Annotated in this window: 52 protein-coding genes and 1 pseudogene (2 of these 53 only partly in view); 32 read left to right on the top strand and 21 right to left on the bottom strand. The window is 63.6% G+C overall.

Annotated elements, in window-relative coordinates:
• Positions 1-36, top strand: the 3' end of a protein-coding gene (locus J7I86_RS14735; protein ID WP_214820985.1) for an alpha/beta fold hydrolase. Its footprint begins 789 nt before the window's first position; only the last 36 of its 825 coding nucleotides appear in the window; the start codon falls outside the window, past its left edge; the stop codon is at positions 34-36.
• A 120-nt stretch (positions 37-156) separates the two neighbouring features.
• On the opposite strand, the gene J7I86_RS14740 is transcribed toward J7I86_RS14735, so the two are convergent.
• Both J7I86_RS14740 and opgC read right to left on the bottom strand, forming a co-directional pair.
• Entirely contained in the window at positions 157-1,512 is a 1,356-nt protein-coding gene (locus J7I86_RS14740) for a uracil-xanthine permease family protein (protein ID WP_214820987.1), read from the bottom strand.
• 73 nt (positions 1,513-1,585) lie between these two features.
• Positions 1,586-4,093 carry an OpgC domain-containing protein gene (opgC, locus tag J7I86_RS14745; RefSeq protein WP_214820989.1) on the bottom strand — a complete coding sequence of 836 codons (2,508 nt, stop codon included), beginning with the start codon at positions 4,091-4,093 and terminating at the stop codon, positions 1,586-1,588.
• 200 nt (positions 4,094-4,293) lie between these two features.
• Between opgC and J7I86_RS14750 the strand changes: the two genes are divergently transcribed.
• Complete coding sequence (locus tag J7I86_RS14750; protein ID WP_214820991.1) at positions 4,294-4,899, top strand: malonic semialdehyde reductase; 606 nt, start codon at positions 4,294-4,296, stop codon at positions 4,897-4,899.
• Positions 4,900-5,183: 284 nt separating this feature from the next.
• A complete protein-coding gene (locus tag J7I86_RS14755; RefSeq protein WP_214820992.1) occupies positions 5,184-5,699 on the top strand; it encodes a 2'-5' RNA ligase family protein in 516 nt (171 codons plus the stop codon).
• 22 nt (positions 5,700-5,721) lie between these two features.
• On the opposite strand, the gene pgm is transcribed toward J7I86_RS14755, so the two are convergent.
• Positions 5,722-7,383, bottom strand: coding sequence for a phosphoglucomutase (alpha-D-glucose-1,6-bisphosphate-dependent) (gene pgm / locus J7I86_RS14760; RefSeq protein ID WP_286179800.1), 1,662 nt, complete (start codon positions 7,381-7,383; stop codon positions 5,722-5,724).
• Positions 7,384-7,609: 226 nt separating this feature from the next.
• Positions 7,610-8,365, bottom strand: a complete 756-nt coding sequence (locus J7I86_RS14765; RefSeq protein WP_214820996.1) for an SDR family NAD(P)-dependent oxidoreductase — start codon at positions 8,363-8,365, stop codon at positions 7,610-7,612.
• 217 nt (positions 8,366-8,582) lie between these two features.
• Between J7I86_RS14765 and J7I86_RS14770 the strand changes: the two genes are divergently transcribed.
• Positions 8,583-9,221: a DUF4190 domain-containing protein gene (locus J7I86_RS14770; RefSeq protein WP_214820997.1), complete on the top strand. Its 639-nt coding sequence runs from the start codon at positions 8,583-8,585 to the stop codon at positions 9,219-9,221.
• 107 nt (positions 9,222-9,328) lie between these two features.
• On the opposite strand, the gene J7I86_RS14775 is transcribed toward J7I86_RS14770, so the two are convergent.
• Genes J7I86_RS14775 through J7I86_RS14785 form a run of 3 tightly spaced genes read right to left on the bottom strand, consistent with a single transcriptional unit; the run spans position 9,329 to position 13,055 of the window.
• The gene (locus J7I86_RS14775; RefSeq protein ID WP_214820998.1) at positions 9,329-10,828 is read right to left on the bottom strand and encodes a peptide MFS transporter; all 1,500 of its coding nucleotides are present in this window, start codon (positions 10,826-10,828) and stop codon (positions 9,329-9,331) included.
• Positions 10,829-10,882: 54 nt separating this feature from the next.
• On the bottom strand, positions 10,883-12,319 hold the full coding sequence (locus J7I86_RS14780; RefSeq protein WP_214820999.1) for an amidase: 1,437 nt from the start codon (positions 12,317-12,319) through the stop codon (positions 10,883-10,885).
• The gene (locus tag J7I86_RS14785; RefSeq protein ID WP_214821000.1) at positions 12,312-13,055 is read right to left on the bottom strand and encodes a peptidase E; all 744 of its coding nucleotides are present in this window, start codon (positions 13,053-13,055) and stop codon (positions 12,312-12,314) included. The genes J7I86_RS14780 and J7I86_RS14785 overlap by 8 nt, the downstream gene beginning before the upstream one ends.
• A 172-nt stretch (positions 13,056-13,227) precedes the next feature.
• Here J7I86_RS14785 and J7I86_RS14790 point away from each other — a divergent pair, with 172 nt between their 5' ends.
• The 3 genes from J7I86_RS14790 to J7I86_RS14800 all read left to right on the top strand — a co-directional run bounded on the left by J7I86_RS14790 (position 13,228) and on the right by J7I86_RS14800 (position 14,855).
• Complete coding sequence (locus tag J7I86_RS14790; protein ID WP_214821001.1) at positions 13,228-13,554, top strand: rhodanese-like domain-containing protein; 327 nt, start codon at positions 13,228-13,230, stop codon at positions 13,552-13,554.
• Between the two features lie 31 nt (positions 13,555-13,585).
• Entirely contained in the window at positions 13,586-14,518 is a 933-nt protein-coding gene (gene pheA, locus J7I86_RS14795; RefSeq protein WP_214821002.1) for a prephenate dehydratase, read from the top strand.
• Positions 14,519-14,624: 106 nt separating this feature from the next.
• Positions 14,625-14,855 carry a hypothetical protein gene (locus J7I86_RS14800; RefSeq protein WP_214821003.1) on the top strand — a complete coding sequence of 77 codons (231 nt, stop codon included), beginning with the start codon at positions 14,625-14,627 and terminating at the stop codon, positions 14,853-14,855.
• Here the strand turns inward: J7I86_RS14800 and J7I86_RS14805 are convergent.
• Positions 14,852-15,913 carry a diacylglycerol kinase family protein gene (locus J7I86_RS14805; RefSeq protein WP_214821005.1) on the bottom strand — a complete coding sequence of 354 codons (1,062 nt, stop codon included), beginning with the start codon at positions 15,911-15,913 and terminating at the stop codon, positions 14,852-14,854. The genes J7I86_RS14800 and J7I86_RS14805 overlap by 4 nt on opposite strands.
• 113 nt (positions 15,914-16,026) lie before the next feature.
• On the opposite strand from J7I86_RS14805, the gene serS reads away from it, so the two are divergent.
• Together serS and J7I86_RS22905 are read left to right on the top strand one after the other, a co-directional pair.
• Positions 16,027-17,307 (top strand): serine--tRNA ligase, encoded by a 1,281-nt coding sequence (gene serS / locus J7I86_RS14810; RefSeq protein ID WP_214821006.1) that lies wholly within the window; start codon positions 16,027-16,029, stop codon positions 17,305-17,307.
• 593 nt (positions 17,308-17,900) lie between these two features.
• Positions 17,901-18,443, top strand: a complete 543-nt coding sequence (locus J7I86_RS22905) for a hypothetical protein (protein WP_286179801.1) — start codon at positions 17,901-17,903, stop codon at positions 18,441-18,443.
• 3 nt (positions 18,444-18,446) lie between these two features.
• Here the strand turns inward: J7I86_RS22905 and J7I86_RS14820 are convergent, their stop codons facing one another.
• Complete coding sequence (locus J7I86_RS14820) at positions 18,447-19,250, bottom strand: class I SAM-dependent methyltransferase (protein WP_214821007.1); 804 nt, start codon at positions 19,248-19,250, stop codon at positions 18,447-18,449.
• A gap of 233 nt (positions 19,251-19,483) precedes the next feature.
• On the opposite strand from J7I86_RS14820, the gene helR reads away from it, so the two are divergent.
• Together helR and J7I86_RS14830 are read left to right on the top strand one after the other, a co-directional pair.
• Positions 19,484-21,679: an RNA polymerase recycling motor ATPase HelR gene (gene helR / locus J7I86_RS14825; RefSeq protein WP_214821008.1), complete on the top strand. Its 2,196-nt coding sequence runs from the start codon at positions 19,484-19,486 to the stop codon at positions 21,677-21,679.
• A gap of 79 nt (positions 21,680-21,758) precedes the next feature.
• Entirely contained in the window at positions 21,759-22,604 is an 846-nt protein-coding gene (locus tag J7I86_RS14830) for an HAD family hydrolase (RefSeq protein WP_214821009.1), read from the top strand.
• Between the two features lie 109 nt (positions 22,605-22,713).
• Here J7I86_RS14830 and J7I86_RS14835 read toward each other — a convergent pair whose 3' ends face one another.
• Positions 22,714-23,454 carry a GAF and ANTAR domain-containing protein gene (locus J7I86_RS14835; protein WP_214821010.1) on the bottom strand — a complete coding sequence of 247 codons (741 nt, stop codon included), beginning with the start codon at positions 23,452-23,454 and terminating at the stop codon, positions 22,714-22,716.
• 141 nt (positions 23,455-23,595) lie between these two features.
• Here J7I86_RS14835 and J7I86_RS14840 point away from each other — a divergent pair, with 141 nt between their 5' ends.
• Complete coding sequence (locus tag J7I86_RS14840) at positions 23,596-24,372, top strand: sigma-70 family RNA polymerase sigma factor (RefSeq protein ID WP_214821012.1); 777 nt, start codon at positions 23,596-23,598, stop codon at positions 24,370-24,372.
• Between the two features lie 11 nt (positions 24,373-24,383).
• On the opposite strand, the gene J7I86_RS14845 is transcribed toward J7I86_RS14840, so the two are convergent.
• Positions 24,384-25,346, bottom strand: a complete 963-nt coding sequence (locus J7I86_RS14845) for a glycosyltransferase family 9 protein (RefSeq protein WP_214821014.1) — start codon at positions 25,344-25,346, stop codon at positions 24,384-24,386.
• Between the two features lie 86 nt (positions 25,347-25,432).
• Here J7I86_RS14845 and J7I86_RS14850 point away from each other — a divergent pair, with 86 nt between their 5' ends.
• The 7 genes from J7I86_RS14850 (at position 25,433) to J7I86_RS14880 (ending at position 32,296) form a co-directional block, all read left to right on the top strand.
• The gene (locus J7I86_RS14850; protein ID WP_214821016.1) at positions 25,433-25,987 is read left to right on the top strand and encodes an HAD-IIIA family hydrolase; all 555 of its coding nucleotides are present in this window, start codon (positions 25,433-25,435) and stop codon (positions 25,985-25,987) included.
• Positions 25,984-27,072 (top strand): glycosyltransferase family 9 protein, encoded by a 1,089-nt coding sequence (locus tag J7I86_RS14855; RefSeq protein ID WP_214821018.1) that lies wholly within the window; start codon positions 25,984-25,986, stop codon positions 27,070-27,072. Before J7I86_RS14850 ends, J7I86_RS14855 begins: the two co-directional genes overlap by 4 nt.
• On the top strand, positions 27,069-28,172 hold the full coding sequence (locus tag J7I86_RS14860; protein WP_214821020.1) for a glycosyltransferase: 1,104 nt from the start codon (positions 27,069-27,071) through the stop codon (positions 28,170-28,172). Before J7I86_RS14855 ends, J7I86_RS14860 begins: the two co-directional genes overlap by 4 nt.
• Entirely contained in the window at positions 28,169-29,437 is a 1,269-nt protein-coding gene (locus J7I86_RS14865) for a glycosyltransferase (protein ID WP_214821022.1), read from the top strand. Before J7I86_RS14860 ends, J7I86_RS14865 begins: the two co-directional genes overlap by 4 nt.
• Before the next feature lie 86 nt (positions 29,438-29,523).
• On the top strand, positions 29,524-30,168 hold the full coding sequence (locus tag J7I86_RS14870; RefSeq protein WP_214821081.1) for an SIS domain-containing protein: 645 nt from the start codon (positions 29,524-29,526) through the stop codon (positions 30,166-30,168).
• A complete protein-coding gene (locus tag J7I86_RS14875) occupies positions 30,165-31,568 on the top strand; it encodes a PfkB family carbohydrate kinase (protein WP_214821024.1) in 1,404 nt (467 codons plus the stop codon). The genes J7I86_RS14870 and J7I86_RS14875 overlap by 4 nt, the downstream gene beginning before the upstream one ends.
• Before the next feature lie 32 nt (positions 31,569-31,600).
• A complete protein-coding gene (locus J7I86_RS14880; protein ID WP_214821026.1) occupies positions 31,601-32,296 on the top strand; it encodes an SDR family oxidoreductase in 696 nt (231 codons plus the stop codon).
• Here the strand turns inward: J7I86_RS14880 and J7I86_RS14885 are convergent.
• Complete coding sequence (locus J7I86_RS14885; RefSeq protein WP_214821028.1) at positions 32,262-33,437, bottom strand: glycosyltransferase family 9 protein; 1,176 nt, start codon at positions 33,435-33,437, stop codon at positions 32,262-32,264. The genes J7I86_RS14880 and J7I86_RS14885 overlap by 35 nt on opposite strands.
• A gap of 147 nt (positions 33,438-33,584) precedes the next feature.
• On the opposite strand from J7I86_RS14885, the gene rfaE2 reads away from it, so the two are divergent.
• Positions 33,585-35,219: a D-glycero-beta-D-manno-heptose 1-phosphate adenylyltransferase gene (rfaE2, locus tag J7I86_RS14890; RefSeq protein WP_286179803.1), complete on the top strand. Its 1,635-nt coding sequence runs from the start codon at positions 33,585-33,587 to the stop codon at positions 35,217-35,219.
• 10 nt (positions 35,220-35,229) lie between these two features.
• Positions 35,230-36,265 (top strand): annotated as a pseudogene (locus J7I86_RS14895) (NAD-dependent epimerase/dehydratase family protein).
• A 4-nt stretch (positions 36,266-36,269) separates the two neighbouring features.
• On the opposite strand, the gene J7I86_RS14900 reads toward J7I86_RS14895, so the two are convergent.
• On the bottom strand, positions 36,270-37,352 hold the full coding sequence (locus tag J7I86_RS14900) for an aromatic acid exporter family protein (protein WP_286179804.1): 1,083 nt from the start codon (positions 37,350-37,352) through the stop codon (positions 36,270-36,272).
• A gap of 183 nt (positions 37,353-37,535) precedes the next feature.
• Between J7I86_RS14900 and J7I86_RS14905 the strand changes: the two genes are divergently transcribed.
• Genes J7I86_RS14905 through J7I86_RS14915 form a run of 3 tightly spaced genes read left to right on the top strand, consistent with a single transcriptional unit; the run spans position 37,536 to position 39,489 of the window.
• The gene (locus J7I86_RS14905) at positions 37,536-38,468 is read left to right on the top strand and encodes a hypothetical protein (RefSeq protein WP_214821030.1); all 933 of its coding nucleotides are present in this window, start codon (positions 37,536-37,538) and stop codon (positions 38,466-38,468) included.
• Positions 38,465-38,896: a phage holin family protein gene (locus J7I86_RS14910; protein WP_214821032.1), complete on the top strand. Its 432-nt coding sequence runs from the start codon at positions 38,465-38,467 to the stop codon at positions 38,894-38,896. The genes J7I86_RS14905 and J7I86_RS14910 overlap by 4 nt, the downstream gene beginning before the upstream one ends.
• Entirely contained in the window at positions 38,893-39,489 is a 597-nt protein-coding gene (locus J7I86_RS14915; protein WP_214821034.1) for a DUF3618 domain-containing protein, read from the top strand. The genes J7I86_RS14910 and J7I86_RS14915 overlap by 4 nt, the downstream gene beginning before the upstream one ends.
• A gap of 79 nt (positions 39,490-39,568) precedes the next feature.
• Here J7I86_RS14915 and J7I86_RS14920 read toward each other — a convergent pair whose 3' ends face one another.
• From J7I86_RS14920 to J7I86_RS14950, 7 genes are all read right to left on the bottom strand, one after another.
• Positions 39,569-40,057 (bottom strand): phage tail protein, encoded by a 489-nt coding sequence (locus J7I86_RS14920; protein ID WP_214821035.1) that lies wholly within the window; start codon positions 40,055-40,057, stop codon positions 39,569-39,571.
• A 15-nt stretch (positions 40,058-40,072) separates the two neighbouring features.
• Positions 40,073-40,672 carry a hypothetical protein gene (locus J7I86_RS14925; protein ID WP_214821037.1) on the bottom strand — a complete coding sequence of 200 codons (600 nt, stop codon included), beginning with the start codon at positions 40,670-40,672 and terminating at the stop codon, positions 40,073-40,075.
• A 70-nt stretch (positions 40,673-40,742) separates the two neighbouring features.
• Positions 40,743-41,378 carry a hypothetical protein gene (locus tag J7I86_RS14930; RefSeq protein ID WP_214821039.1) on the bottom strand — a complete coding sequence of 212 codons (636 nt, stop codon included), beginning with the start codon at positions 41,376-41,378 and terminating at the stop codon, positions 40,743-40,745.
• A complete protein-coding gene (locus tag J7I86_RS14935; RefSeq protein ID WP_214821041.1) occupies positions 41,365-42,000 on the bottom strand; it encodes an RDD family protein in 636 nt (211 codons plus the stop codon). Before J7I86_RS14935 ends, J7I86_RS14930 begins: the two co-directional genes overlap by 14 nt.
• 63 nt (positions 42,001-42,063) lie before the next feature.
• Positions 42,064-42,870, bottom strand: a complete 807-nt coding sequence (locus J7I86_RS14940) for a hypothetical protein (protein WP_214821043.1) — start codon at positions 42,868-42,870, stop codon at positions 42,064-42,066.
• On the bottom strand, positions 42,867-43,847 hold the full coding sequence (locus tag J7I86_RS14945; RefSeq protein WP_214821045.1) for a hypothetical protein: 981 nt from the start codon (positions 43,845-43,847) through the stop codon (positions 42,867-42,869). Before J7I86_RS14945 ends, J7I86_RS14940 begins: the two co-directional genes overlap by 4 nt.
• A gap of 229 nt (positions 43,848-44,076) precedes the next feature.
• Positions 44,077-44,565: an inorganic diphosphatase gene (locus tag J7I86_RS14950; RefSeq protein ID WP_024818962.1), complete on the bottom strand. Its 489-nt coding sequence runs from the start codon at positions 44,563-44,565 to the stop codon at positions 44,077-44,079.
• 147 nt (positions 44,566-44,712) lie between these two features.
• Here J7I86_RS14950 and dacB point away from each other — a divergent pair, with 147 nt between their 5' ends.
• The 5 genes from dacB (at position 44,713) to J7I86_RS14975 (ending at position 50,266) form a co-directional block, all read left to right on the top strand.
• The gene (gene dacB / locus J7I86_RS14955) at positions 44,713-46,158 is read left to right on the top strand and encodes a D-alanyl-D-alanine carboxypeptidase/D-alanyl-D-alanine-endopeptidase (protein WP_214821086.1); all 1,446 of its coding nucleotides are present in this window, start codon (positions 44,713-44,715) and stop codon (positions 46,156-46,158) included.
• Positions 46,159-46,218: 60 nt separating this feature from the next.
• Complete coding sequence (locus J7I86_RS14960) at positions 46,219-47,340, top strand: zinc-dependent metalloprotease (RefSeq protein WP_214821047.1); 1,122 nt, start codon at positions 46,219-46,221, stop codon at positions 47,338-47,340.
• A gap of 110 nt (positions 47,341-47,450) precedes the next feature.
• Positions 47,451-48,521 (top strand): tRNA lysidine(34) synthetase TilS, encoded by a 1,071-nt coding sequence (gene tilS, locus J7I86_RS14965; RefSeq protein WP_214821088.1) that lies wholly within the window; start codon positions 47,451-47,453, stop codon positions 48,519-48,521.
• 31 nt (positions 48,522-48,552) lie between these two features.
• Entirely contained in the window at positions 48,553-49,104 is a 552-nt protein-coding gene (gene hpt, locus J7I86_RS14970) for a hypoxanthine phosphoribosyltransferase (RefSeq protein ID WP_011772910.1), read from the top strand.
• 301 nt (positions 49,105-49,405) lie between these two features.
• A complete protein-coding gene (locus tag J7I86_RS14975) occupies positions 49,406-50,266 on the top strand; it encodes a hypothetical protein (protein WP_214821049.1) in 861 nt (286 codons plus the stop codon).
• A gap of 14 nt (positions 50,267-50,280) precedes the next feature.
• On the opposite strand, the gene J7I86_RS14980 is transcribed toward J7I86_RS14975, so the two are convergent.
• The gene (locus J7I86_RS14980) at positions 50,281-51,258 is read right to left on the bottom strand and encodes a type IV toxin-antitoxin system AbiEi family antitoxin domain-containing protein (protein ID WP_214821051.1); all 978 of its coding nucleotides are present in this window, start codon (positions 51,256-51,258) and stop codon (positions 50,281-50,283) included.
• Positions 51,259-52,530: 1,272 nt separating this feature from the next.
• On the opposite strand from J7I86_RS14980, the gene ftsH reads away from it, so the two are divergent.
• The 3 genes in view from ftsH to folP are tightly spaced (at most 10 nt apart) and all read left to right on the top strand, a layout consistent with a single transcriptional unit that may run on beyond the window.
• Entirely contained in the window at positions 52,531-54,600 is a 2,070-nt protein-coding gene (gene ftsH, locus J7I86_RS14985; protein ID WP_214821053.1) for an ATP-dependent zinc metalloprotease FtsH, read from the top strand.
• 10 nt (positions 54,601-54,610) lie between these two features.
• Positions 54,611-55,249 carry a GTP cyclohydrolase I FolE gene (folE, locus tag J7I86_RS14990; protein ID WP_214821055.1) on the top strand — a complete coding sequence of 213 codons (639 nt, stop codon included), beginning with the start codon at positions 54,611-54,613 and terminating at the stop codon, positions 55,247-55,249.
• Positions 55,250-55,255: 6 nt separating this feature from the next.
• Positions 55,256-55,869: the 5' portion of a dihydropteroate synthase gene (gene folP / locus J7I86_RS14995; protein WP_214821056.1), read on the top strand. Its footprint extends 292 nt past the window's final position; the window shows 614 of its 906 coding nt (coding positions 1-614); the start codon lies at positions 55,256-55,258; its stop codon lies off the right edge, out of view.

A 55,869-nucleotide genomic window follows, 5' to 3' on the forward strand; every position in this document is an offset into this window, starting at 1 on the left:
GAAGATCAGCGGGCGCAAACGAATCGCGTACATTAAGACCCGGTTTGGGGGCGCCGTGGAGGTGGCCGGCGACGCCTGGTGAGGATCCGATGGGCTGGTTCGGTTAACGCAAATACCCTCAAATCTGGGCTAGCTGTGATCGTGTACTGAAGCCCCCTACTTCCCCTTCTTCCCGCCCCTCTTAGCCGCAGCGTTCATCGCCGACTTCACCGCAGGCGGCAGCCCCGCCGTCTCGGTTTCCGGCTCGGCGACGGTTCCGCGCCAGCGAGCCAGCCCCTTCATACCGTGGTAAATCACCAGGGCAGCGGCGGAACCAAGGGCAATGCCCGTGAACTTCAGCTCGCCAATCGTCCAGGTGTAGTCCGCGATGCCGATGATCAGAGCAACAGCGGCCGTCGTCAGGTTGATCGGGTTGGAGAAGTTGACCTTGTTCTGCACCCAGATTTTCACGCCGAGCACGCCGATCATGCCGTACAGCATGGTCGCGGCGCCACCCAGGACACCGGCCGGAACGGTGGCGATCAGTTCGCCGAATTTCGGGGAGAAGCTCAGCAGGATGGCGAAGATACCGGCCACCCAGTAGGCCGCCGTCGAGTAGACCTTGGTAGCAGCCATGACGCCGATGTTCTCCGCGTACGTCGTGGTACCGGAGCCGCCGCCGAAACCGGCAAGTACGGTCGCGGCGCCGTCGGCCATCAGCGCGCGGCCGGAGACGCCGTCGAGGTTCTGGCCTGTCATCGCGGCCACTGACTTCACGTGCCCCACGTTCTCAGCAACGAGCACCAGGACGACCGGCACGAACAGGCCCACTACGCCGATGTGGAATTCAGGCGTCTGGAACAGCGGCAGGCCAACCCAAGCGGCGGCATCCATCTTTTCGTAGGACACTTCGCCGCGCATCATCGCCACGACGTACCCCACCACAACACCCACCAGGATGCTCAGTCGGCCCAGAATTCCGCGGAAAAGAACAGAAACCAGGATGATCGTGACCAAGGTGATCAGGGCGGTAACGGGAGCGAGATCGAAGTTGGCCTTCGCGGCCGGCGCCAGGTTCAGGCCGATCAGCGCCACAATGGCGCCGGTGACGATCGGCGGCATGAGCCGGTTGATCCATTCAGCGCCAAACTTTTGGACTACAGCGCCAATAAGCGCCAGTACGACGCCGGCAAGAACCACGCCGCCCAAGGCGCCACTGACGCCGTACTGCTGCTGGGACGCCATGATAGGGGCGATGAACGCGAAGCTCGAACCAAGGTAGCTGGGCACCCGGCCCTTGGTGATGACCAGGAAGAGCAGGGTGCCAATGCCCGAGAAGAGCAGGGTGGTTGCCGGGGGCATGCCCGTGATGATGGGGACCAGGAACGTGGCGCCGAACATGGCAACCACATGCTGCATGCCGATGCCGATGGTCAGGGGCCAGGCGAGCCGCTCGTCGGGAGCCACCACATGGCCGGGGCGGATGGACTTGCCGTTGCCGTGGAGCTTCCATTTGATGCCGAGCATGCTCATGGCGGGGCCTTCCTCAGAAGAGTATTGAGATTCGGTGCAACATTACCGCCAAACGCGCCCACGCAACGCTCCCTTAGCGGGGTACCAACCTGAACAGGAACTTGGACTTCACCATCACCCAAAGAATGGTGAGCAGCGCGATGTACACGGCAGTGTTCAGCCAGAGGTTGCCGTCCCGCAAAACGGGGATGTTTGCGATGGCCACAATGAAGAACACGTGCATGATGAACACGTAGAGCGTGGCTTGGCCCAGAGGTATGAAGAACCATCCAACGGCACGTGACAGCGGCTTCCAGAAAGCGCTCAACAACGCGTACAAGGCGATGGTGATGAGGAAGACGTTGAGCACCCGCCCCGGGCCGAGGTAGGTCCGGCTGAAGAAGGTGTCGTAGACATACCGGAACGTCGCCTCCGGGATCAGCGCGAGCCGGATGTCCAGCTGGTTGGTCAAATAAGGGCCGCTCCAGGAGAAAACGGCGCAGGCTGCAGCCAGGAAAATACACACTGCCAGCAACAGTCGCTGGCGCGGGTTGGCAAACCACTCAATGATCTGACGCCGATAGAACCCGGCGGTCATCCCTACAACGAACAGGAGCTGCCATACGAGAAGCGGGAAGGAATCCTCGAACTGCGAGGGCAGCAAACGGAAGCGGAAGATCGAACCTGCAATGTAGAGGCCGACACTGAGCGTAAGGACCAACCATGTGAATCCGCGGGACAGGGCCACGAGGATCAGCGGGCTGATGAGCAGAAGGACCACGTAAAGTCCCATGATGTTGAACTGCCAAGGCCCAACCTGCAACAAGAGCAGAGCCGGGATGAGACCTTGCGGCACGGGGAACTGCAGCAGTCCCTCCATCCCGGCGTAGAGGTTGTACGTAGTGCCCGCAGCTGCGCGACCTGCCCCGCCGGTTCCTTGATCGGTGAAGGTTGTGACCGCTGCGGCATTGATGAAAGGAAGCAGGCTCAGCCCGTACACGATCAGGACCACGGCCAGGGCTGTGAAGTACAACTTCCAGGCGCGCTTGGTGGTCCCGTCCACAACATCACCAAGGTCGGTTGCTATTCGGGGACCGTAAACCATTCCCAGGACAACCCCGGAAAGCATGACGAACAGTTCCGCGCCGGAGACCACCCCCAAGGTCTCCTGGCTGAGCAGTTGGAACACGGAGTTGATGCCCACGTGGTTGACCACCACAAATACGATTGCCAGGCCCCGGAGCATGTCGATCCGCGCATCGCGCTTGCCCGTACCGGTGTAGGACCACTTTCTGGCGAAGGCCCTCGAGGACAGTAGCCACAACGCCGAAACAGCAATCAGCACAGACCCGGCCGAAGCCCACGCGGCCCAGCCCTGGATGACGGTTCCTGTTTTCGGCTGGGGAGCCTCAACGCCAGGCACGTTCTCCAAGCCCTTCTCAGTGACCGGTCCAATGGTGAGGCCGGAGGTGTCCAAAGAGGTTCGGAACGGGTCCGCCAGGAAAGGCTCCGCAGTGGCCCTCCAGTCAATGGGCACCCGGCCTGGTTCGCGCACATCGGTGGTTTCGTTCCAGACCACTGCCCGGACGGCCCCATTGTCGGGCTCCGCGACAGAGGCGAAAACCTGGTGCCACCACGTTTCCTTGACGTCGAGCTCGGCGGCGCCGCCAGCTCCGGGCGAGTAGAAAGCCCCGGTTTCAACCAAGAGGGGCTTACTGCGGGCCTGTACGTAGGTGCTGTAAAAATTGTCGGTTCCGGCCCCGCCACTGAGGGTCCCGCCGCCGGATGCATGCAGGGCGTCATTGAATTCGCCCGCCGCGGGCAGGGTGTTGCTGGCCGCGCCGGCGCCCGTGGTGTCGTGATAGACAGACAATCCAACCCAGTCCACCACGTCATCGCCCGGGTAATACGGCTCAAATGCCGAGTCATCCTGATCCCACACGCCATTACCGCTCGTGTCCACCGACGCCAAGGGCACACCCTTGGAAGGAGCGGACGTGGCTGCCTGGAAGGGGTAGTCCTTTTCCGCAGTCGGAGACCAAACCATCACTGGATCGGGGAGCGTGGCCCTGAGCGCTGCAGCAACTTTGTCGAAAGCAGCCCGATAAGCTTCCGGTTCCTGCCCCCAGCTGACCCACGGGGCGTTCATTTCCGGTGCGAAGCGGACGAACACTTTCCCTCGGAAGCCAGCTGCCGCCGTCGTGATTTGACGCGCAAAAGCGGACGCGACGTCGTCGTTGATGTCCTTCAGGCCAATCGCGGGGCGGACCGTGAGCAGTGCATGCGAGCCTTGGTCCGCGATCTGGGAGAAGTAGCCCTTCAGGTATTCGCGGCCACCGTCTTCCAAGGGCAGGGCAACATTCTGGCCGTAGAGTGCCGCTGGCGCACCGAGTCGCTGGGCGTAGTCCGCTGCTGAATCCTGGTCCCAGTCCAGCAAGGCCCCAAAGAACCGTGCTCCAGGATCTTCGAGGCTGGGCTGCTGCTGAAGGGAATCCGCCTGAACCGAGGCCCAAGCCTGCCCGGTAGGCATCAGGAACATCACCAAAACCATGGCAAGAACAGCCAGCGCCCGCCGACGGGCCGCTAGGGGAAAGGTAGGCATCAGGCCCCTTCTGGTGTCGTCATTCCCACGGCTGAACGCCCCAACGGGTGGCAGCTCGTATGCATGATGCTACCCACTTTCGCGCTGTGCCCAACGTCACGGGCCGTCACGGGAAGAGGACAAGGGAAGTTGAAGTTGCAACCATGGAAAGCAGAAGTGCCCGGCCAGCTCAGGGCCAGGCCCAGCGAAAGGTTCACTAAATGACGATCGCCCACGAAGAAGCAGTCATTGACGCCGCAGCAGTCGACGCCATTTTTGCCGAAGCCCGCACCGCAAACAGCTTCGCCGGTGAGGTCACCGACGAGCAAGCCCGCGCCATCTACGAGCTCACCAAGTTCGGCCCCACCGCCTTCAACTCCCAGCCGCTCCGCGTGACCTACGTCCGCTCGGACGAGGCCCGCGCCAAGCTGGTGGACTTCCTCTCCAACGGCAACAAGGCCAAAACCGCTTCCGCACCGCTGGTGGCCATCCTGTCCTACGACACTGACTGGCAGGGGCAGTGGGATAAGTTCCTCCCCGCGTACGGCGCGCCCAAGGCCATGTACGACGCCGATCCCGCTTTCGCCGCTGCTACGGGCAATAACAACGCTCATTTGCAGGCCGGCTACTTCATCCTGGCCGTGCGCTCGCTCGGTTTCGCCGCCGGCCCGATGACCGGTGCCGACTTCTCCGCAATCGACGCCGAATTCTTCCCGGCCGGCGATCAGAAGAGCTTCCTGGTGGTCAACATCGGCCAGCCCGGCCCGGACGCCTGGGGCGAAGCCAAGCCGAAGTTCGCTTACGACGACGTTGTTCGCACCGTCTAAGTTTTTCTCAGCAGAAACGCCCGCTCACCTTCCTGTGGGCGGGCGTTTTGCGTCGCTGACGCGACCAGCCGAATGCTCTCTCACATCACTCGGGCTTGGGGCCATCGTTCTATCACTTCCGCTCGGGCCCGCCCGAATACTTGAATCGCGCTTTGGCCGAACCTGTAAGCATGTGAGAGAGGGATCGGGATTTAGGGCCGGTATGTGAGAGACGGTTGGCGTTTGCCCCGGGATGTGAGAGACAGTTTGTGCCGGGCGGGTGGGGCGGGTGACAAACTATGCCTATGCGGAACCTCATCTGGGTGGCGTTCACGGAGCCCGTCTCGCCGGGGCTGGTTTTTCCGCGCAGCGACTGGCCGCTGCACATCACGCTCTTAAGGTTCGACGTCGGCGCTGAGGTAAGTGCCGACGTCGCCGACGTCCTTGCGGACCTGGCCGAAGCGCCAGTCAAAGGTGCACTTGGTACCCGGCTGCGGGTGGGCGAAGAGGCGAGCTTCGGGCATATGGGATCCATCCCGGTGAGCCTGATTGAGCACAACCCTTTGCTCCAGGGGTTGCACGAGGAAATCGTGGAGGCGGCAATCAGCGTTGGAGCCAGGATTGCCACTCCCAACTACATCCTTGACCACTACCGGCCGCACATCTCCCACCACGATGGAAAGCGCCCAAAGTCCGGAGGCGTCGTCGTGCTTAACCAGATTGCGCTGGTGGACATGGCTCCCGAAGGCGACCACACCATCCGGCGCATCCTCAGGCTCTGGACGCAGGACGCCCAAAGCCTGAGGAACCAGAGGCACTGAGAAATCAGAGCCGCTGAGGAAGCTACGCGATAACCCCGTCTACCAGTGCCTTGGCCTCTTGCTGCACCTGCGCCAGGTGGTCCGCGCCCTTGAAGGACTCGGCGTAGATCTTGTAGACGTCCTCGGTGCCGGACGGGCGTGCCGCAAACCAGGCGTTCTGGGTGACAACCTTCAAGCCGCCGATTGACGCGCCGTTGCCGGGAGCCTCCGTTAGCTTGGCTGTGATCTCTTCACCGGCAAGGGAAGTCGCGGTGACATCGGCGGCGGAGAGCTTGCCCAGCTTGGACTTCTGCTCGCGGGTGGCCGCAGCGTCAATGCGGGCGTAGACGGGTGCACCGAACTGGTCGGTCAGGCCCTTGTACAGCTGCGAAGGAGAAGACCCCGTGACGGCGGTGATCTCCGAGGCAAGCAGGGCGAGCAGGATGCCGTCCTTGTCCGTGGTCCACACGCTGCCGTCGAGCTTGTTGAAGGATGCGCCGGCCGATTCCTCGCCACCGAACGCACCCTCGCCGGACAACAGTCCGGGCACGAACCACTTAAAGCCCACGGGAACCTCAACCAGCTTCCGGCCGAGCCCGCCCGCAACGCGGTCGATGATCGACGAAGACACCAAGGTCTTGCCCACCACGGACTCCGGATTCCAGCCGCTACGGTTCCTGTACAGGTAATCGATGGCGACAGCGAGGTAGTGGTTCGGGTTCATGAGCCCGCCATCTGGTGTGACGATGCCGTGGCGGTCGGCGTCGGCGTCGTTACCGGTAGCAACGTCGTAGGCAGCGGTGCCATCGGCACCAGCGGCCATCCGCTTGATCAGGGACGCCATAGCCGACGGCGACGAGCAATCCATGCGGATCTTCTCGTCCCAGTCGAGCGTCATGAAAGCCCACTGCGGGTCAACGGTGGGGTTCACCACCGTGAGATTGAGCTGGTGGCGCTCGCCGATTTCACCCCAGTAGTCCACGGATGCGCCGCCCATGGGATCCGCTCCGATGCGGACATCGGCGTTGCGGATCGCCTCAAGGTTCAGCACCGAAGGGAGGTCATCCACATAGCTGCTGAGGAAGTCGAACTTGCCGGTGGTGTCGGCAGCAAGGGCATCGTTCAGCGGCATGCGCTTGACGCCTCGGAGGCCGTTCTCCAGCAGTTGGTTGGCACGGTCAGCGATCCATCCCGTGGCGTCGGTGTCGGCCGGGCCGCCGTGGGGAGGGTTGTATTTGAAGCCACCGTCGCCCGGAGGGTTGTGACTGGGGGTGACGACAATGCCGTCGGCCTGGGGAGTGCCCGGCGCGGCTTCGCGGTTGTACTTGAGGATTGCGTGGCTCAGTGCCGGCGTGGGGGTGTAGCCGTGGCGGGCGTCCACCAGAACGGTCACGCCATTCGCGGCTAGTACTTCCAGTGCGGAGTTCTGTGCCGGCTCGCTGAGGGCGTGGGTGTCGCGTCCAATGAACAGCGGCCCGGTGATGCCCTGACGGCCACGGTATTCGACGATTGCCTGCGTGATCGCGAGGATGTGCGGCTCGTTGAAGGACGCTTTCAAGCTGGATCCGCGGTGCCCGGACGTACCGAAGGCCACGCGCTGCGCAGGGTCGCCCACATCCGGAGTTACGTCGAAATACGCGTCCAGCAGGGCTGTGATGTCAACAAGGTCCTGGGGAAGGGCAACTGTGCCCGCTCGGCTAGCCATGGGGTCCAGCATGCCAGACCCTGGCGCCAGCTGACAGAAATGTCCGGGATCCGGCCCCTGTGACGCCGAATGGCACCGCTTTTGCAAAGGAAATCACGCGAAAAAACCGCCGGGTCGGCAAAGATTCACTCCTTGTTCAAGCCGGGCTGCTAGCCAAGAAAATTGCCCCGCCCTGCCAGAAGTCCCAAAGGACCAGCAGGGCCGGGCGGAGCGAAACGCTAAAGAGCTAGACGGCGGTGTAGCCGCCATCGACGAGCACGTAGGAGCCGGTCATGAAGCTGGCCTTGTCCGAGAGGAGGAACGTAGTGACGTTGGCGACTTCCTCCGCCGTGCCCAGACGGCCGAGCGGGTGCTTCGCTTCGAGCCCGCTGACAACTTCCTTCGGAGCAGCCGAAAGCAAGGGGGTGTCGATGTAGCCGGGTCCCACTGCATTGACGCGAAGCCCCTGGGCACCGTATTCAGCAGCAGCATTCTTGGTCATTCCCACCACACCGTGCTTGGCCGCGGTGTAGGCGGCGTTGCCGGGTGCGGCCACAGCACCGTGAATCGATGCCATGTTCACGATGGCACCCTCGGATGCGCCTGCGGCAAGGATGGCCGGGACCTGGTAGCGCATCCCGTAGAGGACGCCGCTCAAGTTAATGGCGATGACGCGGTCCCAGTCTTCGATGTCGATTTCGCCAACGGGAGCGCTGGCACCGCCGATGCCGGCGTTGTTGACGGCGTAGTTGAGCGCACCGTAGCTCTCCACGGCGAAGTCGACCGCTTTCTTGCTGTCCTCGGCCACAGCTGTGTTGCCTTGGAACGGTACTGCGTTGCCGCCGTCGGCCGTGATTTGCCCGGCTACGCGGGTGGCGGCGTCGAGGTTGAGGTCTACAACTACAACGTTGACGCCGTTCTTCGCGAGGTCCTTGCTGATTGCCTCCCCGAGGCCGGAACCTCCGCCGGTGACGAGCGCGGTTTTGCCTTCGAAGTTACCCATGATTCCTCCTTTGCGGGACAGGTCCCGCAGATTTCGTTGTGAGCGCTGTTGGGAGCGCTACTACTGAAAACCAAGTCCGGCTCGAAAATATTCCATGCGTATGCATGAATGTGGCCCTCCTCGCGTTGCTGTCACACGCGCGGAACGCCCGCCACCTTCTATGGCACCCCCGGCGGCGGTAGTGTTGGGACCAAAGACCACATCCAGGGGGATACCTATGTCAGACCAGCCATCCAAGGACAACGAGGACAAGCCTGCGGGTTACGAACCGCCTCAGTACGTCCCGCCCGCTCAATTCAGCGCGCCCGAGTCGAGCACTCCCCATCAGGGTACGCCTGAGAGCGCACCTGAGCAGGGCGCACCTGAGCAGGGCACGCCCGAATACGGCGCCAACTCCACCCAGCCGCTTCCGCCTTACGAGCAGAGCGCGCACGGTCAGAACCCGTACACGCCGGGCGATTACAGCCAGCAGCCCCCTTCGCCCTACGGTCAGCCGCCCAGCCCGTACCAGCAGCAGGCGTTCAACCAGCAGCCGTACGGCCAGCAGCCATATGGTCAGCCGCAGTCACCCTACGGCCAGCCCGCCTACTACGCCATGCAGGCCGAGCCCAAGGGTCTGAGCATTGCCAGCATGTGCTGTGGCATCGCCGTCTACGTTGGTTTTGGGTTCTTCATCCTCCCGCAGATCGCCGCCGTGATCCTGGGCCACCTCGCCTTGAAGCGCGAGCCCGCCGGTAAGGGCATGGCGATCGCCGGGCTGGTGATGGGTTACCTTGGCGTGGCTCTGGCGCTGGTCTTCATCATCTTTATTGTTATCGGCATCAACGCGTCCAACAGCAGCCGCTACGGCTACTAGACCGCGTTCGGCTACTAGAACGCGTACGACGGCGACCCTTGCGTCAGGTGGGATTCCCACCGGACGCAAGGGTCGCCGTCGTTATTTGCGTGTGTCAGCCGAGCAAGCTAGCGAACGCCGCCCATCAGCTTCTTGATCGCAGGCGTTGCCGCAGCCAGACCAAGGGCCAGAACAATTGCCACGCCGCCGATCCCCAGGAAGTAGGGGAGCTCATCCTCGGGGTTGTAGAGGCCCGCGAGGATGCCGGCCAGCGTGGTGCCGAGCGAGACGGACAGGAAGAACAGCGCCACCATCTGCGTGTGGAATGCGGCAGGGGCGAGCTTGGTGCTCACGGACAGGCCGATGGGGGAGAGGAACAGTTCCGCCAAGGTGAACATGAACAAGATGCCCACCAGCGCCATCAAAGGAGTCTTGCCCTCGCCGGCCAGCGGAATGAACGCAAGGAATGCCAGGCCCATGATGAACAGGCCCGCGGAGAACTTCAAGGGGGAGCTCGGCTGCTTGGAACCCAGCTTGGTCCAGAGGGCAGCCATGACGCCGGCGAAGATGATGATGAACACCGGGTTGATGGACTGGACCCAGGCCGCCGGCATTTCCCAGCCGAACAGGTTGCGGTCCAGCTTCTCCTGCGAGTACACGGCAATGAACGTGAACTGCTGCTGGAACAGTGCCCAGAACCCGGCCGATGCTATGAACAAGGGGATGAAGGCCACTACGCGCTTGCGCTCCACGGCGGTTACCAAGGGGCTGCGGAAGATCAGGAACAGGTAGATCACTGCGGCGCCGATTGCGGCGTAGGCCATGCTCCGGGCCAGGTTGTTGGCGTTGACGGTCCCTGTTCCGAGCAGGACGCCGATGACGATCAGGATGGCCAGGAAGATCAGGCCATACTTGGTGCGGTCCTTCGCCGGGAGCGGGTTGGGAACGCGGTGTGCTTCCTCGGGTAGCCTCTTGCGGCCCAGTGAGTAGATGACCAGGCCGATTGCCATGCCGACGGCTGCGGCACCAAAGCCTACGTGGAAGCCGTAGCTCGTCTGCAGCCAACCGGTGACCAGCGGTCCAATGAGGCCGCCGATGTTGATGCCCATGTAGAAGATGGAGAAGCCGGCGTCACGCCGCTCGTCCTTCTCGCCGTAGAGGCTGCCGACCAATGCCGTGGCGTTGGCTTTCAGGCCGCCGGAGCCGATGCCAACCAATACCAATCCTGCGATCAAGCCGGGAACGCCCGGCAGGAGCGCCAAGGCGATGTGTCCTGCCATGATCATGATGGCGGAGCCGAACAGAACCTTTTCGGAGCCGAAGAGACGGTCGGCGAGCCATGCGCCGAGGATCGTCGACAGGTAAACGCCACCACCGTACGCGCCCACCAAACCAGCAGCGAGCCCCTGGTCAATGGAAAGACCGCCCTGCTCGGCGGTGAAGTACATGTAGTAGAGCAGGATTCCCTGCATGCCGTAGAAGGAGAAACGCTCCCACATTTCCACGGAGAAGAGGCTGGCCAACATCTTTGGGTGGCCGAAGAATGACGTATCGCCCGCTGGCTTTTCGGACTCAGCCGTGGTTTGAGGTGTGCTCATTTTCTCAATGCTGGCACTGACTGCGGGCATTGTCACATCGATGAATGCCCGGGGCAACCACTTCCCATATGTTAGACGCGGGTCTCAGTGGGTCTCGAGGACGGCTGCAAGCTGGAGAAGCAACAGTTCAGATCCGGGCCTGCCAATCAGCTGAACGCCCATCGGCAAGCCACCCGGCGTCGTATGTACCGGAATGCTGATCGCCGGGAGCCCGCACACGTTCACCATGGAGGACCACGGCGCATACTGGCACTGCCTTTTGTAGTCCTCATCAGCGTCGCCGGCCCACTCACTCGGCCAGAGCTCGCCGCTGTGCCCGCCACCGGTAAACCAGCCGATGGGCCTGGGGGTCTGCGCCAGGGCGGGCATGAGGATCAGGTCCCACTCCGCGTACTGCGCCACGGTGTCGTGCTCGAACTGCCGCAGGAAACTCAGGGCTTCGTTGACTTTCGAGGCACTCCGCTGTTGCGCACGACGCCGGAAAGTCCGGGTCAACGGTGTCAGCAAGGCTTCCCGCTGGGGTGCTATCCGGGCACTTCCGACGCCGGCAGTCCAGGCGGTGGTGAAGGCTTCGGGATAGCGGTTGTCGTAGCGGATTCCTGCTTCGAAGACGCTGTGGCCGGCCTTCTCAAGCAGCTTCGTCCCGAGCTCCAGGGCGTCAATCGCTTCTTCGTCGACTTGGAACGGGTAAGTGCCGGCCCACGGACTGTCCAAGCTCACGCCGATTCGCAGGGGTTCCGGCGTCCGCCCAACAGTGGCGAGGTATCCGCCGTCGGGCGCGTGATCCCCGGGGACCAGCGCGTCCATCAGCAGCGCCGCGTCCGCCGCGGTCCGGGCGAGCGGCCCGGCAACCACCAGCTTGGCGGCGTCCCCAGCGCTTGCGCCCGACGGCACCACGCCGCGGCCCGGCTTCAATCCCACCAGTCCGCACGCACCTGCTGGAATCCTGATGGAGCCGCCGCCGTCGGTCCCTGGCGCAAACGGAACAAGTCCCGCAGCCACCGCCGCGGCGCTACCACCCGACGAGCCGCCGGAGCTGCGCCCCAGGGCGTGCGGATTGCGCGACGGCGGTGCCACCCGGTTCTCGCTGTAGGCGGTAAGTCCAAATTCCGGAACCTGGGTCTTGCCCAGCGAGATGACGCCCTGGCCCTTCAACGTTGCCGCGAGGGCACCGTCCTCCGGCGCGGGCTTGTGCTCCAGCGCCGCGCTGCCGTGCGTAGTGGGCACACCGGCCACATCGGTGAGGTCCTTGAAGGCGATGGGCATGCCGTGGAGGAAACCGAGCTCGTCTTGTCTGTGCTCACGGACCAGCCTCGCGTGCAGCCCATCTGCGGCCTCTGCGTCCTTGAGCGCCTGTTCAGCTGTGACAGTGACAAAGGCGCCCAGCTGCTTGTTCCGGGAATCGATTGCCTGCAGGAAATGGTCGGTGGCTTCGCGGGCTGAAAGTTCGCCCGAAGCCAGCGCATTGCGGAGTTCAACAGCCGTCAGTCGTGAAACCTCACGCAGGGAAGGATCAACCAAGGAAACGTGGCTCCAACCGTTCCTCCACAGCAACAGCGTCCACGCTCTCGCCAGCACCGGCCGTCACCCGGAAGGCAGCTTTGTTCTTCAGCTCGGACACCACCTCCACAAGTTCCGTGCCGCGGTAAACCAACCCGACGCCGTCGTCCGTGCAGTGAGTCTCACCGAGCGTGCCGTTGGCCACCAACTTGTGGATGGCCGGTGCGCGCCGCAGCTCGGAGTCGTAGTGGACTCCGTTGGCATAGGGGAGGAAGCCGAGCGCATTGGTGACGGGCTTGAGATCCGGGCCAAAGGAATCGGTCACACCTCCCTGATACCAGCAGATGGAACCCGCGGAGACGCCGGCCAGAACCACCCCGCTTTCCCATGCCTTCCGCAGGATTCCGTCCAGCCCGTGGGCCCGCCACACGGCCAGCAGGTTCACCACCGAACCGCCGTTCACCCACACAACGTCCTGCTCAAGGAGATGCGCCTCCGGGTCCTCGACGTTGGGCATGGTGAAGAGGTTGAGGTGGCTGAAATCGAACCCTGCAATGCGTGCTGCCTGGTCCATTTCCGCAGCCCACCAGCGCTGGTCACCGGACGCCGTGCCAAGGTGTGTCACTCGGGGTGCCCGGCCCGTGACGCCGGACAGCTCCACGGCATAATGCATCAGGTGGTTGAACTCGATCCTGGTCCGATCCCCCGACTTATAGCCGCCGGACGTCGCCAGAATGGTTGCTTGCCCAGAGGTCATTCGGGTACTCCTAACAGGACGAGGGCGGGGCCGCTTCCGTCCCAGTCTTAACGTCCTGACGCCGGGAAGCAAGGGCGGGCGTGCCGTTAAGTTGCGGCATCCCGTGAAGTTACGGTGTCACGCCTCGGGGACTAGGCTGGATGCTGGACTTAATCGATGGGAAGGGAACGCCATGAGCGACTTCGATACCGTGCCTGTGGGCGACATTCCGGCAGGCGCCAGCATTCTGGACGTCCGCGAGGATTACGAGTGGGTGGCCGGGCACGCTGAAGGTGCACTGCACATCCCCATGGACCAGCTGCCGGCGCGTCTGGCCGAACTCGATCCGGATGACGACCTCTTTGTCATCTGCCGCACCGGAGGCCGGTCCTTCCGCGCTGTCCAGTGGCTCGTCGGGCAGGGCTACTCTGCCGTAAATGTGGCCGGTGGCATGGACATGTGGTTCGAGGCAGGGAAACCGATGGTTTCGGATAACGGGCTCAAGCCGGTGGTTCTGTAACCTGCGTATATAACCAGCAAGGAATATTAGAATGCCGGCAGTTACCTACACCTTCCTTGGCCCTGAGGGAACCTTCACCGAGTCAGCCCTCATGCAGGTTCCAGGGGCTGCCGAGGCTACCCGGATTCCGTGCACCAACGTCAACACAGCGCTGGATCGGGTCCGGGCCGGGGAGGCTGATGCGGCCATGGTGCCCATCGAGAACTCGGTGGAGGGCGGGGTGACTGCCACCTTGGACGCCATCGCCACAGGACAGGAACTCCGGATCATCCGCGAGGCCCTTGTTCCCATCACCTTCGTGCTGGTGGCAAGGCCCGGCGTCGAGCTTTCCAGCATCAAGCGGATCTCCACCCACGGCCATGCTTGGGCCCAATGCCGTCTGTGGGTGGATGAGCACCTCCCGCACGCCGATTACGTCCCCGGATCCTCGACGGCGGCGTCCGCCATGGGCCTGCTGGAGGATGGCGCCCCTTATGACGCGGCTATTTGTGCCCCGTTGGTTGCTGCCGGTCAACCCGGCCTGAATGTTCTGGCCGAGGACATCGGCGACAACCCTGAGGCTGTCACCCGGTTCATCCTGGTGAGCAAGCCCGGCCTTCTCCCGGACCGCACCGGCGCGGATAAAACCACTGTGGTGGTGCCGCTGCCGGAGGACCACCCGGGCGCGCTCATGGATATCCTGGACCAATTCGCCTCCCGCGGCGTGAACCTTAGCCGCATTGAATCGCGCCCCACCGGTCAGTACCTGGGCCACTACTTCTTCAGCATCGATGCCGATGGGCACGCGACCGATTCGCGGGTGGCTGACGCGCTTGCCGGCCTTCATCGGATCAGTCCGGCAACCCGTTTTCTGGGCTCCTATGCCCGCGCCGACAAGCAGCCGGCCGTGGTTGCACCGCACACTTCGGACGCTGCATTTGCCTCGGCGCACGCGTGGGTGGATTCAATCCTGAAGGGCTCCTAGCCCGCAGTCCACAGGCAGGAGGGCGGCCCTTTCGCAAGAATGCTTCTGTGCGTATGCTTGCTTGATCCATAAACGATGGATGAAAGAACCAACGAAAGGAGCGGTCATGTCTGTTCACCGGGATGACAATGACGGCCAGGGCATGATCGTCAATCCGAAGCCTGCAGCCGATAACCAGGACGACTGGAATGGCGACGAAGCTGATCGCGCGGACCGGCTCCGTTTTGAAGAAGAACAAGCCATGATCAAAGAGCAGGCCGAGGCCCGCGCTGCCGCCAAGGCCGCTACCGAAGAGGCCGAGAGGAACGCTGCCCAACCGGACGTCGGGGCTATCTAGAGGGTTTTGGCTTTCGGAACGCGCACCAGCAGGGATGCTGGTTCCACTTGCACCGTGACCGTTGTCGCCTCACCCGAGGGGTCGCCGTCGAGCTGTGTAGGCATCGGTTCCTGACTGCGGATGGTTACCTTGCCGGAGCGGTAGAAGCTCATCATCGGCAGGTTGGCATTGTGCTTGAAGAGAATCTTGACGTACATGGCCAGCCAGCCGAACGCACTGCGGGGGCTCATCACCACAATGTCCAGCATGCCGTCGTCGATCATGGCCTGCGGGATGAAGTCGATGCCGCCGGGAATCAGGCCACAGTTGGCAAATAGTACGCTGCGGATCTTCCGTGACTGCTCCGGCTGGTCGTCCATGGTGATGGTGACCCGTTTGCGGCGACCAGGAAGGTGGCGGACGCCGGCTTCTGTGTAGGCCAGCCAGCCGACGCTCTTCTTGAGGTCTTCCTTGGTGTCGCCAAGGACCTCGGCGTCCAAGCCCATGCCGGCGATGACCAGGAAGGTGTGTTGGGCGGACTCGCCAGTGATGTCGTTGTTTACGCCCATGGTGGCGGTGTCGATGTAACGCTGGTGGCCGAACAGTGCCACCTGGATGCAGTCCGCGAGGTCGGTAACGTCCAGATCCACGTTGCGGGCCAATAGGTTTCCGGTCCCCAGCGGGATGAGGCCCATGGCAACGTTCTTGTGCGCCAGCGACTCTGCCACAACGCGCACTGTACCGTCGCCGCCGCACGCCAGAACGACGTCGGCTCCGAACGCCAGCGCTTGGCGCGACTGACCGTAGCCGGGGTCCTCCACGGTGGTTTCAAAGAATTTGGGCGCGTCCCAACCGGCCAGATCGCAGGCGTCGATGATGGCTTGGCGGGTCTCTTCGGCGTTATTCTTCACCGGATTGAGAATGACCGCCACGCGCTGGTCCCCGGGGCCGGGCTTGTGTGAGTCCTCCCGGACCGCGCTCCTGATGTGGCGGGCTTTCAGTCGGCGCACACCCCACCAACTGGAGAGGGCAAAAGCCACGCCCCCAGCCAGAATCAGGTACAGGATCCAGTCGCTCATGGTGCTCCAACACTATCGTCCTGGGCAGTCCCCTCTTTGCCGCGCGCCCGGGGCGGACGGACATTGACCGCTGCGGGCCGGAAATCCGCGGCAGATTCGAATACTCTTGTCTGGTGATCGACGTAAAAGACCTCAGCGAAAATCCGGACAAGTTCCGTGCCAGCCAGCGCGCCCGTGGCGCCGACGAGTCCGTTGTGGACGCGATCATCTCCGCTGACTCCGATCGCCGCGCTGCCCTGATCCGGCACGAAACCCTCCGCGCCGAGCAGAATGCCTTCGGTAAGAAGGTGGCGCAGGCCAAAGGCGAAGAAAAGCAGGCCCTGCTGGCGGAGGTCAAGGAACTGGCCAACTCGGTGAAGGCCGCTTCTGCTGAAGCCGCTGCTGCGCAAGCCAAGCAGGAAGAACTGCTCCGCGTCATCCCCAACCTGGTGGTGGATGGCGTGCCGGAGGGCGGCGAAGACGACTACGTTGTGGTCAAGACCGTTGGTACCCCGCGCGAATTCACCGACTTCGAACCGAAGGACCACTTGGAAATCGGTGAACTGATTGGCGCGATCGACATGGAACGCGGGGCCAAGGTTTCCGGCTCACGCTTCTACTTCCTCCGCGGCGTTGGTGCCCGGCTGGAAATGGCGCTGCTGCAGATGGCCATGGAGCAGGCCATCGACGCCGGGTTCGTCCCCATGATCACCCCCACTTTGGTGCGCCCCGAGACCATGCAGGGCACCGGCTTTGATGTAAAGCACGACGCCGAGATCTACCGTCTCGCCGAAGACGACCTTTACCTCGTGGGAACCTCGGAGGTGGCCCTGGCCGGCTACCATGCAGACGAAATTCTGGACCTTTCCGCAGGCCCCATCCGCTACGCGGGCCAGAGCTCCTGCTACCGCCGCGAGGCCGGCTCCCACGGCAAGGACACCCGAGGCATCATCCGCGTGCACCAGTTCAACAAGGTGGAGATGTTCATCTACACCACCGTTGAGGAAGCAGCTGCCGAGCACGAGCGCCTGCTGGCCTGGGAAGAGGAAATGCTGGCCAAGTGCGAGCTTCCCTACCGCGTCATCGACACCGCCGCCGGCGACCTGGGCATGTCCGCGGCCCGCAAGTTCGACTGCGAAGCCTGGGTTCCCACCCAGAATGCCTACCGCGAGCTCACCTCCACCTCCAACTGCACCACGTTCCAGGCACGCCGCCTGAACATCCGCGAACGCGTAGTCAATGACGAAGGTGTCGCCAAGGGAACCCGTGCCGTTGCCACGCTGAACGGTACGCTGGCTACCACCCGGTGGATCGTTGCCATCCTTGAGCACCACCAGAACCCGGACGGCTCAGTCAACGTTCCCAAGGCGCTGCAGAAGCACCTTGGCGGACTTGAGGTACTGCCGGTCCTTTAGCTTTTTTGCGGATCCCGCCCTCGTTCGTTTCTCTGGCCGTTGCAAGGCTCGTGTGGCGGGCTAGGGCGGGATCTCTTGCTGCCACTGGTCTTCCACAGCCGTGGTTGTGCACATGAGGGTGTTCTGCGGCTGAACAATGGCCTGCGCCGGGGCAAGGTGAAGTGATGGATATACCACCTGGCCTCGTTGAAACCCCCCGCGATTCTCCGTTCCGGCAGCCGGACGGATGCAATACACAGCAGCTTCATGGCGGGCAAGCTGGTGAGAATTCGCCGCGGCTTCTGGAGACATCCCGATGGCTGGCGGCCCAGCCGTGGATTCGCTTCGCTTGAACGGTTGCCGCAGCTGCCAGAGCCATTCCAGGCCTCGTGCTTTGCAGGGAAACTGCTGCTTTCGCCATGGGGATACCCATCCTGCGGACCCCGTCATATGTGGAATGCGTTGCGCCGAATGCAAGCTGCTCGGGACGACGTAGGCCCACTTTGTCCGTGGTGAGTGCTACGAGTGACGCCCACCATGTCCTTAGTGATCGAGGCTTTCCACTGAGATACCACGTGAATCCTGAGGCCTCGCCCGAAAGGCTCGGAGAATTCATGGGTACGGGACTCTTGAATACAGCCCTGGACGTGACGACCTCATCGACCCTTAGCCAGTCCCTGGTGGTGGCAGACGGAGTAGCCCGGAAGCTCTGGAAGACGGGAAGGTTGGCTCAGGAGTCCACCCTCCTGGACATGGGCCATATAGCGGCGGCCGTCCAGGCTCACCCGCACGCTGCTGCCAGGCGCCGCGCCGAATTAGTGTTGTCACGGGCATCTCCCTTGGCTGAATCTGCCCGAGAGTCCTTCAGCAGGGCAGCCTTTCAGTTTCTCGGCTTCGAACAGCCCGAGCTACAGCACGACTTCAGCGACGTAGACGGCTTCATTGGCCGAAGCGATTTCTGGTGGCCCGGCACGGAGGGTCGGAAGGGTGTTGTGGGTGAGTTCGACGGAAAGGCCAAATACACCACTCTGGAATTACGGAACGGTGCTACAGCTGAGGAAGCCGTGTATAGCGAGAAGCTGCGGGCAGACGTCGAGAACCCGGAGAGGCTGCGCCGGAAGCTGATCGGTGCCGGACTGCTCCCGGGCCGTGGATAGCGTTCAAAACCGTTCTCTTTCGTCCCGCACCCCGTGGTGCTGCGGGATTTTCGAACTAGCGCGGGAATCCAGGGGCTTGTGGGCCAGCACGATCAGTTCGCCATTCCCACTTCCCACGTCCTCGCCATGCCAGCCGCCGTATAGGTGGTCCAATGTGAAGCCGGCCGAGTTCAGATCCTGCCGTAGTTGATCCTCTGTGCGGAATGCGAGAACCGACGTCTCTGATTCCTCGGTGCTCCCGTTTAACACGCGGTGCTCGGTCAGGGTAACGAACCCATCGGTTTCTACGGCGCTTTCGATCCAGGTTTCCACAATGGAGCCGTCGGGAAGAGTGTGGACGCGGCGCGTCTCGGCCGGTGTCCAGTATTTCCACGCTTGTGCCACGGGGTCGCGGGAATCGAAGACCAATCGACCTCCGGGGACCAACGTGCGGTGGAGGTCGGCAAGCGTTCGGGACCAGTCGCCGTCGTCGTTAATCGCTTGGGCCACGTGCGCCGTCATGATCGCCACGTCAAAACTGGCGTCTTGGGGGATTGCCGCCGACGTACCGTCAATCCAGGTCACGCCTTCAGCGCCGGGCTTCTTTCGTGCAGCCGCAAGGGAGCCAGGGTTTGGGTCGATGCCAACAACGGAGTGGCCATCCGCAGCAACCGCAAGGGTCATTCGGCCGGTACCGCAACCAAGGTCCAACACGCGGCTGTTGGGACGCCCATTCACGAAGGCCAGAAAGAAGTCGTCGTCCGCGGCCCACTGATTTCCGGCGTCGTACAGGGCCGACAACTGAGCTGCTGTCATTGGTGAAGGCATCCGCCTACCCTAGCCCGCACCACCCGAACTTGCTCCTGTTCGGCACGCTTGGCGTTGTGCGGCGGGGATCTCGAACAAGGGCGGGATCGGTGAAGAAACGGGCACAAAAATGGAAGGGAATTATCCCTTCCATATTCAATTTATAACGCACCCCGGGGCTTGCGGCAAGGCCCCCTCCATGCCGAACAATTGAGCCACGAAACCCCAACGTCCAAAGAAAAGGGAGTCGTGTGATGCCCGAAGTCAGTCCGGCGAAAACCAGCGCCTTCGCGTTGCCTGAGCACCTTGACCGCAAAGCCGATCCGAAGCTGATCGGCACCGACGAGCAGCAGTTTGAAGCGATCGCGGCCAGCCTGTCGGAGTCCATAGAGGAGTTGTCCGAACGTCTTGATGCCACGCGAAAGCGGCCCGGCGGCCGGGGGCAGGCGGCCTTGGACAGGGACCAGGAGATTCACCGGATCACTGCGCGACTAAGGGCCTTGAGGCGCTTCGGCCTGGACCTTTGCTTGGGCAGGATGGTCACTGCGGACAGTTCGGAACCGGTGTATGTCGGCAGGCTCGGATTGACCGACAGCGTGGGCCGTCGGCTCCTGATCGACTGGCGCTCGCCGGCTGCTGAGCCCTTCTTCGGGGCGACCCACGCCAACCCAATGGGATTGGTGAGCCGCCGCAGGTATCGCTGGACTCGTGGCCGGATCAGCGACTACTGGGACGAAGTATTCACTGCTGACGGCCTTGAAAGCAACGCTGCCCTTGATGATCAGTCCGCTTTCATCGCCAGTTTGGGCAGCAGCCGCTCGCCTCGGATGCGGGACGTGTTGGGGACCATCCAAGCTGACCAGGACCAGATCATTCGGGCAGGCTCACGGGGGGCTTTAGTGGTGGACGGCGGTCCCGGTACCGGAAAGACTGTGGTCGCTTTGCATCGGACGGCGTACCTCCTCTATTCGGATCCCCGGCTGAATCATCGCGGCAGCCATCGAAAGAGCGATCTCCTGTTCGTGGGCCCGCATCAGCCCTACCTCGCTTACGTCGCGGATGTTCTTCCGAGCTTGGGTGAAGAGGGAGTGCAGACGTGCACGCTAAAGGACCTTGTCCCCGAAGGTGCCACGGCCGTCGTCGAAAGTGATCCCGAAGTGGCTCGGCTGAAGTCGTCCGTGGCGATGGTGAAAGCAATTGAGTCCGCAGTGACGTTCTACGAGGCGCCGCCGACTGACGGCACGGAGGTTGAGACGCCCTACGCCGACGTATGGCTCAGCAGTGAGGACTGGGCGGAGGCATTTGACGCCGCGGAACCCGGTACTCCGCACAACGAAGCCCGCGACGACGTGTGGGAGGCACTGCTCGCCATCCTCGTGGACAAGATGGACGAGCATGACCTTCCGGAGAGCTCGCTTCGCCGCGCGTTCACCCATAACGCGGAGCTGCGGGCAGCATTCGCCAAGGCATGGCCGCTCCTCCATTACTCGGCGTTGGTAGCGGACCTATGGCGGGTTCCGGCTTATCTGCGATTGTGTGCGCCATGGCTGCAGCCTGGTGAAACAGCCACGCTTCATCGGGAAAACCCCGAGGCATGGACGACGGCGGATCTGCCGCTTTTGGACGCAGCCCGCCAACTCCTGGGAGACCCTGAGGCTTCGCGACGCAGAGGGAAACGGGAAGCCGCTCTTGCCGCTGAGCGGGAGCTCATGGACCGGGTGGTGGATGACCTGATCGCCGCTGATGACTCCGAAAACCTTGAGATGTACATGCTCCGCGGTGACGACATGCGGGAAAAGCTCGTGGACGGGGACGCCTTGGAGTCAGCCGATCCCGATGTTCTTGCGGGACCGTTCGCCCACATTGTGGTGGATGAAGCCCAGGAGCTGACGGACGCAGAGTGGCGGATGTTGTTGCTTCGGTGCCCTTCACGGAGTTTCACGGTGGTAGGGGACCGGGCCCAAGCCAGGCACGGGTTCACGGAATCATGGGAGGAGCGCCTGGAACGCGCGGGCCTTGGCGCCATCAACGTGGCCAGTCTCAGCATCAACTACCGCACACCGGAAGAGGTCATGGTTGAAGCTGAGCCGGTTATCCGCGAGGCACTCCCGGACGCCAATGTGCCTACCTCGGTTCGCAGCAGTGGAACCCCGGTGGTCCACGGTGAAATCAGCCAGCTCAGCACGATTCTGGATGGCTGGCAGGAGACCAACCCTGAGGGCATCGCCTGCGTTATTAGTCGGCCGGACGCCATAGTCAGGACTCAACAGGGCCGTGTTAGTTGGCTCACCCCTGAACTGGCAAAGGGTTTGGAGTTCGACCTCGTGGTCCTGATCGATCCGGAGACGTTTGGCCGGGGCATCGAAGGCGCCGTGGACCGATACGTGGCCATGACGCGGGCCACCCAGCAGCTGGTGATCCTTCGGAGTATCCCGGAACAGGGCCTATGACCACTGTTCACCCCCCGTTAATCCACAGCTGTGGCGCCGGTCCTAGTTCAGTGTCGGAGGTGTCTGATCTACTGTAAGCATGACTATTTTGACTGATACTCCAGTTGCTGGCATCGATGACCAGCCAAATAACAACAACAAGCTCATGATCGCCTTGGACGTGGACGGCACCCTGGTGGACCACGACGGCCACATGTCTCCGGCTGTTCGCTCCGCTGCGCAAGCTGTGGTGGCCGACGGCCACGACGTCATGATCGCTACGGGCCGCTCGCTCAACGCGACGCTTCCCATCATCCAGCAGATCGGCCTCGAGCGAGGCTACGCTGTGTGCTGCAATGGCGGCGTGACTCTACGCCTGGACCCCTCGGTGGAGAAGGGTTACGAGATTATCCACAAGGCAACTTTCGATCCAGCTCCGGCTCTGAAGGCCTTGCGGGAACGGCTGCCCAACGCCAAGTACGCGCTGGAGGACGAGGACGGGAACTTCCTTTCCACGGAGCGTTTCCAGGATGCCAGTTTCGGCGTGGAGTCCATCGGCGTCGACTTCCAGACCATGCTGGATGCCACGGCAGTCCGTGTAGTGGTTTTCAGCAGCGAGAACACTTCGGACGAGTTCAATGAGGCCATCAAACACATCGGACTTTCCGGCGTGACGTACTCGGTGGGGTGGACTGCCTGGCTGGACATCGCTGCCGAGGGCGTTACCAAGGCGAGTGCGCTGGAGGTTCTGCGCCACAAGCTCGGTACGGACCTGGCCAATACGGTTGCAGTGGGCGATGGCCGCAACGACATCGAGATGCTCACATGGGCCGGCCGCGGCGTTGCCATGGGCCAGGCTCCTGACGAGGTAATCGCCGTTGCTGATGAAGTCACCGCTTCAGTGCTCGACGACGGCGCGGCGCAGGTTTTGCGCAGCCTGCTGTAACTGCCGCTCGTCTTAGCCGGGCACACCTCTGCGGCTAATCCGGCCCTTGTTCGCTTACCCACACCGCTGAGCGGCGGGGGTTTCGTACAAGGGCCGGATCCGTGGTGGCTTACTTGAAGTACGTCTGAACGGGCCCTCCACCTGCGGATTCAACAATGGCCTGCGCCACCACCCGGAGCTTGACGTTCCGATTGCTGGAGGCCTTCTTGATGAGCTCCATGGCTTCTTGTTGGGTGCAGCGGTTTTGGGCGATGATGATGCCCGTTGCCACGTCGATCACGGTGCGGGATTCCATCGCTGCCCTGAGGTTGTTGGCGGTCTGGCTGTGCTCGGCGATCAAGACCGCCAGGCGCAGGCCTTTGGACGCCTGCTGTACGTAGTCGTTGGCGCGTTGCACGGCGGCTTGGTCGAAGGCGTTGGCGTGTTCCGAGTAGAGGTTGAGCCCTGCCCGGGCAGCGTCTTCGCTGAGGGGAAATGGTACGGCCAGGACGGACCGGATGTCGTGTTCGGTGACTAGCTTGTTGTACTCCGGCCAAGTGTCGTCTTTGGCGAAATCCGGAATATGCACTTGTGTGACTTCACGGCAGGCGTGGAGGCACGGTCCGTCGGAGAAGTTGTACTGCAATTCGTCGAGCATTTGGGCGCGCTCGCTGCTGCTTGCCACTGTCGCTGCGGAGCGATGCCGCATCAGCGTAATGCCGCAGTAAACCTCGTTCCCAGGCGTGCTGAACATACCGGCTGAGTGTCTGGCGAGCTCCTCCAGGAATGCTTCAACGTCAGGTGTATCGAGCAGCAGGTCTTGGATATCGGCCACCACTGTAGTGGGCTCGGCGAGCTGAGGTTCTTCCATGGGGAACTCCGATCCCTGATTATGGCTTCCTTTCGAGACTAACCCCGTAGACCCGTTGAAAGCTAATAGTAAGTGTGCTTCTCTTTTTAAGGAGTCTTGCCGTGGGCTCACTCTCACCAGCCGGTTAAGGATTGAAGCCCCATGCGTCAAACCCAACCCCTCACCGTCCCCGCCAGGACCTCAGAATGCAAGCCTGAGGGCAGCATTCGCCAGAGTTTCCAGGACAGTCTGGTCTTGGACCACCTCAATCTGGCCAAGTCCATTGCCGCCAGATACTCCGCTCACACTCACGACCTCGACGACGTCAGGCAGGTCGCGTACATGGGCCTCATCAAGGCCTCACGCGGCTACGACGAGTCCAAGGGCGTGAGCTTTCCCGCCTACGCCGCCCCTACCATCGCCGGAGAGGTTAAGCGCTATCTCCGCGACCATTGCTGGGTGGTGCGTCCTCCGCGGACCATCCAGGACGTCCGCCGCCAAGTGCTGGCCCGGACGGAGGAATTGACCCAAACCCTGCAACGCACCCCCTCTCCGGAAGAGGTGGCGGAGGATCTGCAACTGGAGCCGTGCCAGGTCCGCGAAGCACTGATGGCCGGTACCAGTAAGCGCCCGGATTCCCTGGATGTGCCCGCCTCCGAGGGGCGTGACGGTCTCCAAGGATCTCTTTCTGCTTTCGGATGCCCCACAGACCGGCTCGAGGACGTGCTGGCTCTGCGGAATGCCATTCGCGGCCTCAGCGCAGAGGACCGGCACTTGCTGTACCGCCGCTACTACCGCGAGGAGACGCAGTCCACCATCGCGGAGGCCCTGGGAATGTCCCAGATGCAGGTGTCGCGAAAGCTCTCAAAGATCCTGGTGTCCCTCCAAACGCAACTGTTGGACGAAGAAGCCCAACTGAAGGACGGAACAGCCCCTTAACCACGTACCAGCTAGCAGCCGAGCGCTTTCACTGCGTCCAACACGTCGCGGACGCTGACGGCCAAAAGCGCGGGATCAGGATCGGCTGAGAATACATCACCACGGCGGAGTTCGACGGCGGTCAGCACCACGTGCGGTCCCGGCGGCGGTCCCCACTCTTCCGCAGGTGCGGGGCCGAACAGCACTACCGAGGGACGTTCATACGCGGACGCGAGATGCGCTGCGCCGGTATCGGCGGAGACCACAAGGCGGGCTTCGGCGATGGTGGCGGCAAACTCGGCGAGGCCTTGCCGCCCGGCCAGCAGTCCGTCGTCGAGGTTTGCTCCTTTGAGCTTGGCCAAGGCAGCCGCCTCTTCTGCCCGGGCGCGCTCGGACGTGCCGCCCGTGAGAACTACCTCGTGCCCGGCTGCGGCAAGTTCCACGGCCACCTCCGCGAACCGCTCCACCGGCCACAGCCTGCTGCCGTAAGCCGCACCGACGTGCACAACTGTGGTGCCGGGACGCGGCGACGGAACGGCCGGATGGTTCAGCCGGTAGTCCAAGGGATCGGCGTCGATGCCGTGCCAGTTGAGGAGCCGCGTCCAGCGCTCGCGTTCCGGGATGCCGGTGATCCACTCAGGCCCGTTAATGCCGTTGGAGGCATGTGCCACCACCCGGTTGGCCTGCAGTTCCTCAATCCGCAAACGGCTTTCAGCGCCGTTCCCGTGGAGGTTCACGGCGATATCCACAGCACCCCGGGGGACTGTCAGGGGGTCATCTAGCCCAGGGGTTGGCAGGTGGTGAATGCCGCCCACCAACTCCAAGGCCTCGGCAATCCAGGCCGGTGCGGCGTACAGAATCCGATGCTCAGGGAATGCCCGGCTCAAGCCCCGGAGTGCCGGGACGGCAACCAGCAAGTCCCCCAATTTCAGGGCGCGCAGGGCAAGCAACAGGGGCTGATCGTTGTTCTCGTAACTGTTCAAAGCTGTGTCCAAGGTGGCCTCCCGCTAGGAGTCTAGCGGCAGGAAACTTCTCAGGGCCGCATTGTTTAGCGCCGGGAGAACTGGGGAACGTTGCGGGTATGGGAGGAACCGTAACGTTGAAGGCGGTCCTGTTCGACCGCGATGGAACGCTCGTCGTTGACGTGCCATATAACGGCGATCCGCAGCTGGTGCGACCCATGGACGGCGCCCGTGAAGCATTGCAAAAAGTACGCCGCGCGGGACTGGCCACGGGTGTGGTGACCAATCAGTCGGGCGTGGCGCGCGGGCTGTTGTCGGTGGAGCAGATGCACTCCGTCAACCAGCGGGTGGATGAGCTGCTGGGTCCGTTCGACGTGTGGGAGTTCTGTCCGCACGGACCGGAGGACGGCTGTGCCTGCCGCAAGCCTGAGCCGGGAATGATCCTGGAAGCATGCAACTCCTTGGGCATCAGCCCGGAGGAGGCCGCCTTCGTAGGCGACATCGGTGCTGACATGGAGGCCGCTGCTGCTGCTGGTGCCAGGGCTGTGTTGGTGCCAACGGAAATCACCCGGCGCGAGGAGATCGAGGCTGCCGGTAGTGTTGCCGAGGACCTGGGCCACGCCGTCGAGCTCCTGCTCGCCGGGGCTCTGGACGAACAGGATGCCCCTGTATGAGCCGCGTCCTGGTAGCCCGCTTGGACAGTATGGGGGACGTCCTCCTGTCAGGACCTGCCTTGCGTGCCGTGGCAAACGGAAGTCGCCCCGATGGCAGCCGACCCAACGATGTTGTGCTGCTCTGCGGTCCCGAAGGATCCAGTGCGGCGGAGATGCTGCCCGGAGTGACGCAGGTGCACACGTGGGCGTGCCCGTGGATTGTGAACCCGGCGCCTCCTGTCACGGATGAGATGACCCGGGGCCTGATCGACTTTGTCCGCAGCTCGCGGATCCAGGAAGCAGTCATTCTTACCTCCTTCCATCAGTCCCCGCTTCCGCTGGCAATGCTCCTGCGCTTGGCCGGCGTCAAAAAGATCACGGGCGCATCAACGGACTACGCAGGCTCGCTCCTTGACGTCCGGCTCAAACCGGGCGAGGACTTCCCGGAGGACCAGCCGGAAGCGGTCCGGGCGCTTACCATCGCAGAGGCCGGCGGTTATGTGCTGCCCAACGGCGACGATGGAAAACTGCGCATCACCTCCGGCCCGGATCCTGAAGGGGTAGCCGACGCACTCGCTGATGAAGGACCGTACATTGTGGTCCACCCGGGATCTGCTGCGCCGGCAAGGGCTTGGCCCGCGTTGCACCACGCAGCAACCGTGGAGCTTTTGGAGGCGTACGGGCACCGGGTGGTGGTTACAGGTGGGCCCGGGGAAACCTCGCTCACGGCAACGGTGGCCGGTCCTTCGGCGCGGAACCTCGGCGGCGGAACCAACCTCCGCACGCTCGCAGCGGTACTGGCGGGAGCCGCCGTCGTGGTCACCGGCAATACCGGCCCCGCCCATCTGGCGGCAGCGGTGGGAACACCCGTGGTGTGCCTGTTCGCCCCGGTGGTCCCGGCCATCCGATGGGCGCCCTACGGCGTTCCGCTAGAACTGCTGGGAGACCAGGAGGCGCCCTGCAAGAACTCCCGAGCCCGTGTTTGCCCGGTTCCCGGGCATCCTTGCCTGAGCTCGGTAACCCCGGAGCAGGTTGTGGAAGCCGTTGAACGGCTCTTGGGAGGCGTGTCCTCTCTGTCCACCCGACGAAAGGTTTGGAAACCATGAGGATCCTCGTGTGGCATGTCCACGGCGGATGGATGGAGGCGTTCGTCCGCGGCCAGCATGAGTACCTACTGCCGAAATCGGCCGACGGCGGCGCGTGGGGTTTGGGACGAGGGGGCCGTGAGTGGCCTGCCGCCGCACAGGAAGTGGACCTGGAAACCTTGGACCCGGCCAGTGTTGACGCCGTGGTCCTTCAGAGGCCTGAAGAGATTGCCGCCGTAGCCCGCTCACTCGGCCGCCGCCCGGGCGTTGACCTTCCCGCCGTGTACCTCGAACACAACACCCCCAAGGGCGACGTCCCGTTCACGCTGCACCCGTTGGCGGACCAGAGCACCATTCCAGTGGTCCACGTGACCCATTTCAACCAGCTTTTCTGGGACACGGGCACGGCAAGCACCACAGTGATCGAACACGGCATTCCGGACCCGGGACGCCTGTACACCGGGGAGCGGGAAGAGATGGGCGTGGTGGTTAACGAGCCTGTTCGGCGCGGACGGGTCACAGGGACGGACCTCCTGCCCGGGTTCGCGGGGGTGGGACCGCTGCGGGTCTTCGGCATGGGGACGGAGGCTTTGCCGGAATCACTGAACCTCAAGGGATTCGGCCTCAGCGAAGAACGGCTCCGCATTGCCGGTGATGTCCCCGCCCCGAAACTCCACCAGGAACTGGCCCGCTGCCGCTTGTACCTTCACCCGCTTCGCTGGACCTCGCTGGGTTTGGCACTGCTGGAAGCCATGCACCTTGGCATGCCCGTCCTGGCACTGGCCACCACCGAGGCGAGCCGCGCCATTCCGCACGGCGCAGGCTTGGTCTCCAACGACGTCGACGATCTCCAGAGGTTCGCCCGGCGGTTGCTGGATGACCCTGACGACGCCTACGCCATGGGCATGGTGGCCCGCGGGGCCGCCCTTCAACGCTACGGACTGGACAAGTTTCTTCGAGCCTGGGACGAACTCTTGGCCGACCTCCCCCTGGGCACGCGCCGGGGAAGCCACCCGCAATCCGGAACAGCTTCCTCCGGCCAGGACCGCAATTCCGGCCACGACACCAACGCCCGCCATGACACCAACGCCCGCCATGACACAGAGAGGACGCACCCATGAAAATCTCCATGGTCTCCGAACACGCCAGTCCGTTGGCCGCCTTGGGAGGCGTTGACGCCGGAGGGCAGAACGTCCACGTGGCGGCGCTTTCCTCGGCCCTGGCAGATCGCGGCCATCAGGTCACGGTGTACACGCGGCGTGATGACCCCGATCTACCAGGGCGGGTGCGAGTGGGACCGGGACTCACTGTGGTTCACGTGGATGCCGGTCCTGCCCGCCGCATTCCCAAGGACGATCTCCTGCCATATATGGGCGAGCTCGCCGACGGGATCTGCGAGGATTGGGCCGGTGACCTGCCGGACGTTCTGCACGCCCACTTCTGGATGTCCGGACTCGCTGCCATCCAAGCGTCCCGCCGGGCAGGAGCGGTTGATCCCGTTCCCGTGGTGCAGACCTTTCACGCCTTGGGCTCGGTAAAACGCAGGCACCAAGGCGCTGCCGACACCAGCCCACCAGCCCGGGAATGGCTGGAACCGTGGATCGGACGCACCGCCGACTGGGTCATTGCCACCTGCCCGGACGAGGTCTTCGAACTCAAAGCCCTCGGCATCAGCCGGTCAAAAATCTCCATCGCACCCTGCGGCGTGGATCTCACCTTGTTCCCGGGAACGTCCGACGCCGAACCCAAGACCCGCACGCACCGGATCCTGAGCGTGGGCCGCCTCGTGCAGCGCAAGGGCGTGGACCTCATTATTCAGGCCCTGCCGCTCCTGGCAGAGGCGGGCTTCAACGATGTTGAGCTCCTGATTGTGGGCGGTTCCGGGGACGCCCTCAACCTCGAAGAAGATCCCGAAGCGCAGCGCCTCAGAGCCATGGCAAAGGAACTCGGGGTGGAGGACAAGATGACCATGCGCGGGCAGGTGCCGCGTGATGCCATGCCGGCCATTTTCCGCAGTGCCGACGCCGTGGTGTGCACGCCCTGGTACGAGCCGTTCGGCATAGTGCCCCTGGAAGCCATGGCGTGCGGAGTCCCGGTGGTGGCGGCAGCCGTGGGCGGGCTTAGGGAAACCGTGGTGGATCAAAAGACGGGGCTGCATGTCCCTCCGCGTGATCCTGAAGCCCTGGCAGAGGCGCTGGGGAAGCTGCTGGCAGATCCGGATCTTCGCGCCGACATGGGCCGCGCCGGATCACGCCGGGCGCGCTCCCGCTACTCCTGGGAACGCATCGCAGCGGACACCGAGAAAGCCTACCGGTCCGTTCTGGCAGCCGGATTGTCCCGGCAAGCCGGCGAACGCTTGGAACCACTGGAAGGAACGGCACTGTGAACATCAAAGGCACTGTGACTGTGACTATCGCCTCCACCACCCAAACCACCGCCCCCTCCACTGCACCCTCCGCGGTTCCGGACAGCCTGCCGGCGCGGTGGGCTCCCGATTTCACCGATCCCAACCACACCGCCGAGGTCACCAAACACCTGGACAACGTCCTGCCCGCGTTGGACTCCTTGCGCTCGCAGTCGGGCCTTTTGTCCGAGTGGGGAACCGTGCTGGCCAAACGTCTCTTGTCCGGCCAACGCCTGCTGGCCGCAGGCAACGGCGGTTCAGCGGCTGAGGCGCAACACCTCACGGCCGAACTGGTGGGCAGGTTCGATGAGGAGCGCGCACCCTTCTCCGCGATTTCACTCCACGCAGAGTCCTCCGCCGTGACAGCGCTCTCCAACGACTACGGCTACGAGGAGGTTTTCGCACGCCAAGTCAGGGCCCATGGTCGCTCAGGTGATGTCCTCCTCCTCCTCTCCACCAGTGGCCGCAGCCCCAACCTGCTCAAAGCCGTGCGTGCAGCCAAGGAACGCGGCATCACCACGTGGGCACTCACCGGCGCTGGCCCCAACCCGCTGGCTGACGCCTGCGATCAAGCCATCACCGTTGCGGCCATCTCCGCGAACGCCCAGGAAGGCCACCTCATCGCCATCCACGCAGTGTGCCGGGCCTTTGATGCCGAGGTAGCCCGCCGGGCCGGTTCAGGCTCGAACTCCTTCGGAGGCGGGCAGCCATGAGGATCACGGTAGTGGGGGACGTCCTCCTGGACGTCGACATCAACGGAGCCGCCACCCGGCTCAGCCCCGACGCGCCCGTGCCGGTGGTGGACGTGGCCGACATCCGGCGTCGTGCGGGTGGTGCCGGGCTGGTGGCTACCGTGCTTGCGCAGGACGGTCACGACGTCGCACTGGTCACCGCCCTCTCGGACGACGACGGCGCCAGCCACCTCAGGCGCGCGCTGACCGGCGTGTCTGTGCTTGCCGGAGCCCCGCTCGCCCCGACCCCTACCAAGACCCGTGTGCGAATCGGGACACATCCCATGGTCAGGTTCGATCAAGGATGCGCACCTGCCCCTGTCCCGTCCACTACGGGAGAGATGCTCGCCGCCATTGCTTCGTCGGACGCCATTGTGGTGGCCGATTACGGCCGGGGAATCACCGCAAATACCCAGATCCGCGCCGCGCTCGCCGAGGCCGCCGGACGTGTCCCGGTGGTGTGGGACCCGCATCCTGCCGGTTCCCAACCTGTGGAAGGGGTCGCCGTCGTGACGCCCAACCTCGCAGAGGCGCTGGCCTCTGCGAAAGCGGGAGGTTTGGAACCCTCCCGCACCGGCGCCGAAGAAGCTGGCCGATACCTGCTCCAAAAGTGGGGAAGTGGTGCCGTTCTGGTGACCAGAGGTGAAGATGGGGCGCTCCTGCTCTCAGCCGGTGCCACGGCGCAAGGCATCTCCGCACCCAAGACCAACGTCAGCGATCCCTGCGGAGCCGGCGACCGACTGGCTGGAAGCCTTGCTCTGCACTTGGGCCTGGGGCTTAACCTCGCGCAGGCCGCCACCAAGGCAGTGGAGGACGCGTCAGCATTCCTCGCAGCGGGCGGAGCAGCATCACTGGCGGTAGAAGGTTCCGATCCCAGTCCCGTCGTAGAACTCAAGGGCCTGGAACTCGTTGACCCCGGCGACCTGGAACCCGACGGCGTCCGGCTGGCTCACGCCGTGCGGTCCAGGGGCGGCACGGTGGTGGCCACCGGTGGCTGCTTCGACCTCCTCCATGCAGGCCACGCGCGCACATTGGCCGCCGCGCGCAGTATGGGCGATTGCCTGATCGTATGCCTGAATTCCGATGAATCGGTCAGGCGGCTCAAAGGCGCACACCGGCCAATCGTCAGCGTGGAAGACCGTGCGGAGTTATTGCTGGCGCTCGAATGCGTTGACGCCGTGGTGGTCTTCGGCGAGGACACTCCCGAGGCCTGCCTCAGCGAACTCAGGCCCGATATCTGGGTAAAGGGTGGCGACTACACCCCCGAAGAATTGCCGGAAGCCCGCTTGGTGGCGGGCTGGGGAGGGCGCTGCGTCACCGTGCCCTTCCATCCGGCACGCTCTACCAGCGGCTTGGCTGCAGCACTGGCCAAGGTCAGCTGACCACAAGCAAACCATTAACCGAGAGGAACAGCATGAACACGCAAACACCCGGCCGCGTCATCGTTACTGGAGGCGGCTCCGGCCTTGGCGCTGCGATCGTGGAAGCCATTCGCGACGCCGGCGGCACACCCTTCGTCTTTGACCGCGATGTCAGCAACGTGTCCGGTGCCAAGGCTCTGGAAGTGGACGTCTCCAACCGTGAAGCCGTGGAAGCCGCCGTCAAGGAAGCCGCCGAAAGCCTGGGCGGCCTGGACGGAGTGGTCACAGCTGCTGGCATTGACCGCTGCGGAAAGCTTGGCGACGTCCCGGCGGAGGAATGGGAAAAAGTCATTGGAGTGAACCTCCTGGGCACGGTGTCCGTGGTCCGTGCGGCGCTGCCCTATCTGAAGGGATCCCGCGGCCGGGCCATCACCATCGCCTCCACGCTGGGTCTCCGGGCACTCCCGGATGCCACGGCGTACTGCGCCTCCAAGTTCGGCGTGATCGGCTTCAGCCGGGCCTTGGCCGCAGAAACCGGGGGAGTCATCGGCGTCACCACCATCATCCCCGGTGGCATGAAGACCCACTTCTTTGACGATCGCGACGAACAGTACAAGCCGCAGGACGATTCCAAGCTCAACGATCCCGCCAACGTGGCGCAGGCCGTAGTGTTCGCCCTCTCCCAGCCGTTCGGCAGCGAAGTCCGCGAACTCCTTATTTGCCCCGCAGAAGAAGGCTCGTGGCCGTAAGGTCCAGCACGTCCTGAACAACATCGGCCACGGCGATGCCCTCAATGAGGGTGTCGTCGTGGCCGCAGTGCGGTGCCGTCCATCCAACCTGGGTGACGTCCGCTCCGCATCGAGGGCACTGCGTAGCCCACGACATCAGGACGCGATGCAGACTCCGCCCTCGCGGCCCCGCATTGAACACGTTCCCCACCCAGAAGATCCCCACCGTCGGCGTCCCCAACGCCTGGGCCAAGTGCCGTGGACCGCTGTCGCTGGCGAGCATCACCGTTGCATCCGCCAGGAGCGCAGCCAGATCCCCGATGTTCAGCTCACCGGCCACGGATCCAACAGCGTTCCTGTCCACCTCAGTCAATTGACGGACCGCCAATTCCGCCACTTCCTGCGCCAAGGCCTTCTCTGAGCGGTCACCCACGATCAGCACCTGCGCCCCTTCCCGGGCCAATCCCGCCGCGGCTTCAGCAAAGGACGACGCCGGCCATCGCCTCCGGGGATCGGTGGCACCCGGGTGGATCACCACCAGCGATGTCCGCTGTGCGTCCCGCATTCCCACGATGTTCTGCTGATGCTCGGGCCTGGGAAGCAGGGGAGGGGAGATGATGCTCGAAGCCCCGGCGAGGCCAGCCACCTCCAGCCACCGGTCCGGTTCATTCTGGTAATAGACGTAATCAAGGTTCCGCTCCAACGGCTCCGCATCCTTGGTGCGGGTGCCCACGGTATGCCGCGCACCAAGGCGAAGCAGGAAAGGGTTGGAAAACCGTCCGCCGCCGTGCATCTGAAACGCGACATCGAACTCCCTGGCCCTCATCGCCTCGAAGAAGGCCTCCTGCGCCGCAACATCCTCAGCATCGTCCTCAAAGCGCTCGCCGTTGCGGGGACCGTCATGGACACCGTGCGCCACGGGCAACATCTCGACGTCGTCAACGGGACCTTCCGTTGCGGCCACCACTGCCGCGTGAATGGGCGTGCCCAGGAGGGTGATGGATGCGCCGGGGTACGCGTTCTTCAAGGCGTAGAGGGCCGGGTAGGTGTAGATCAAGTCGCCCAGTCCACCGCCCCTGAGGGCCACAATCCGCTTGACGTCGCTGAATTTTTCCAGCACAGGACCCACCCCAGGGCTTGGCGTCGTCAGCGGTTTCTCCATGGGTGATTCCTTTCGCTGGCAAGACGGCGGGCTGGTTCTCCGCACCCGTTGATCCCGGGCGGAAACTCACGGGTTCGGCGTGTGAAGCCCGCGGCTCGGGGTACCTGAGGGGAACAGGAAACTGTAAGCCCAATCGGAAGGTACCCCATGGCACGCCTATCCAATCAAGACGGCCAGGCCAACCACGAAGGCAAGGCAAATCAAGAGGGCCTGGCAAAACAAGAAGGCCTGGCTGACTGGTTGCCAGGCCGTTTGGCCGAGGCACGCCCGGTGGTCACGGTCATCGGGGATTCCATCCTGGACGGCTGGTGGGACGGAACCATTGAGCGGTTCTGCCGCGAAGCCCCTGCCCCGGTGGTCCAGGTGCAGCGCCGGGATTTCGCCCCGGGAGGCGCAGCGAACACGGCGATGAACCTTGCCGCAATGGGGGCTCAGGTGCGTTTTATCTCACTGATAGGAGAGGACTCAGGGGGCCGCACGCTCCTTGAGCAGCTCAGGTCCGCGGGGGTGGACGTCTCTCATGTGGTGTCCCATGCGGAGATGACCACCACCACCAAGTTTCGCGTGAGCAGCGGCGGGCAGGTGATGCTGCGGTTGGACGACGCCGCCAGTGAAGTTCCCGCTGATGGCCTCCGCTTGATGGCCGCTGCCATCCCTGACGTCCTCCCCGGCTCCTCTGCCGTGGTCCTCTGCGACTACGGCGCGGGTGCCTTGGAAGGGGCCGTGAGGGACGCCCTACTCGAAAATCTGGGACCGCAAAGCGAGGGACACCAGACAGGGCGGCCCGGGTCTGACGGCGCAGGGGCCGGCTTCCCGGTGGCTCGGCAGGACACCCTGGTAGTGCTGGACGCCCACTACCCGGGACGCTGGGCAAGCCTCCAGCCTGATCTCGCTACCCCGAATGCGCAGGAAGCGGCCAGGCTGCTCGGCACCGAGTTCCCCGGCGGAGCCGCCAGGTGCCCGTTCGTGGAAGCCCACTCGGACCAGCTCCTGCGCGCCTCAGGTGCGGCCGCCGTCGTCGTGACTTTGGACCGGGAGGGGACGCTGACCATCCGGCCCAACAGGGATTCTCAAAAGCCGGCAACCCACCGGACGTGGGCCCGGCCCCAGGCTGAGAAGCAGGCCTCGGGTGCCGGCGATACGTTCGTGGCGGCGCTGACAATTGCCCGTGCCGCGGGATTGCCGTTGACCACCAGTGTGGATCTGGCCCAAGCTGCCGCTGACGTGGTGGTGCACAGGCCGGGTACCTCTGTCTGCACTACGGAAGAATTGGCAACGCACCTCCGCGGGTTCGCCGATACGGCGCTGACGGACTCCGAGTTGGCCCGGCAGGTGGAGGAGCATCGCCGGGAGGGCAAACGGATTGTGCTGACCAACGGGTGCTTCGATGTCCTTCACCGTGGACACACGCGCTACCTCAACCAAGCCAAGCAGCTGGGCGACGTTTTGGTGGTGGCACTGAACAGCGATTCTTCCGTGCGGAAGCTCAAGGGTCCGGACCGGCCGGTCAACCACGAGGCCGATCGTGCGGCAGTCATTGCCGCGCTGAGCTGCGTGGACCACGTCACCGTGTTCGATACCCCCACGCCCATACCGCTGATAGATCTTCTGCGGCCGGACGTCTATGCCAAAGGCGGCGACTACACTCCGGAGATGCTTCAGGAGACTGAGGCGGTGGAACGCTACGGCGGTACGGTGACCATCCTGGATTACGTCCCCGAGCACTCCACTACAGCGGTCCTGGAGCGCATCCGTTCCACGGGCGAAGCCCCGCAGGCCTGAGGAGACAGCCATGCGCATTGTGATCACAGGTGCAACAGGACACGGCGGCACGGAACTGCTGAAGCGGCTCCAGCGGGCACGCTCTGAAGAAGGCGCGGACTTGGAGCTGGTGGGCGTCGTCAGGCGGCAACCGGATCAGGACGCCGCTCCGTATCACGGCATGGAGTGGCACACTCTGGACATCAGCGCCACCGAGGATCAGCCCGCCTTGGAAGCAGCTATGGCAGGAGCTGATGCCGTGGTTCACCTGGCTTGGCTGATCCAGCCGAACCACAACAGGGAGATGCTTCGCCGGACCAATGTGGCCGGAACAGCCCACGTGCTCGCCGCCGCGCGTAAAGCCGGAGTTGGGCACGTGGTGTGCGCGTCATCGGTGGGAGCGTATTCGCCGGCTCCCAAAGACCAGCGGACCAAGGAAGGCTGGCCCACCGGCGGCATCCGGAGCTCGCACTACAGCGTGGATAAGGCGGCACAGGAAAATTCTCCTGGACGGTTTTGCCAAGGAGAACCCGGACATTGTGGTGGCACGGCTCCGTCCCGCGCTGATGTTCAGTGCCGGTGGCGGGAGCGAGGTTGGCCGCTACTTCCTGGGGCGGGTTCTGCCTCGGCTTGTTCCGCGCAAGCCCTGGCTGCCGCTGCTCGCTATCCCCAAGGAGATGGTGTTCCAGGCGGCCCACACGGCTGACGTCGCTGATGCCTACTGGCGTGTGCTGGAGCGCAAGGCGGAAGGTGCGTTCAACATCGCCGCCGAGCCGGTCATCGACCCCAACGCCTTGGCGTGGATTCTTAACGCCCGGCGGGTGATGCCTTTCCCGCTTGCGGTGCTGCGCGCCGTCGTCGAGGTCAGTTGGCGGCTCCGGCTGCAGGTGACCGACGGCGGGTGGGTGGACATGGCGGCCAACGCACCCATCATGGACACGGCCCGGGCGCACGCCCTATTGGGGTGGGCGCCTAAACATTCCTCGCTGGAGGCGCTGGCCGAAATGCTGGATGGGATCGGTGCAGGAAAGGGTCGGGAAGCCTCTCCTCCCCTGAAACCGCGGTAGCCCACTACTCGGAAGACAACACCACGGTCAGGATCCGGCGCAGGCTCATGGCCACCGACGCCGGAGCATTCACCGGGGCTTGGTCAGCGGCTGCCTCGGCAACAGCGTCGCTGAGGGCGGCAATGCTGTCCTTGGCTCGCGCCAGACGGTTGGCAAGCTCGCCTGACGCGGCGTCACGCCAGTGATCCACCACGCCGGACACGGACTCCAGGGCTTCCGAGAGCGGAGCCACCAAGGCATCCGGGATGACTGTCCCCGCGCCCTCTTCCCAGATGGCACTGGCCAGGACATCGGTGATGTCCTGGACGTGGAAGGTAAGCCGTTCAAGGGTGCGCAGGCCAGCAAGGTCCGCGGGCAGGCGGGTCGCACGACGACGGGACCTGGGGTTCGCTTTGGCACTCAGTTCAGCTTGATGCACCGCAGTCCGCACGCCTGCCGCTGTCAGCGAAAGTTCGTCGCTGCGGCTGGCCCACGCCTCGTGATTGGGCGGCCAGGACTCTTCCATGGCACGGGCCATATCTTTGAGTTGGCGGGACAAAGCGCCTTGGTGCCCGGCAATGGCGGGGTCGATGTCGTCCAGGTGCAGGGGTGGAAATATCAGCCAGTTCACCGCAAATCCGACGGTGACGCCCAAGGCCATCTGGAGGACGTAGGCGAAGGAGAAACCTTCGGCATTTGAGTCGCCCAGCACCAGCACGAACAGCGCTGCCATGGGAATCCATTCGGACGCAGTGCCCAGGCGGGGAAGGCCGCCGATGAGCACGCCAAGCCCCACCACCACGGCAACAGCCAAGGCAGTAGGCGCGGCCACAGTGGTGATGGCGAAGGCCATGCCGATACCCAGCACCAAACCCACCAGGCTCTGTAACCCATGTTTGGCAGAGTCGGCCACAGTGGGGTGCATGCTCACCAAGGCGCCCAGCGGGGCATAGTACGGATACTCAGCAGCGGGCCCTGGCATGAACGGTGCAAGGTACCAAGCCAAGCCTGCGGCGATTGCAGTCTTGGCGGCAAACAGGAGTCGGTGGCGGGTGACGGTTTTTCGTAGCGCGGGAATCAGCCGTCGCCTGTTGGGCAGTTGGCTCATCAAACCAACGTTGGCAGGTCTGTTGTCCCCTGTCGAGCGGGAAGCTCTGAAAGTGGGGCACGCCATCTTTTGGAAATTGGTGTGATTAGAACTGCAGCAAGCGGGTACACACCCATTGATAGTAACGATACTTACTATCCCGGCTGCTGTCCGCAGCCTGCCAACTGTGGAAAGAGAGCGACAATGACTGAGAGCCAATCGCCGCAGGACGGAAGCTTCGCGGCGCCAACCACTGGTGCCCAGGGAGGCACCGAACCGTTCACTGGAAACTACCTGGACTCGGCCGATATTGAGACCCAGACCGCCGGAACCACGGGAATCAGTGGCACTCCCGCCGGCTCAGGGACCGATTCCGCCAGTTCCGGCAAGGTAGATACCGCCAAGGAGGAAGCAGCAGGAGTGGCCGGAGCCGTCTCCGACGCCGCCGGCGGTGTGGTGGATACCGCCAAGTCCGAGGCCGGTCACGTGGCCCAGGAAGTCAAGGTGAACGCCCGCCAGCTGCTCACGCAGACCAAGGGTGAGCTGACCGATCAGGCTCAGGCCCAGCAGCAGCGTGTTGCCGAGGGTTTGCGGTCCATTTCCGACGAACTCTCCACCATGGCTAATTCAACTGAAAACGGTGGCGTTGCCACGGACTTGGTCCAGCAGGCAGCCCAGCGCTCCTCCTCCGTTGCCCAGTGGTTGGAAGGCCGGGATCCCGGCTCACTGCTGGATGAAGTCAAGGGCTTCGCGCGTCGTAAGCCAGGAACCTTCTTGCTGCTGGCTGCTGGAGCTGGTGTCATCGCCGGTCGTCTCGGCCGGGGCATGGCAGGCAACGCCTCCGACACTGAGTCCGCAAGCGGCACTCCGGCCACCACGCAGACGCCTCGCGCCGTTTACTACCCGACTCAGGGTGGCGCGGTAACTCCTCCGCCAGTGGACCTCCCCGGACCGACGGCAACCACCGCCGGATACGGTTCGGCCACAACCACCGGCTACGACGCAGGTACCACGGGTGGCTACGACGGATCCACGCTCCCTTACCCGGAGACCGAGGCCGGTGGCCTTAAGTCCCAGGGCGACCCGCTGGCAGGACCGCTCGATCCCGATGACCCCCAGTATGGAGGTCACCGATGAGCAGTCCCGCCGATCTGCCTCCCACGGAAGCCCACGCGAAGGCGGAGACCCTTCCCCTCGGTGAGCTCCTGAGCGACCTGACGCGCGACGTTTCGACGTTGATGCGCCAGGAAGTGGAGCTGGCCAAAGCGGAACTGAAGGATTCCGCCACTAAGGCAGGCAAGGGCGCTGGAATGCTGGGCGGAGCTGCATACGCCGGCCACATCACCGTGCTGTTCCTGTCCATTGCCCTTTGGTGGGCATTGGGTCAACTGGTTGGCCTGGGATGGTCCGCTGTTATTGTCGCGGTCATCTGGGGCATCGTTGCAGCAGTTCTGGCCTCCAAGGGCCGCAAGGAACTTAACGCCATCAAGGGCATGCCGCAGACCGCTGAGACGGTCAAGGAAATACCCCCCGCTTTGAAACCGAACACTGAGGAGACACGATGACGCAGAACCCCGACGCCCTGCGCGCCGATATCGAAGAAACTCGCCGGCGGCTCAGTACCAATGTTGATGCCGTGGCGGACAAGGTCACGCCCTCGCACATTGTCAATCGCAGAGTGGACAAGATCAAGACCGCTGTGTTCGGCGCCCGCGATGACGTCAGTGATGCTGCAGGCAATGCTGCTCACCGGGCCGGGGACGCAGTTTCCGACGTCGCCAGCAATGTTTCCGGGGCCGTCTCAGACCTCGGCGATGCCCCGCAGGTGATCACCCGGAAGGCCCAGGGCAGCCCGATCGCCGCCGGCTTGATCGCGTTCGGCGCAGGCTTGCTGGTGTCCTCGCTGTTCCCGGCCTCGGAAAAGGAGCGCGAAGCTGCCCAAGCCGTCAAGGACGCAGCCCAGCCCCTGACCGATGAGCTGAGCCATGCGGCCCAGGAAGTTGCCGAGCACCTGCGCGAGCCTGCCCAGGACGCAATGCAGAACGTTAAAGACAGCGCAACGGAGGCTGCGGCAAACGTCAAGGACGAAGGTCAGGCAGCAGCAGCCGACGTTCAGGACCGTGCAGGCACCGCCAAGGACAACATCAGCAACCAGTAACGCTCCGCGCTGACCCAACTGAGTCGCAGCAGATGCCCTTTTGAGCCCTCAAAACGGCGTTAACTGCGACTCGGTTGGGTTAAGGCTGCGGCTGGGCGGGTGTGGGTGGGTACTCGCCCTTGATGACAAAGTAGGAGCCCCGGATAGTCCCGGCAAGCTTTGATTTCTGCCGGGCAAACTTGAATTTTGATTCCAACTCGGCAGGGATCTCCATCCCGTCCGCCAGCTTGAAACCAACCGCCCTTTTCCCGTCCTCGAGGCTGTACATCACGTTGATGGCCAGCCCTGATTCGTAGAAGACATAGGCCATGTGCAGGTCTTCAACCTGGAAGGCGGTGGCTTCCAGGGGGCGGGACTCAATAACAATGTCGCGTTCTTCCCGGAGGATCCGGCTGACACGGTCCACCACTTCCGGTAGTTCACTTGCCGGGTTCACCACGAAAACGTGGTTGTACTTGTTCCGGAAATAGCGGGCCTCGTTGGCGCGCAACCCGGCGGCTGCTTCGGCTACCGGCGACGATTCCAAGCCCGCTGTAGAGACAGTCTTAAAGTCAACGGTGTATGGCATGGGCCCTCCTGGTTATCAGCGAACTTCGAGAATCATCTGCAGCAAGCGGGCGGCGGCAGGACGGGCGGCATGTTCCTCTGCCCACTGCGCGCGGGCCAGCGCCTTGCTCACGGCTTGGGTGGTGATGCCGAGCTCTTCGGCCACGGCTTTCTGTTGACCCCGGACACCCGGGGTGAGCAGATCCAGTACCCGCCATTCCGCTGCACTCCGGTGCTGCACTATGTGTCCGAGGAGTCGCAGCACGGCCTCAGCCTCCGAAGCCAGGGCGGCGAAGGGGCCGTCAACTGCCACGGGAATTCGATCTTTGCCGTTGCGAAGACGATCCACTGCCCTGCGCGCATAAACGAGGCCATGCCCCGATGCATCCTTGACCAGGTTGGGCAGCGGCTCGTTAATGGGCCCGACGCCGATTCCCACGTACCACTGGCCGGTACGGAGCGCGATCAGGGCCGTCTCCACGGCTTGGTGGCTGCATTCCACAATGCCCTGCACCTCATCCTCAACCGAGCGGTCAAAGTCGAGCCGCGCAGGAATGTGCCGCAGGTCCTTGAGCAATTGCGGCACAAGATCGCCGTCGCGGCGGCTGTCGCGTTGGTTGATGGTGAGAGTGAACATAGTGGATCACATGCTACCGGCTGGTAGTCGGTCTGCAAGGGCCACATTCGCCGACGTCGAGCAAAGCTGGTCAGTCAAGTGCCGTTCGCCCGGTGAGTACGACGGCGGGCAGCGCACCTGCTGTTGCACGGGCGGCGTCGGGTATTCCGGCGTCTCTCATGGACTCTTGGATGGCAAGGACCAAGGGGGCGGGGTCTTGGTTGGAGGCAAAAACCCAGAACGTGTCGCGGGCTTGAAAAACCAGCGCACCCCGGCCTCCGGCGCCCAGGGAGACCTTGCGGCGTGCCACGAGTCTGCGGTCGGGATCCGTGCCGTCCTCAGTGGTTACGGCTCTGATGCTGCCGGGCACCACGTCAGCCCAGGGAATCACCAAGGTGGTGTGTTTCTGCGAGTATTTAGCCACGATCCCGTGATCAAAGACCAGTAGTTTCCGGAAGCTCCCCAGCAAAGTCATGGACCACAGCACCAGTCCCGTCAGAATGCTGGTCGCGGCAAAGAAGGCAGGATCGTTGAAGTGTCCCGCCTCCCGCGTGGAGCGGATGGGGCTGATGAACTCGGCTATTGCTCCGAAGACGAAACCCACAACAATGCAGGGGAGCAGGACCTTCCAGAAGATTCTTCGTGAGGAGGCGATGTAACGGAGCCGCCCCAGCTCAGGTCCGAGCCTGCGCTCAACCCGGCGAACCAGCCAACTAGGGGCGGGCATCCGGACGGTGGCCGTAGAGGTTGGGCAGGTTCTGCCGGTCAGCTGCGGCCGCCTGCCCGGCTGCTGCAGCCTTGGGGTCCTGGACGGGCTGCTGGCCTTGAGCGATTCCCGAGCGCCGGTCAATGGCTGCAAACTTCGGATCCCATGTGTCATCGCCACCGCCGCTTATTGCGGAAGCAATGAGCATCACCACAAAGAACGGGAAGAAGGACCAGCAGATGGCACGCCAACCGCCCAACCAGGCTCCCGCCGTCGTGCCGTTCTTGATCCGCACGGAGCGCATGCCGGCGGCAGCGTCGCCCACACTGCCCACGGACCCCCAGATCATGCCGTAAACGAAAAGTCCTGCAAACCACAGCACCACGTAGAGCGTCAGCCACAAACCGTCGTTGTATCCCAGGGCCGAGCCGCTGTTCATCATGGACTCCCGGACAACCACAGCGATCACGGCCAGGACCACGTAGCTCACCAGGAACACCACGGCATCCAACACGCGGCCCCAGAAGTGGGCTGTCCCGGACGCCTTGACGAAGTACGCGCCGGTGTCGGTGTGGCGGCGAACAGCGCGTCCGGTCAGAGGATCCACCAAGCCGGTGGAGGTTGTGGGTTTAGGAGTGCTCATGAGGGGCTTTCAGCTCGACGGCGGGATGCGGCTTTGGGGGCGGCACGTTGAAGGAGCGGAACGTCAGGCCAAGCCGGCCAACCCGCCCAGGACTCGGGCCAGGGATGCGGCGGAAGTTTCCTGCAACTCGAAGGTCACGGCTCCGCCCTGCTCCGGCTGGCCGGATTCCGGGGAGCCCTCCACCCGCGGAGTCAGCACATGGACGCCGGACGGGCCGGTGTACACGGTGACGGTGGGGAATTCGTCGGTGTCGGAGTTGAATGCCACCACGTTGCTCGCAGCCTGCGTGTCGGCCAAGGCTGTGGCGGCGTGTGCCTCGAACTGGGCTTCTGTGTAAAGGGCCGGATCGGTGTCGCGAGCCGCGGCCTGCTGGGGGTCAACGAACTCGGCCAGGCGCGGCACAAGCTGATCACGGGTGACCACGGTGAAGCCGTGCAGGCCACCTTCGTCCACTTCTTCGAGCAGGACGCCTTGATCGTGAAGGTAGCCGTAGAGCCAACGCTTGCCGGTAGAGACGGTACGTTCCACGGAGACAACACTGCTGCCGCTGCGGCGGAGGGTGAGCGTGCCGGTGATTTCCTCGGTGGCGTGCAGGCGCGAAGGCTCAGTTTCGCCCTCGAAGACCACCGGGTACACGAGTTCCTTGGCCAGCAGGCCGCGCAGGGCGATAGCGCACATCAGTTCCTTGCTGGCATCCTGGGCCGAAAGCCACGGCAGGGCAACCAGCTGTTCGTGCTGCACGCCGTCCAGTGCCACAACTTCTTCATCGGTCAACGTGGGCAAAGGCGCGCCGATTGCGCTGGCCGAGGCCAAGACCTTGGCTGCGGCCTCAACGTCCCGCTGGGTCCACTTCATGGTGCTGGTGGTCATCCGAATATCCCTCCGACAAAGTTTCCGACTGACTTGGCGGCGTCACCGACCCCGTCTGCCACCTTACTGCCTACGTCCTTTGCGAAGCCCGCCACCTCCTTGGCGCCGTCGGCGATGTAACTGCCCGGGTTGCGGGCGAAGTTGCTGATGGAGTCCCAATTGTCGGCTACCAAGTTGCCCAGTGCCCAAGCACCCGCAACTATTCCTGCGCCAATCACGATCGGCGCTCCAATGGGTCCGAGCAGAGCGGCGCCACCGGCCGTCATGAGCATGATGCTGCCCACGCCACCCACCACGGACAGCCCTCCTGCAACGCGGTCGCCGGTGCCGCGCCAGCCATCGTGCTGGGGGTTGATCATGTCGCTGATGCCGCCCACAATGTTCAGCGGTGCCGCCAACGCACCTGCCACGCGGAGGCCCTTGGAGAACTTGCTGGCATCCTGGAACGCCTGGCTGTAGGGGATGTTGGCTTTGAGGTCGGTGAGGACGTCGGTGACCTTCTCACCATTGCGCAGCGCGGTCATGGCGTCGCGGACCACAGTCCCGCCGGCCCGCCAATTGGTCAGGACTTCGCGGGTCTTCACCCACTCGGCGTTGCCAAGCTTGAGGTACTTGTACGCCGTCCACAGCGGAGCAGCCACGCCCTTGACGCCCATCGCGGTGTCGTAGACGTCCTTGAGGACGCCCACCGATGTGCCTGAGCCGTCGTTGTGGCTGGCAAATTCCTGCTGGTTGGCATGCTTCTTCAACTGGCTCGCGTTCTCGCGCAACATGTTGGCGGCCTTGACCAGGCTCTGCCGATGCTGGGAGTTCCAGTCGCCCTTGAACACCGTGGCGTCGCGGCCCTGCCACGCGGTAGTTGAGTTGATCGCGTTGGACAACTGTGTGCTTTGCAGGCTGATGGCGTCGGCAGCATTGCCCATCACGCCTGCCAGACTGCGAAGCTGCGCGATGTCCGCGCCGTAGAACCCAGCCAATGGAACCCCCTGTAAACAAGCATCGAAAAGTCTTGTCCCAGCCTAGGCGGACCTGCAAATTGCCGCGATGGGGAGACATGCCCATACACAACGCGGGGTCACTTATGGCCCTTAACTGACCCCTCAAGGGGCCATAAGTGACCCCGCGTTGCCTTAAAAGTACGACGGCGGCCGGTGCGGTTCGCGGGGGACCGTACCAGCCGCCGTCGGGCGTGAAACCGAGGCGAGCTTAGTGTGCTGCCGGAACGTAACGCTTGATGGAAGCTTCCAGCTCGGCTTCGGCAGCGGCACGGTCGCCCCAGCCTTCAGCCTTGACCCACTTGCCGGGCTCCAGGTCCTTGTAGCGGGTGAAGAAGTGCTCAATTTCCTTGATCAGGAATTCGCTGACGTCGCTGACTTCCTGGATGTGGTCGAAACGCGCATCAACGGGGACGCAGAGGACCTTGGCGTCTCCGCCGCCGTCGTCAGTCATGTTGAAGACGCCGATGGGACGGGATTCAACAATGACGCCCGGGTGGAGGTCGAAGTCCTGCAGGAGCACCAATGCGTCCAGCGGGTCGCCGTCTTCGCCCAGGGTGTTCTCGAAGAAACCGTAGTGCGTGGGGTACTGCATGGAGGTGAACAGGACGCGGTCCAGGCGGACACGGCCGGTTTCGTGGTCAACTTCGTACTTGACGCGCGATCCCTTGGGGATCTCGATGGTCACGTCGTGCTTCATGGAATGCTCCTTGACGGGTGTGGGTGGGGCGCGGCAGGCAAAAGCACGGCCGGCGCCGCCGACTACTATTGAGGATATAGCGAGAGGCCCGGGTTTCTTGAACCGGCGGGGACATTTCAGGACTGACAGGACCAAGCAACTTCCATGATGGGCGTTAAAAACGGGGGTGCCCGCAAGCGTGTGGCCTCGGCGTGGGGGCGCTTTACATGGCCGGTGCTACTGACCACAGTTTTGCTGTGCCTCGGCGCCGTAGTGGTGGCGGGGATGTTTCCGGGCTTGCTCAGTGTGCCAAAGCCGACGCCTTCGGTTCCCGCCTGGCACAAGGTGCCGGACCGCCTGTCCGACGCCTCCAGTGTGCTTCCGTTGGATGCGCGGGCACCCGTTCCTGCGCCTGCCCAAGTGGCAAAACTTCTAGACGCCACGCTCAAGCCGGATGGTGCGGGCAGTATCAGTGGCGTGGTGATGGACGCATCCACTGGCCAGGTTCTGTTTGATCGGGACGCAAACGCCAACCGCATCCCTGCCTCGAATATGAAGCTGTTGACCGCCGTCGCCGCTTTGAAGGCGCTCGGTCCGGAGTCCCGGTTCACCACCCGCGTGCTTGCAGCCGATAACCCCTCCACAGTGGTGTTGACCGGGGGAGGGGATGTGCTGCTGGGCTCCGGCGCCTCCGAACCCACGGCCGTGCTTGGGCGGGCCGGACTGGCATCCATGGCGGCGGACACTGCTGCCGCTTTGGCCGCGGCCGGGGTGACGGGGCCTGTCACCGTTCAAGTTGACGACTCCCTCTTCGCCGGCGCGCCCCTCAACCCGGCATGGAGCCTGGACGATGTTGCCGTCGGAGAAACAGCGCCCTTGTTCTCCTTGGCGTTGAACTCAGGACGCTATAACCCTGACGTTGTCACCGGACCCCGGCCCCAGGATTCCGCCGTCACCACCGCCCAGGCGTTCGTCGAGCAGTTGTCGGCCGCCGGCGTAGCGGTGAGTCCCGGCGTCGAACGCGGTAAAGGCCTCCCCGCCAAGGTGCTGGCTGCTGCTGAGTCCGCTACCGTCAGCGAGCAAGTGGACCTCATGCTCGAATCTTCGGACAATTTCCTCGCAGAAGCGCTGGGGCGGATGACCGCCATGGCCTCCGGTCAGACTGGGACGTACGACGGCGCCACTGCGGCCGTGCGGCAAAGGCTGGGGGAGTTGGGGATTGCCACGGATTCGATGCAGCTGGCCGACGTTTCGGGCCTTGCCTTGGAGAACCAAGTCACCACCCATCAGTTTGCCGCGGTTGTCCGGGCCATTACCAGCGGGCCGGACCTTGCCCTACGTGCCGCGCTCGACGGTTTTCCCGTGGCCGGGCTCACCGGGACTCTGGATGACAGGTATTTAGACGCCGGTACGTCCGAGGGCGCCGGGCTGGTGCGCGCCAAGACAGGGACGTTGAATACCGTGATCGCGTTGAGCGGTTACGTGGTGGATGCTGATGGGCGGCTGCTGGTGTTCTCGTTCATTGGCAATGGGCTGGATCCTGGTGCCGCGGGCAACAAGGTGGCCATGGACCGTTCGGCGTCGGTGCTTGCCGCGTGCGGGTGCCAAGGCTGAATCCTCCGCGCGGAGCGAACTTAAGGCTCACTGTCAGTCACGTGTGGTCTGATGGACCGTATGGTGTCATCTGCCCGAGATTCGTCAGCAGGGGCCCCGTCCCTGATCAATTGGGACCTGGCCGCCTCTACGGCTGCCCGGCTTGCCCCTCCCGGTCCGGAGCTTAGCGCCGGGGAGATCGGCAAGGCCGTGGACAATCTGCGCTTCAACGCGGATGTCTCCGTCCCGCACGTGCACGACATCACCGGCTTGGATGCCGCGAGGGACCTGCGTGATTCCCACGTCCTGGTGGTGGACCGGGCCTCGTGGTCCAAGGCCAATACACAGAGCTTCGCAGTGATGCTGCAACCCGCCCTGAAGAAGATGGTGGAGAGCCGCAGCGGAGTGGCCATGACCCCCGCGGCGGCTGCTGCCAGCGGTGCCATCACCGGCGCCCAGCTCGGCGCTGTGCTCTCCTTCCTTTCCAGTAAAGTCCTCGGCCAGTACGATCCTTTTGCTGCCCTCGCCCCGGATTCCAATGTCCCCCCGGGCGGCCGACTCCTGTTGGTGGCGCCGAACATCATCTCCGTGGAGCGCGAACTCAACGTCCACCCGGACGACTTCCGGCTCTGGGTCTGCCTGCACGAGCAAACCCACCGCGTCCAGTTCGCGGCAGCACCGTGGCTTCGGCACCACATGCTGGACGAGATCGAGAAGCTCAGCGGCAACCTCCTGGGCAACATGGATACGTTGGTTGAACGTGCCAGCGCTGCAGCCAAGTCCCTGAGAGACCGTAGCCCCTCCGAAAAGACACCGGGCCGTGGCGCCATCCTGGACCTCCTCCAGAACCCCGAAGAAAAGGCGTCGCTGTCCCACATCACGGCTGTCATGAGCCTTCTTGAGGGTCACGCCAACGTGGTGATGGATGCTGTGGATTCCAGCATCGTCCCCTCCGTGAAGACCATCCGCCAACGCTTCAACGAGCGCGGCAAGGATCGCGGCGTGGTGGAGAAGTTCATCCGCAACCTCCTCGGCCTGGATGCCAAGATGCGGCAGTACACAGATGGCGCCAAATTCGTTCGTGAAGTGGTTGCCGTGGCTGGCATGGAAGGCTTCAACCGGGTGTGGGAATCCGCCGAGTTCCTGCCTACCGAAGACGAGATCCATAACTCCAAGCTGTGGCTTGAGCGGATGGGGCTTTGAGCGATCCCGCTGGTGCTGGACCGGTTAGCGGGTCCGCTGTCGGTTCCGCAGCTAAGGGTCGACGCCGGCCGGGGCGTTTGGCGCCGGTCGTCGGCAAGGCACGGAAGCAGTTGCAGAACGCCTTGGCCTCCGCGGGATACCCCGCCCATGTGCTTGTTGCCTGCAGCGGAGGGCCGGATTCGTTGGCATTGGCAGCGATAGCCGCCTACTTCGCCAGGCGCGGTCACGTGGATGGCCACCCGGTGTCTGTTGCCGGTGTGGTGGTGGATCATCAGCTGCAGGCGGGCTCTGCGGAGGTAGCCTCCCAAACCGCCGCAGTGCTGCGCGAACTGGGGCTGTTTCCCGTGGAAGTGCGCACCGTAGAAGTCGCCGCCACCGGCTTTGGTCCCGAGGCCGCGGCCCGGGATGCCCGGCATTCGGCGTTGAAATCGGCTGCCGACCAGCTTGGTTGTGATGCCATCCTGCTCGGCCACACCCTGGACGACCAAGCAGAGCAAGTACTCTTGGGCTTGGCCCGCGGGTCCGGTACGCGGTCACTCGGTGGTATGAGGTCCGCCCGCGGACGCCTGCTCCGGCCATTTCTCGGCCTTCGCCGTGAGGAAACGCTGGAAATTTGCCAGGTGGAAGAGCTTTCGCCTTGGCACGACCCCAGTAATTCCGATCCCGCCTTCGCCAGATCCCGCACGCGCGTTGAAGTCATGCCTGTGCTGGAGGAAAAGCTTGGTCCGGGCGTTGCCGAATCACTCGCCCGCACGGCCGCAATCCTTCAGCAAGACGCAGACTTCCTCGAAGATCTTGCCAACGAGACCTATCTCTCACTTGTCCAGCGCGTGGAGGACGGCGTCTGGTTACCGGAACACGACGTCCGCGCGCTGCCCGCAGCGCTAAGGTTCCGCGTCATCGCCAAGGCGGCGGCCGACGTCGGCGGTCAACAACCCGGCTACGGGCGCCTCCACGCTGCGGAAGCGCTGCTTCGCCGGCAAGGTTCGGCGGGGCCCGTGGAGCTTCCCGGCCACGTCAGCGTGTTCCGCTTATCCCTCAGTGATATGGAGCAGGAACGCTCTGTTTCCGCGGGTGCTTCGTCGGCTGTGTCGGCGGGTGCAGCGGCTGACGGCGTTCCCCGACTGGCCTCCCCCTGTGGGAAGCTAGTATTCCGGCATCAGAAACCGTCCCAACAGTAGCCGCACCGAGCATCAAAAACAGGAGCCATTGGTGGATTCAAACGACGTCCAGGCAGATCTCAAGCACGTTCTTTACACCAAAGAGCAAATCCAGACGCGTATCGCGGAACTTGCGGCGCAGATCGACAAAGACTACGAAGGCCGCGACATCCTCATTGTCGGCGTCCTCAAGGGTGCGGTCATGGTCATGGCTGACCTGGCGCGTGCGCTGCACAGCCACGTCAGCATGGATTGGATGGCTGTCTCGTCCTACGGTTCGGGCACCCAGTCCTCCGGTGTTGTCCGGATCCTGAAGGACCTCGACACTGACCTCATGGGCAAGGATGTCCTGATCGTCGAGGACATCATTGATTCCGGCCTGACCCTGTCCTGGCTCAAGTCCAACCTTGAATCCCGTGGCACGGCCAGCGTCGAAATCTGCACAGCTTTCCGCAAGCCGACCGCCGCCAAGGTGGAAATCGACGTCAAGTACGTCGGCTACGACATCCCCAACGAATTCGTCGTGGGCTACGGCCTTGACTACGCCGAGAAGTACCGGAACCTGGACTTCGTGGGCACCCTGGCCCCGCACGTTTACGAGTAAAGCCCCTCTTCGCTTCCTCCGCGCCGCCGCGCCTTTTCCGCCGTTTGCACCTGTAACCTCTGGTGCGTGTGGCGGGAGTGGGTGCGGCGTTGGCGCTTAAGGGGTGCGCTCGGCGGTAGCGGGTGCGGCTGGCGTTGTTTTTTGGGGCGCACCCTTTTCCGCCGTTTGCACCTGTTACCTCTGGTGCGTGTGGCGGGAGTGGGTGCGGCGTTGGTGCTTAAGGGGTGCGCTCGGGGGTAGCGGGTGCAGATAATAAGTTTTTGAACCTGCCGCCGCACCACCCTGCGCGCTAAACTGGACCATGACCGGTGCTCCCGCCCGTCTCTTGACGTGGCTCGCCGTCATGGCGACTCTCCTAACCGCGTGCACTCCTGTAGTCGACCTCACTGAGACCGATGCCGGACAGCCAATCCCGTCCGCTTCCGCAGTGCCGACCACGGGTGACCTTGCGGCAGTCCCGTCCACGAGTGCCACGCAGACTCCTGTGCCACCACTGCCTGCGCCACCACTGCCTGCGCCATCACTGCCTGCGCCACCACTGCCTGCGCCGCCCGCTGTGCCTCAGGCTTTTGCCCTGAACCTCTACCAAGACGGCGACTTCGTCCCGCAGTACACCTTTGACTGGTGTGTTGCGGCAAGCATCCAAATGGCACACAACCTCATCGATGACACCGGAGGCGGAACGTGGGCGTCCTCCGCACAGCAAAGCGAGCTGTGGGAGATGGCCCGTGCACGGTCATCGGATTCATTTAATGGCGCCAACCCCCGGGGCTGGGCTCAGGTGTTGACTGAGGTTGGTATGGGCCCATATGCGGTGGTCAGCATCGCCACCTACGAGGACACTCTGCAGGCGGCGGCACGGGCAATAGCTGAAACTGGGCGGCCGGTGGGGCTTGTCATGTGGAGCGGCCGGCATGCTTGGGTTATGAGTGGATTTGAGTCCGTGGGTGATCCAGCGCAGTTCCCGGAGTTCCAGGTGACGGGGATTCGTGTCTTGGATCCGCTCTATCCTCACGGCAGTGGGCAGTGGGGTCCTTCTCCGGAGCCCAACAGTCTGCTTTCGCCGGAGCAGTTGGCCACACAGTTCGTCGTCCGTGAGCCCCGGCGCTGGAGCACTGACCTGCCTACTGGTTACTTGCTGGTGCTTCCGGTCGCCGCCTGACTCAGCTGGCTGCCTTATGCCGCCCGCAGGGAGTGAAGGCCGCCGTCGTTCAAAATGCGTGCGAACACGAGTGGGTTCATCATGTCGGACCAGTCCCAGCGAACAACAGTGAGGCCAAGTGCCCGCAGCCCGTTTTCGCGGGCCTTCTCTGCCATGACTGCCTGCTGGATTGTCTGGTTTCCCCGCAACTCGTGTCTTAAGTATTTTCCGTGCCCATCAAATTCCCCCACGAGATCGAGTTCGGGCCACCAGAAATCAGTTCGGGCAGTTCGTCCGTTTCCCAACGTAAAAGAGCCTTGCAGGCTAGGCATGGGGAAATTGAGCAAGATCATTTGGGCTCGACTCATGGATTCCCCCACTGATTCGGACTTCTCTGAGGAGAGATCCAGAATGGATTCGGCGCGTCGCTTCCTTGAGATGCTGGTGAGGGCGGCGACAGCTTCAGCCAGTTCATCCATTTGCACCGGAGGACCCCACGCCTTGGCCTTGTTCCAATTGGCGGCCTCAAAAGCGTCGCCCCACTTTTGGTTTCGTCGGCTGGAGTCCACAATGGCCAAGGCCTCTGCAAAGTTCAGGGCAGCTGCCAGCTCTACTGTGGTGCGGACTTTGTCTGTGACCTGGAAGTCGCCCAGTTGAGCCACCCCGCTGTCAAGGGGCCCCAAGCTTCTCCGGATTCCGTGCTTTGATCTGCCGCCACGTGGGTCATCAGTTACGGTGCATAAGCGCTTCGGCACACCCACCACGCCGAGCCCCCAAAGGAGTGCGGCCGTCTGCAAGTTGAAGAGGGGCGGTGTCTTGGCCGCATTGACCAATGCAGCTGCTTGAAGTCCGTGCCGCTGGCGCTCGTTCGATTCCGCCCAATAGGAAGCACGAACATAGGCGCCCCGTCGAATCCGAACGAGCTCGCCACGTTTGGCCTGCTTCGCAAGGTGGCGCGCGTCCTGTCCAATGCGTGTCGCATCTGAAGCAAGTATGAGTTCCGGAATGGCCATAGGTCCCACGCTTCCCGTTCTCGCGCGAAGTCGAAAGCACCAGCCCGAGCTATGTGGAAAAACAGGGTCGAGATCACGCGGAAGAAACCAAAATGGCGCGCCCCAAATTGCGCCAGTTGTGGGGAAGCACCCCCGGGCCCGCACCCTTTTCCGCCGTGCGCGCCCGTTCCTTAACGTGCCCGCACCCTTTTCCGCCGTTCGCACCAGTGGTTACGGGCGCGGATGGCGCGAATGGGTGCGCCGGCGGTGGGGGTAGTGGGTCTACGGGAGGGGATTGGCGCGATCGGGCGAATCGGCGGTACCAGGGTTGTTGGGCGAGGGCGGCCCTGGAGGGACGTCTAGGGCGGCACGGGCGACGCGGGCCCGCACCCTTTTCCGCCGTGCGCGCCCGTTCCTCAACGTGCTCGCACCCTTTACCGCCGTGCGCACCAGTGGTTACGGGTGCGGATGGCGCGAGCGGGCGCGCCGGGGCTGGGGGTGGTGGGTCTCCGGGTGCGGATGGGGCGAATGGGTGCGCGGGCGGTGGGGGTGGTGGGTCTACGGGTGAAGATTGGCGCGATCGGGCGAATCGGCGGTACCAGGGTTGTGCGGCGAGGGCGGCCCTGGAGGGACGTCTAGGGCGGCACGGGCGACGCGGGCCCGCACCCTTTTCCGCCGTGCGCGCCCGTTCCTCAACGTGCTCGCACCCTTTACCGCCGTGCGCACCAGTGGTTACGGGTGCGCACGGCGCGAGCGGGCGCGCCGGGGGTGGGGGTGGTGGGTCTCCGGGTGCGGATGGGGCGAATGGGTGCGCCAGCGGTACCAGGGTTGTTGGGCGAGGGTGGCCCTGGAGGGACGTCTAGGGCGGCACGCGCGACGCGCGCCAGCACCCTTTTCCGCCGTGCGCGCCCGTTCCTCAACGTGCCAGCACCCTTTTCCGCCCGTGCACGCCCGTTCCTCAACGTGCCCGCACCCGTTTCCGCCGTGCGCGCCCGTTCCTCAACGTGCCCGCACCCGTTTCCGCCGTTCGCACCAGTGGTTACAAGTGCGGATGGCGCGAATGGGTGCGCTGGCAGCCAGACACCACCCCGCCGCACCGCTAGAGCAACACAAAACCCCTGTTCCAGCACGCACAACGCGAGTATCCTGTGTACGCCCAGAGGGAACTTTTGGACTTTCCGATGCGTGAATTACTGGGAACGGTGTATAGCTTGAAACTGAAGCAGCACCACTCGCGCGCAGAAGTTGCGCCTTGCAGCACTACCAGGAGGGACGGGGCAAAACCCCGATCAGATGAAAGCTAAGAGTTTCTTCAAAGGCCCGGGCATCTGGATTGTTGTCGTCGTTGGCTTGCTCCTGGTGGCATTCGCAACACTGGCTCCGGGCGGTTCCACGCGCATTGACACCAAAGCGGGCCTCGAACTCCTTTCCCAAAGCGGGAAGGTTGAGCAGGCCAAAATTTTCGACGCCGAAAACCGCGTTGACCTGGTGCTCAAGGACAACCTGAACCTGGACGGCCAGGACAAGGGCAAGAACGTGCAGTTCTTCTACGTCACGGATCGTGGTCCGGACGTGGTCAAGGCTGTTACCAACGCCAACCCGGACAAGGGCTTCACGGACCAGCCGGTGGAAAACAACTGGTTCTCCGGGCTGTTCTCCCTGCTGATCCCTGTGCTGCTGCTCGGCGTCTTGTTCTGGTTCCTGCTTTCCCGCATGCAGGGCGGCGGCTCCAAGGTGATGCAGTTCGGCAAGTCCAAGGCCAAGCTGGTCAACAAGGACATGCCGCAGGTGACCTTCTCTGACGTAGCCGGCGCTGATGAAGCCGTGGAAGAGCTCCAGGAAATCAAGGAGTTCCTCCAGGAGCCGGCCAAGTTCCAGGCCGTGGGTGCCAAGATCCCCAAGGGTGTGCTGCTCTACGGCCCCCCAGGTACCGGTAAGACGCTTCTGGCCCGCGCTGTTGCCGGCGAGGCAGGCGTTCCGTTCTTCTCCATCTCCGGCTCGGACTTTGTTGAAATGTTTGTCGGCGTTGGCGCTTCGCGTGTTCGTGACCTCTTCGAACAGGCCAAAGCAAGTTCCCCTGCCATCATCTTCGTTGATGAGATCGACGCCGTTGGACGCCACCGCGGTGCCGGCATCGGCGGCGGCAATGACGAGCGTGAGCAGACCTTGAACCAGCTCCTCGTGGAGATGGACGGCTTCGACGTCAAGACCAACGTGATCCTCATTGCGGCCACCAACCGGCCTGACGTCCTGGACCCCGCGCTGCTGCGCCCGGGCCGTTTCGATCGCCAGATCACCGTGGAAGCCCCGGATATGATCGGCCGCGAACAGATCCTCAACGTCCACGCCAAGGGCAAGCCGATGGCCCCGGGCATCGATCTCAGGAGTGTAGCCAAGAAGACTCCCGGTTACACGGGCGCGGACTTGGCCAACGTCCTGAACGAAGCTGCGTTGCTCACTGCGCGTTCCAATGCCAACCTGATCGACGACCGTGCGCTGGACGAGGCAATCGACCGCGTTATGGCAGGCCCGCAGAAGCGCAGCCGCGTCATGAAGGAACTCGAGCGCAAGATCACCGCGTACCACGAAGGCGGCCACGCACTCGTTGCTGCCGCACTGCGTAATTCCGCCCCGGTCACCAAGATCACCATCCTTCCCCGCGGCCGTGCTCTGGGCTACACCATGGTGATCCCGGAGGATGACAAGTACTCGATCACCCGCAACGAACTGCTGGATCAGATGGCCTACGCCATGGGCGGCCGTGTTGCTGAGGAAATCGTGTTCCACGATCCCTCCACAGGTGCATCCAACGACATCGAAAAGGCCACCTCCACGGCCCGGAAGATGGTCACCCAGTACGGCATGAGCGAACGTGTTGGTGCCGTGAAGCTTGGCCAGGGCGGCGGTGAGCCGTTCCTCGGCCGCGATGCGGCGCAGGAGCGCAACTTCTCAGACCAGATCGCCTATGTTGTGGACGAGGAAGTGCGTCGTCTTATCGACCAGGCGCACGATGAGGCGTATGCCATCCTCACCGAAAACCGGGACGTTTTGGATCGTCTGGCACTGGAGCTGCTGGAGCGGGAAACCTTGAACCAGCAGGAGATCGCCGACATCTTCCACGACATCCGAAAGCGCGATTTCCGGGAGATCTGGCTGTCCAAGGAATCCCGCCCGGTCCAGTCCATCCCGCCCGTGGAATCACGCGCCGAGAAGGCTGAACGCGAAGCCCAGGAAGAAGCCAAGAAGGCCCGTCTGGACGAGCCTTTGGACGTCGTGGCGCCACACGCCCAGGGAGTCGGCAGCCAGGAATCATTCCAAGCCCCGCAGCCCGACGGCGGCAACGACCACCCGCATCACGGCTAAGCTTTCTGCTGTGACTCATTTCGACGACGACGACGACGACCTCGCCGCCGCCCACGGTTCCGCCGCGGGCTCCAAGCACGGCCACAAAGTGGACCGCCCGCGCATTGAAGCGGCTGTCCGTGAGATTCTCCTGGCAATAGGTGAAGATCCTGAGCGTGGAGGCCTCTTGGACACGCCCAAGCGCGTGGCCAAGGCTTACGCGGAGGTCTTCGCAGGTCTGCACCAGCACCCTGCGGATGTCCTCTCCACCACGTTCGATCTCGACCATGAAGAGCTTGTCCTGGTAAAGGACATTCCCTTCTACTCGACGTGCGAGCATCACTTGGTGCCGTTCCACGGGGTGGCGCATGTTGGTTATATTCCGTCACATGACGGCAAAGTGACCGGCCTGAGCAAGTTGGCACGACTGGTGGATATTTACGCGCGGCGGCCTCAGGTGCAGGAACGCCTCACCACCCAGATCGTTGAGGCGCTTGTGAAGCACCTCAACCCGCGCGGCGCGATCGTCGTCGTCGAATGTGAACACATGTGCATGTCCATGCGCGGCATTCGCAAGCCCGGCGCAAAGACCGTCACCAGTGCGGTGCGCGGTCAACTCCATGACCCGGCCACCCGCGCCGAGGCCATGAGCCTCATACTCGGAAGGTAAAGCACTATGGACTCCCTCGCTGCAGCACCCGGAACCGGCCCGGCCACAAGCCCGTTGCCAATTCTCCGCAAACCGCGTCCCGCGGCCAGGTTCGAGGACCTGCCAACGGACCGCACGCTCGTCATGGGAATCCTTAATGTCACCCCGGATTCCTTCAGCGACGGCGGTACTCACCGGACGCCGGACACCGCGATCGCACTAGGCCTGCGGATGTTTTACGCAGGCGCGGACATCATCGACGTCGGTGGCGAATCCACCCGCTCGGGCGCTGAACCGGTTTCCCCTGAGGAAGAACAGCGTCGGGTCATTCCCGTGATCCAGGCGCTGGTGAAGGCCGGTGCGCTGGTCAGCATCGACACGATGCACACGTCCACCGCGGCTGCTGCCGTTGAGGCGGGCGCTGCCATCATTAACGATGTGTCCGGGCTGACAATTGAACCGGACATGCCCGAGCTCGTTGCCCGGACCAAGGTTCCGTACATCCTGACGCACCGCCGGGGTGACGCCCTGACCATGGACAGCCTCACGGACTACAACAACGTGACGGAGGACGTGGTGGCTGAACTCAGCGGCGTCCGCGACAAACTGTACGCAGCAGGTGTTGCGCCGGAACAGATCAT

Origin of the sequence: Arthrobacter sp. ISL-95, assembly GCF_018613695.1 — a bacterium.
Taxonomy (GTDB): Bacteria; Actinomycetota; Actinomycetes; order Actinomycetales; family Micrococcaceae; genus Arthrobacter.

Bases quoted from the DNA above. Each gene is read 5' to 3' on its own strand.
- J7I86_RS14750 (WP_214820991.1), top strand. From the start codon at position 4,294: ATGACGATCGCCCACGAAGAAGCAGTCATTGACGCCGCAGCAGTCGAC.
- J7I86_RS14975 (WP_214821049.1), top strand. From the start codon at position 49,406: ATGACCGGTGCTCCCGCCCGTCTCTTGACGTGGCTCGCCGTCATGGCG.
- opgC (WP_214820989.1), bottom strand. From the start codon at position 4,093: ATGCCTACCTTTCCCCTAGCGGCCCGTCGGCGGGCGCTGGCTGTTCTT.
- J7I86_RS14910 (WP_214821032.1), top strand. From the start codon at position 38,465: ATGAGCAGTCCCGCCGATCTGCCTCCCACGGAAGCCCACGCGAAGGCG.
- J7I86_RS14765 (WP_214820996.1), bottom strand. From the start codon at position 8,365: ATGGGTAACTTCGAAGGCAAAACCGCGCTCGTCACCGGCGGAGGTTCC.
- J7I86_RS14850 (WP_214821016.1), top strand. From the start codon at position 25,433: ATGGGAGGAACCGTAACGTTGAAGGCGGTCCTGTTCGACCGCGATGGA.
- J7I86_RS14770 (WP_214820997.1), top strand. From the start codon at position 8,583: ATGTCAGACCAGCCATCCAAGGACAACGAGGACAAGCCTGCGGGTTAC.
- J7I86_RS14840 (WP_214821012.1), top strand. From the start codon at position 23,596: ATGCGTCAAACCCAACCCCTCACCGTCCCCGCCAGGACCTCAGAATGC.
- J7I86_RS14880 (WP_214821026.1), top strand. From the start codon at position 31,601: ATGAACACGCAAACACCCGGCCGCGTCATCGTTACTGGAGGCGGCTCC.
- rfaE2 (WP_286179803.1), top strand. From the start codon at position 33,585: ATGGCACGCCTATCCAATCAAGACGGCCAGGCCAACCACGAAGGCAAG.
- J7I86_RS14915 (WP_214821034.1), top strand. From the start codon at position 38,893: ATGACGCAGAACCCCGACGCCCTGCGCGCCGATATCGAAGAAACTCGC.
- J7I86_RS14925 (WP_214821037.1), bottom strand. From the start codon at position 40,672: ATGTTCACTCTCACCATCAACCAACGCGACAGCCGCCGCGACGGCGAT.
- J7I86_RS14885 (WP_214821028.1), bottom strand. From the start codon at position 33,437: ATGGAGAAACCGCTGACGACGCCAAGCCCTGGGGTGGGTCCTGTGCTG.
- helR (WP_214821008.1), top strand. From the start codon at position 19,484: ATGCCCGAAGTCAGTCCGGCGAAAACCAGCGCCTTCGCGTTGCCTGAG.
- J7I86_RS14805 (WP_214821005.1), bottom strand. From the start codon at position 15,913: ATGAGCGACTGGATCCTGTACCTGATTCTGGCTGGGGGCGTGGCTTTT.
- J7I86_RS14875 (WP_214821024.1), top strand. From the start codon at position 30,165: ATGAGGATCACGGTAGTGGGGGACGTCCTCCTGGACGTCGACATCAAC.
- J7I86_RS14960 (WP_214821047.1), top strand. From the start codon at position 46,219: ATGGTGTCATCTGCCCGAGATTCGTCAGCAGGGGCCCCGTCCCTGATC.
- pheA (WP_214821002.1), top strand. From the start codon at position 13,586: ATGCCGGCAGTTACCTACACCTTCCTTGGCCCTGAGGGAACCTTCACC.
- J7I86_RS14830 (WP_214821009.1), top strand. From the start codon at position 21,759: ATGACTATTTTGACTGATACTCCAGTTGCTGGCATCGATGACCAGCCA.
- J7I86_RS14740 (WP_214820987.1), bottom strand. From the start codon at position 1,512: ATGAGCATGCTCGGCATCAAATGGAAGCTCCACGGCAACGGCAAGTCC.
- J7I86_RS14900 (WP_286179804.1), bottom strand. From the start codon at position 37,352: ATGAGCCAACTGCCCAACAGGCGACGGCTGATTCCCGCGCTACGAAAA.
- J7I86_RS14820 (WP_214821007.1), bottom strand. From the start codon at position 19,250: ATGCCTTCACCAATGACAGCAGCTCAGTTGTCGGCCCTGTACGACGCC.
- J7I86_RS14855 (WP_214821018.1), top strand. From the start codon at position 25,984: ATGAGCCGCGTCCTGGTAGCCCGCTTGGACAGTATGGGGGACGTCCTC.
- J7I86_RS14835 (WP_214821010.1), bottom strand. From the start codon at position 23,454: ATGGAAGAACCTCAGCTCGCCGAGCCCACTACAGTGGTGGCCGATATC.
- J7I86_RS14905 (WP_214821030.1), top strand. From the start codon at position 37,536: ATGACTGAGAGCCAATCGCCGCAGGACGGAAGCTTCGCGGCGCCAACC.
- J7I86_RS14775 (WP_214820998.1), bottom strand. From the start codon at position 10,828: ATGCCCGCAGTCAGTGCCAGCATTGAGAAAATGAGCACACCTCAAACC.
- J7I86_RS14790 (WP_214821001.1), top strand. From the start codon at position 13,228: ATGAGCGACTTCGATACCGTGCCTGTGGGCGACATTCCGGCAGGCGCC.
- pgm (WP_286179800.1), bottom strand. From the start codon at position 7,383: ATGGCTAGCCGAGCGGGCACAGTTGCCCTTCCCCAGGACCTTGTTGAC.
- J7I86_RS14920 (WP_214821035.1), bottom strand. From the start codon at position 40,057: ATGCCATACACCGTTGACTTTAAGACTGTCTCTACAGCGGGCTTGGAA.
- ftsH (WP_214821053.1), top strand. From the start codon at position 52,531: ATGAAAGCTAAGAGTTTCTTCAAAGGCCCGGGCATCTGGATTGTTGTC.
- J7I86_RS14785 (WP_214821000.1), bottom strand. From the start codon at position 13,055: ATGACCTCTGGGCAAGCAACCATTCTGGCGACGTCCGGCGGCTATAAG.
- J7I86_RS14950 (WP_024818962.1), bottom strand. From the start codon at position 44,565: ATGAAGCACGACGTGACCATCGAGATCCCCAAGGGATCGCGCGTCAAG.
- J7I86_RS14940 (WP_214821043.1), bottom strand. From the start codon at position 42,870: ATGACCACCAGCACCATGAAGTGGACCCAGCGGGACGTTGAGGCCGCA.
- J7I86_RS22905 (WP_286179801.1), top strand. From the start codon at position 17,901: ATGGGTACGGGACTCTTGAATACAGCCCTGGACGTGACGACCTCATCG.
- J7I86_RS14860 (WP_214821020.1), top strand. From the start codon at position 27,069: ATGAGGATCCTCGTGTGGCATGTCCACGGCGGATGGATGGAGGCGTTC.
- J7I86_RS14800 (WP_214821003.1), top strand. From the start codon at position 14,625: ATGTCTGTTCACCGGGATGACAATGACGGCCAGGGCATGATCGTCAAT.
- J7I86_RS14980 (WP_214821051.1), bottom strand. From the start codon at position 51,258: ATGGCCATTCCGGAACTCATACTTGCTTCAGATGCGACACGCATTGGA.
- J7I86_RS14930 (WP_214821039.1), bottom strand. From the start codon at position 41,378: ATGCCCGCCCCTAGTTGGCTGGTTCGCCGGGTTGAGCGCAGGCTCGGA.
- dacB (WP_214821086.1), top strand. From the start codon at position 44,713: ATGGGCGTTAAAAACGGGGGTGCCCGCAAGCGTGTGGCCTCGGCGTGG.
- J7I86_RS14865 (WP_214821022.1), top strand. From the start codon at position 28,169: ATGAAAATCTCCATGGTCTCCGAACACGCCAGTCCGTTGGCCGCCTTG.
- J7I86_RS14935 (WP_214821041.1), bottom strand. From the start codon at position 42,000: ATGAGCACTCCTAAACCCACAACCTCCACCGGCTTGGTGGATCCTCTG.
- J7I86_RS14755 (WP_214820992.1), top strand. From the start codon at position 5,184: ATGCGGAACCTCATCTGGGTGGCGTTCACGGAGCCCGTCTCGCCGGGG.